Origin of the sequence: Pseudomonas sp. NFX15 (genome assembly GCF_049132105.1) — a bacterium.
Classification (GTDB): domain Bacteria; phylum Pseudomonadota; class Gammaproteobacteria; order Pseudomonadales; family Pseudomonadaceae; genus Aquipseudomonas.
In genome coordinates this window covers 1-56,713 of the sequence record NZ_JAFMPV010000024.1, presented here as the reverse complement: position 1 = coordinate 56,713, position 56,713 = coordinate 1, and the positions used below count along the sequence as shown (strand labels likewise).

The following is a 56,713-nucleotide window of genomic DNA, read 5'->3' as shown; positions in this document are numbered from 1 at the left end:
GCCAAGCTAGTGATTTGGGGCATCCTGTCCGCTCTGCTGTATCACATGGTCGCCGGTGTGCGCCATTTGATCATGGACATGGGCATCGGTGAGACGCTGGAAGGCGGCAAGCTGGGCTCGAAAATCGTTATCGCCGTTTCCGTGGTGGTAATCGTTCTGGCAGGAGTTTGGATATGGTAACTAACGTCACGAACCTGTCGCGTTCGGGCCTCTATGACTGGATGGCGCAGCGCGTTTCTGCGGTCGTTCTCGCGGCTTACTTCATTTTCCTGATCGGATACGTCGTGGCCCACCCTGGCCTCGAGTTCGCCCAGTGGCATGAACTGTTCGCCCACAACGGGATGCGTATCTTCAGCCTCCTGGCCCTTGTTGCCCTCGGCGCTCACGCCTGGGTCGGCATGTGGACCATCGCGACCGACTACCTGACGCCAATGGCGTTCGGCAAGTCCGCAACGGCTATACGTTTCCTTTTCCAGGCAGTATGCGGCGTTGCGATGTTCGCTTACTTCGTCTGGGGTGTGCAGATTCTCTGGGGTATCTGAGTCATGGCTAACATTCCAACGATTTCTTTCGACGCCATCATTATTGGTGGTGGCGGTGCCGGCATGCGCGCAGCGCTGCAGCTGGCACAAGGTGGTCACAAGACTGCCGTGATCACCAAGGTTTTCCCGACCCGTTCGCACACTGTATCCGCCCAGGGCGGCATCACCTGTGCCATCGCGTCCGCCGACCCGAACGATGACTGGCGCTGGCACATGTACGATACCGTCAAGGGTTCCGACTACATCGGTGACCAGGACGCTATCGAATACATGTGTCAGGAAGGCCCGGCTGCCGTTTACGAGCTGGACCACATGGGCATGCCATTCTCGCGTACCGAGCAAGGTCGTATCTACCAGCGCCCATTCGGCGGCCAGTCCAAGGACTACGGTAAGGGCGGCCAGGCTGCGCGTACTTGCGCGGCGTCCGACCGGACCGGTCACGCCCTGCTGCACACCCTTTATCAAGGCAACCTGAAAGCCGGTACCGTGTTCCTGAACGAGTACTACGCTGTCGACCTGGTGAAGAACGGCGAAGGTGACTTCGTCGGTGTGATCGCGATCTGCATCGAAACCGGTGAAACCACCTACATCCGCGCCAAGGCCACCGTATTGGCTACCGGCGGTGCAGGCCGTATCTACGCTTCGACCACCAATGCCCTGATCAACACCGGTGACGGCGTCGGCATGGCACTGCGTGCCGGCGTGCCGGTGCAAGACATCGAAATGTGGCAGTTCCACCCGACCGGTATCGCCGGCGCCGGTGTACTGGTGACCGAAGGTTGCCGTGGTGAAGGGGGTTACCTGATCAACAAGCACGGCGAGCGTTTCATGGAGCGTTATGCTCCGAACGCCAAAGACCTTGCCGGTCGTGACGTGGTTGCCCGTTCGATGGTTAAAGAAATCATCGCCGGCAACGGTTGCGGTCCGAATGGCGACCACGTAATGCTCAAACTCGACCACCTGGGCGAGGAAGTGCTGCACAGCCGTCTGCCAGGCATCTGCGAACTGTCGAAGACTTTCGCACACGTTGACCCGGTTGTTGCGCCGGTTCCGGTTGTTCCAACCTGCCACTACATGATGGGCGGCGTTGCCACCAACATTCACGGCCAGGCGATCACCCAGAACGCCGAAGGCGTGGACCAGATCATTCCTGGTCTGTTCGCTGTAGGTGAAGTGGCTTGCGTATCGGTTCACGGTGCCAACCGTCTGGGCGGCAACTCGCTGCTCGACCTGGTGGTATTCGGTCGCGCTGCCGGCCTGCACCTGGAAAAAGCGCTGACCGACGGCATCGAATACGACGACGCTACCGAAGCCGACATCGACGCTGCCTTGTCGCGCCTGAATGCACTGAACAGCCGTACTGATGGCGAAGACGTGGCAACCCTGCGTCGCGAACTGCAGAGCTGCATGCAGAACTACTTCGGTGTATTCCGTACCGGCGAATACATGCAGAAGGGTATTGCCCAGCTGGCCGATCTGCGCAAGCGTATCGCCAACGTCAAGATCAACGATAAGTCGCAGGCGTTCAACACTGCGCGTATCGAAGCTCTGGAACTGCAAAACCTGCTGGAAGTGGCCGAAGCAACCGCTATCGCTGCTGAAGTTCGTAAAGAGTCCCGCGGTGCTCACGCCCGTGAAGACTTCGAAGACCGCGACGACGAAAACTGGCTGTGCCACACCCTGTACTTCCCGGGTGACAAGCGCGTCACCAAGCGTGCCGTGAACTTCTCGCCGAAGACTGTTCCGACTTTCGAACCTAAAGTCCGGACTTATTAAGGGTGACCGCCATGTTGCAAGTCAGCGTTTATCGTTACAACCCTGATCAGGACGCCGCGCCGTTCATGCAGGAATTCCAGGTTGATACCGGTGGTAAAGACCTGATGGTGCTGGACGTACTGGCCCTTATCAAAGAGCAGGACGAAGGTTTCTCCTATCGTCGCTCTTGCCGTGAAGGTGTTTGCGGTTCCGACGGCATGAACATCAACGGCAAAAACGGCCTGGCGTGCATCACGCCGCTGTCCGCCGTCGTAAAAGGTAACAAGTTGATCGTTCGTCCTCTGCCAGGTTTGCCGGTTATCCGTGACCTGGTCGTCGATATGAGCATCTTCTACAAGCAATACGAGAAGGTTAAGCCATACCTGCAGAACGACACGCCGGCTCCGGCCATCGAGCGTCTGCAGTCCCCTGAAGAGCGTGAAAAGCTGGACGGTCTGTACGAGTGCATCCTGTGCGCCTGCTGCTCGACTTCCTGCCCGTCCTTCTGGTGGAACCCGGACAAGTTCCTGGGCCCGGCTGCCCTGCTGCAAGCGTACCGCTTCCTGGCAGACAGTCGCGACACCAAGACGTCCGAGCGTCTGGCTTCGCTGGATGACCCGTTCAGCGTATTCCGCTGCCGCGGGATCATGAACTGCGTCAACGTTTGTCCGAAAGGCCTGAACCCGACTAAGGCCATCGGTCACATCCGTAACATGTTGCTCTCCAGCGGCGTGTGATTCAGCTGTTGTAAACGCAGTACCGCTGTACCCGTGGATGCTACGGCGCAGGCTTCAACCGGCGCCGTAGTTTTAACCTGAGCAGCAGCTTAAAAGGCTGCGGCTCTTATTTTGAAGAAATGAGACAAGCAGGGGCATCCGGGCTGGTACCCGGACTATCAGTGTGATCCTAGTGGCTTGTTTTGGTCGCTGCATTCGGACTTCTGCAAGTTTGCTCGGTGTCGACACCGATGGTGTTCCCCTAACCGAGGGTGACCAAGCATGCAAGAAAGCGTGATGCAGCGCATGTGGAACAGTGCCTACCTATCCGGTAGTAACGCTGCCTATGTGGAAGAGCTCTACGAGCTCTACCTGCACGACCCTAACGCTGTGCCAGAAGAGTGGCGCACCTACTTCCAGAAGTTGCCTGCTGACGGCAACTCTGCCACCGATGTTTCGCACTCGACAATTCGCGATCATTTCGTCTTGCTGGCAAAGAACCAGCGCCGCGCCCAACCGGTTTCCGCCGGCAGCGTGAGCAGTGAGCACGAGAAGAAGCAAGTTGAAGTGCTGCGATTGATCCAGGCCTACCGTATGCGTGGCCACCAGGCAGCCCAGCTTGACCCGCTGGGACTGTGGCAGCGTCCTGCACCTGCAGACCTGTCGATCAATCATTACGGCTTGACCAATGCCGATCTTGATACGACCTTCCGTGCCGGCGACCTGTTCATCGGCAAAGAGGAAGCGAGCCTACGCGAAATTCACGAAGCGTTGCAGCAGACATATTGCCGCACCATCGGCGCTGAATTTACGCACATCACCGATTCCGAGCAGCGCCAGTGGTTCCAGCAGCGTCTGGAAAGCGTGCGTGGCCGTCCGACGTACTCCGCCGACATCAAGAGCCACCTGCTTGAGCGCGTGACCGCCGGTGAAGGCCTGGAAAAATACCTGGGCACCAAGTACCCGGGTACCAAGCGCTTCGGTCTGGAAGGCGGCGAAAGCCTGATTCCGATGCTCGACGAGCTGATCCAGCGTTCCGGTTCCTATGGCACCAAGGAAATCGTCATCGGCATGGCCCACCGTGGCCGTCTGAACGTGCTGGTCAACACCTTCGGCAAGAACCCGCGCGAGTTGTTCGACGAGTTCGAAGGCAAGAAGAAAGTCGAGCTGGGTTCCGGTGACGTTAAATACCACCAGGGCTTCTCGTCCAACGTGATGACCACGGGCGGTGAAGTTCACCTGGCCATGGCGTTCAACCCGTCCCACCTGGAAATCGTTTCCCCGGTGGTCGAGGGTTCGGTTCGCGCCCGTCAGGATCGTCGTAACGACCCGACCGGCGAGAAAGTTCTGCCGATCTCCATTCACGGTGACGCGGCATTCGCCGGTCAAGGCGTGGTCATGGAAACCTTCCAGATGTCGCAGACCCGCGGTTTCAAGACCGGCGGTACCGTGCACATCGTGATCAACAACCAGGTCGGTTTCACCATCAGCAACCCGCTGGACTCGCGCTCCACCGAGTACGCGACCGACGTCGCGAAAATGATCCAGGCGCCGATCCTCCATGTGAATGGTGATGATCCGGAAGCCGTATTGTTCGTGACCCAGTTGGCCATCGACTACCGCATGCAGTTCAAGCGTGACGTGGTCATCGACCTGGTCTGCTACCGTCGTCGCGGCCACAACGAGGCCGACGAGCCAAGCGGCACCCAGCCGATCATGTATCAGCAGATCACCAAGCAGCGCACTACCCGTGAGCTGTACGCCGATCGTCTGACCCAGGGCGGTGTGCTCGACGCTGAGCGTGTTCAGGCGAAAGTCGACGAATACCGCAACGCGCTGGACAACGGTCTGCACGTGGTAAAAAGCCTGGTCAAAGAGCCGAACAAAGAGCTGTTCGTGGACTGGCGTCCGTATCTGGGCCATGCCTGGACGGCGCGTCACGACACGCGTTTCGATCTGAAGACCCTGCAAGAACTGTCCGCCAAGCTGCTGGAAATTCCGGAAGGCTTCGTGGTTCAGCGCCAGGTTGCGAAGATCTACGAAGACCGTCAGAAGATGCAAGCCGGCGGCCTGCCGATCAACTGGGGTTACGCCGAAACCATGGCATACGCGACCCTGGCGTTCGAAGGTCACCCGATTCGCATGACCGGCCAGGACATCGGCCGCGGTACGTTCTCGCACCGTCATGCTGTGCTGCACAACCAGAAAGACGCGGGTACCTACATCCCGTTGCAGAACCTGTACGACGGTCAACCACGCTTTGACCTGTACGACTCGTTCCTGTCGGAAGAAGCGGTACTGGCATTCGAATACGGTTACTCGACCACCACGCCGGATGCGCTGGTGATCTGGGAAGCCCAGTTCGGCGACTTCGCCAACGGTGCGCAGGTTGTAATCGACCAGTTCATCACCAGCGGCGAGCACAAGTGGGGCCGTCTGTGCGGTCTGACCATGTTGCTGCCACACGGTTATGAAGGTCAGGGCCCTGAGCACAGCTCGGCGCGTCTGGAGCGTTACCTGCAACTGTGCGCCGAGCACAACATTCAGGTAGCCGTACCGACCACGCCGGCGCAGATCTACCACTTGCTGCGTCGTCAGGTGATTCGTCCTCTGCGCAAGCCGTTGATCGTGCTGACGCCGAAGTCGTTGTTGCGTCACAAGCTGGCCATCTCGACCCTGGAAGACCTGGCCGAAGGTTCGTTCCAGACCGTGATCCCGGAAATCGATGCCCTGGACCCGAAAAAGGTCGAGCGCGTTGTTCTGTGTAGCGGCAAGGTCTACTACGACCTGCTGGAAAAACGCCGTGCCGAAGGCCGTGAAGATATCGCCATCGTGCGTATCGAACAGCTGTATCCATTCCCTGAGGACGACTTGAAGGAAGTCCTGGCTCCTTACACCAACGCCAAAGCTGCCGTTTGGTGTCAGGAAGAGCCGATGAACCAGGGTGCCTGGTACTGCAGCCAACACCACTTGCGTCGCAGCATCAGTAACCTCAACAAGTCTCTCGTACTTGAGTACGCGGGCCGTGAGGCTTCTGCTGCACCGGCATGTGGTTACGCATCGATGCACGCTGAGCAGCAGGAAAAACTGCTGCAAGACGCCTTTACTGTTTAACGCCTTCGCGCACCTGAAACCGAATTTAAGGACCCACAGATAATGGCTATCGAAATCAAAGCCCCCACTTTCCCGGAATCGGTTGCCGATGGCACCGTTGCCACCTGGCACAAACAACCGGGCGATGCGGTCAAGCGCGACGAACTGATCGTCGACATCGAAACCGACAAAGTCGTACTGGAAGTTCTGGCGACTGCTGACGGCGTGCTGGGCGCAATCGTCAAGGGCGAGGGCGAAACCGTCCTGTCCGACGAAGTCCTGGGCTCCATCGTTGAAGGTGGCGCTGCCGCCGCCGCTCCTGCTGTTGCCGCTCCGGCCGCTGCACAGGCAGCCGCTCCTGCTGCTGACGGCGAAGACGACCCGATCGCCGCACCTGCCGCTCGCAAGCTGGCTGAAGAAAACGGCATCAACATCGCTTCCGTTGCCGGCACCGGCAAAGGCGGTCGTGTGACCAAGGAAGACGTGGTTGCAGCCGTTGCTGCCAAGAAAGCCGCTCCGGCTGCCGCGCCTGCCAAGGCGGCTGCGCCTGCCGCCGCCGCTCCTGTGTTCGCCGCTGGCGACCGCATCGAGAAGCGTGTACCGATGACTCGCGTACGTGCAACGGTTGCCAAGCGTCTGGTTGAAGCTCAGTCGAACATGGCGATGCTGACCACGTTCAACGAAGTCGACATGACCGAAGTCATGGCCCTGCGTTCGAAGTACAAGGACCTGTTCGAGAAGTCCCACAACGGCGTACGCCTGGGCTTCATGTCGTTCTTCGTGAAAGCGGCCACCGAAGCGCTGAAACGCTTCCCGGCTGTCAACGCGTCGATCGACGGCGGCGACATCGTTTACCACGGCTACGCTGACGTCGGCGTTGCAGTTTCCAGCGATCGCGGCCTGGTTGTACCGGTTCTGCGTAACGCCGAACTGATGAGCCTGGCTGAAATCGAAGGCGGCATCGCCACCTTCGGCAAGAAGGCTCGCGACGGCAAATTGTCGATGGACGAAATGACCGGCGGTACGTTCACCATCACCAACGGTGGTACTTTCGGTTCGATGATGTCGACCCCGATCGTCAACCCGCCGCAAGCCGCTATCCTGGGCATGCACAACATTCTGCAGCGTCCTATGGCGATCAACGGTCAGGTCGTTATTCGTCCGATGATGTACCTGGCGCTGTCCTACGATCACCGTTTGATCGATGGCAAAGAAGCTGTGACCTTCCTGGTGACCATCAAGAACCTGCTGGAAGATCCGGCTCGTCTGTTGCTGGATATCTGATAGAAGCAGCCGTGAGCTGCAAGCCCAGGCCTCGGAAAACCCGCGGCCTGGCTTGTAGCTTGCGGCTTGAAGCTTTTCGCTAAAGAGGAATTTTTGAATGTCGCAGAAATTTGACGTAGTAGTGATCGGCGCCGGCCCTGGCGGTTACGTGGCTGCCATCAAGGCCGCTCAACTTGGCCTCAGCACTGCCTGCATCGAGAAGTACACCGACAAGGAAGGCAAACTGGCTCTGGGCGGTACTTGCCTGAACGTCGGCTGCATTCCATCCAAGGCACTGCTGGACAGTTCCTGGAAGTACAAGGAAGCCAAAGAAGGCTTCGCGATCCACGGTATCAACCACGCTGGCGTGACCATGGACGTGCCAGCAATGGTCGGCCGCAAGGCCACCATCGTCAAAGGCCTGACCTCCGGCGTTGCGACCCTGTTCAAAGCCAACGGTGTGACGTCCATTGAAGGTCACGGCAAGCTGCTGGCCGGCAAGAAAGTCGAAGTCACCAAGCCTGATGGCTCGGTAGAAATCATCGAAGCCGAAAACGTCATCCTGGCACCAGGTTCGCGTCCGATCGACATTCCGCCGGCTCCGGTTGACCAGAATGTGATCGTCGATTCGACCGGCGCCCTGGAGTTCCAAACCGTACCTAAGCGTCTGGGCGTGATCGGCGCTGGCGTGATCGGTCTGGAACTGGGTTCGGTCTGGTCGCGTCTGGGTGCAGAAGTGACTGTCCTGGAAGCCCTGGACACCTTCCTGATGGCAGCTGACGCCGCTGTTTCCAAGGAAGCGCTGAAAACCCTGACCAAACAAGGTCTGGACATCAAGCTGGGCGCTCGTGTTACCGGTTCCAAAGTGAACAGCGACGAAGTCGTGGTGAACTACACCGATGCCAACGGCGAACAGACCATTACTTTCGACAAGCTGATCGTAGCCGTTGGTCGCCGTCCGGTGACCACTGATCTGCTGGCTGCCGACTGCGGCGTGACCCTGGACGAGCGCGGTTTCGTGCACGTTGACGATCACTGCGCCACCACCGTACCGGGCGTCTACGCCATCGGCGACGTGGTTCGCGGCATGATGCTGGCGCACAAGGCCTCGGAAGAGGGCATCATGGTTGTCGAGCGCATCAAGGGCCACAAGGCCCAGATGAACTATGACCTGATCCCTTCGGTTATTTATACTCACCCGGAAATCGCGTGGGTCGGTAAAACCGAGCAGGCCTTGAAAGCTGAAGGCGTTGAAGTTAACGTCGGCACCTTCCCGTTCGCAGCCTCTGGCCGTGCCATGGCTGCCAACGACACCGGCGGTTTCGTAAAAGTCATCGCCGATGCCAAGACCGACCGCGTACTGGGCGTCCACGTGATTGGCCCAAGCGCTGCAGAACTGGTTCAGCAGGGCGCGATCGGTATGGAATTCGGCACCAGCGCTGAAGACCTGGGCATGATGGTTTTCTCCCATCCGACCCTGTCTGAAGCCTTGCACGAAGCTGCTTTGGCAGTGAATGGCGGCGCCATCCACATCGCCAACCGCAAGAAGCGTTAAGACAATAAGAAACCACGGCGGAATGGCCCGTCGTGAGCCTTGCATGCAAGACTCACCGCGGAATATCCGCTGGACGCAGCCTTGCATAGCCGCACCGGGTACCCGGAAACGCTATGCAAGCAGCAGTCACAGGTGGCGCGGCACTCATCAAGAGCGCAGCGCCGAATGCGCAGTACCTAACGAAGACGGTAAAAAGCATGAATCTTCACGAGTATCAGGGTAAGCAGCTGTTCGCTGAATACGGCCTGCCAGTTTCCACTGGTTACGCAGTAGACACCCCGGAAGCAGCAGCAGAAGCTTGCGACAAAATCGGCGGCAGCGAGTGGGTTGTCAAAGCCCAGGTCCACGCCGGTGGTCGCGGTAAAGCGGGCGGCGTAAAGCTGGTTCGCAGCAAAGAAGACGCCAAAGCCTTCGCACAGCAGTGGCTGGGCAAGCGTCTGGTGACTTACCAGACTGATGCCAATGGTCAGCCAGTCACCAAGATCCTGGTTGAGTCGTGCACTGATATCGCTAAAGAGCTGTACCTGGGCGCTGTCGTTGACCGTTCGAGCCGTCGCATCGTGTTCATGGCTTCCACCGAAGGTGGCGTGGACATCGAGAAAATCGCTCACGACACGCCAGAAAAAATTCTGAAAGCCACTATCGATCCGCTGGTTGGCGCTCAGCCATTCCAGGGTCGCGAGCTGGCATTCCAGCTGGGTCTGGAAGGCAAGCAAGTTGCTCAGTTCGCCAAGATCTTCGTAGGCCTGGCCAAACTGTTCAAGGATCACGACCTGGCCCTGCTGGAAGTGAACCCGCTGGTGATCAAGGCTGACGGCGACCTGCACTGCCTGGACGCCAAGATCAACATCGACGCCAACGCCATGTACCGTCAGCCGAAGCTGAAGACTTTCCACGATCCGTCGCAAGACGATCCGCGCGAAGCGCATGCTGCCAAGTTCGAACTGAACTACGTAGCACTGGAAGGCAACATCGGTTGCATGGTCAACGGTGCTGGCCTGGCCATGGGTACCATGGACATCGTCAACCTGCATGGCGGCAAACCAGCCAACTTCCTCGACGTGGGCGGCGGTGCTACCAAGGAACGCGTTACCGAAGCGTTCAAGATCATCCTGTCCGACACTAACGTCGCTGCAGTTCTGGTCAACATCTTCGGCGGCATCGTTCGTTGCGACATGATTGCCGAAGGCATCATCGGCGCTGTGAAAGAAGTCGGCGTGAAAATCCCGGTTGTTGTTCGCCTTGAAGGCAACAACGCTGAGCTGGGCGCTAAAGTACTGGCAGAAAGCGGTTTGAACATCATCGCTGCTACCAGCCTGACCGACGCTGCTCAACAAGTCGTTAAAGCTGCGGAGGGCAAATAATGAGCGTCCTGATCAATAAAGACACCAAAGTTATCTGCCAGGGTATTACCGGTTCGCAAGGTAGTTTCCACACCCAGCAAGCCATCGAGTACGGCACCAAGATGGTCGGTGGTGTAACTCCAGGCAAAGGCGGCACCGAGCACCTGGGTCTGCCAGTGTTCAACACCGTTAAAGACGCAGTAGCTGCCACCGGCGCTACCGCCAGCGTGATCTACGTTCCGGCTCCTTTCTGCAAGGACTCGATCCTGGAAGCTGCTTTCGGCGGCATCAAGCTGATCGTCTGCATCACCGAAGGCATTCCTACCCTGGACATGCTGGACGCTAAAGTTAAGTGCGACGAACTGGGTATCACCCTGATCGGCCCTAACTGCCCAGGCGTGATCACCCCAGGCGAATGCAAGATCGGCATCATGCCAGGTCACATTCACTTGCCAGGCAAGGTCGGTATCGTTTCGCGTTCCGGCACCCTGACCTACGAAGCTGTGAAGCAGACCACTGACGCCGGTTTCGGTCAGTCGACTTGCGTCGGCATCGGCGGTGACCCGATCCCGGGTTCGAACTTCATCGACATCCTGAAGCTGTTCCAGGAAGACCCGAAGACCGAAGCGATCGTAATGATCGGTGAGATCGGCGGTTCGGCTGAAGAAGAAGCGGCTGCCTACATCAAGGCACACGTGACCAAGCCGGTTGTTTCCTACATCGCGGGTGTGACTGCTCCTCCGGGCAAGCGCATGGGCCATGCTGGCGCAATCATCTCTGGCGGCAAAGGCACTGCAGACGAGAAATTCGCTGCTCTGCAAGACGCAGGTGTTAAAACCGTGCGTTCGCTGGCAGACATCGGCAAGGCCTTGGCCGAGCTGACCGGTTGGGCTGTCAAGTAAGCCTCGCGCTTAGCTGACGCTTCACCCAACAAAGGCCACCTTCGGGTGGCCTTTGTCGTTTCCGGACTTGTAGGCGCCGGCTTGCCGGCGAATGAGGCGACGCGGTGTGTCAGGTATGGCGCTTTCGCTGGCAAGCCAGCTCCTACAAGGTGAAGTATCGTACGTAAACGCGACACAAAGATGTCGTATATCGGATAGTTCGCCCCGTAACAGTGCGTTTTCGGCCCAAGTTCGTTAGGCTACGCGCCATTTTTGCGTCCTGCTGCCCACAAGGCGGCAACGCGCTTAAAGGGTCGGTCTTTTACGGACTGACAGCATTTCCCTCACCCATAGGGAAATCCCTCTCTAAATTCCGATTCAGTAGTGTGGTATTTCCTTAATGAAAGTGTTGAAAGGCCAGGACATCCTGGCACTTGGTTTTATGACGTTTGCCCTGTTTGTCGGGGCTGGCAATATCATCTTCCCGCCCATCGTCGGTTTGCAGTCCGGACCTAATGTCTGGATGGCGGCGCTGGGTTTTTTGGTCACCGCCGTTGGTTTGCCGGTGATCACCGTTGTCGCCCTGGCCAAGGTCGGCGGCGCCATGGATGCGCTGAGCAGCCCGATTGGTAAAGTGGCCGGCGGTGTGCTGGCGGCGGCGTGCTATCTGGCCGTAGGCCCGCTGTTCGCAACGCCGCGTACCGCGACCGTATCATTCGAAGTGGGCTTGGCGCCGTTGACCGGCGAAAGCCCGCTGGCGCTGTTCCTGTACAGCTCGGTGTACTTCCTGCTGGTGTTCTTCATTTCGCTGTATCCGGGTCGTTTGCTGGATACGGTTGGCCGTTTCCTCGCGCCGCTGAAAATCATCGCCCTGGCGGTCTTGGGCATTGCCGCATTCGCCTTGCCGGCCGGTGACATTGGTCACGCCACTCCTGAATATGTTGCGGCGCCGTTTTCCCAAGGTTTCATCAATGGTTACCTGACCATGGATACCCTGGGCGCCCTGGTGTTCGGCATCGTCATCGTCAACGCCATTCGTTCCCGTGGCGTCGAGTCGCCCGCACTGATCACCCGCTATGCGATTATTGCCGGCCTGATTGCCGGTGTGGGACTGGCGCTGGTGTATGTCAGCCTGTTCCGCCTGGGTTCCGGCAGCCATGAAGTGGCCGCCGGTGCGACCAATGGCGCGGCGGTTTTGCATGCCTACGTGCAGCACACCTTCGGTTCGCTGGGCAGCGGCTTCCTCGCGGTCCTAATCTCCCTGGCGTGCCTGGTGACTGCGGTCGGCCTGACCTGTGCCTGCGCCGAGTACTTCAGCCGTGTGGTGCCGCTGTCCTATAAGACGCTGGTGATCATCCTCGCTGCGTTCTCGCTGCTGGTGTCCAACCTGGGCCTGACCAAGCTGATTGCGTTCTCGATCCCGGTACTGACCGCGATCTACCCACCGTGCATCGTTCTGGTGGCGTTGAGCTTCTGCAAGGACTTCTGGCATGAGCAGGGCCGTATCCTCGGCCCAGTCATGCTGGTGTCATTCCTCTTCGGTCTGATTGATGCCCTCAAGGGGGCTGGCCTGGCGGACTGGATGCCGTCGCAAATGGCCCACCTGCCGCTGAGCGAGCAAGGCCTGGCCTGGCTGGTGCCGTCGGTAATGACGCTGGTGGTTGCTGTCGTGTGCGATCGTTTGCTGGGCAAACGCGAAGAAGCGCTGGCCTAAAGCTGTCGACCTGCCATAAGCGGGTTGAACACGCAGAAACGGAAATGCCCCGTATCAATCGATACGGGGCATTTTTTTTGTCGCAGGATGCGGTGCCTTTTGCGTTGCGCTAACGTCGAAGCATTGCCAAATCAATTGCAGGAGCGAGCTTGCTCGCGAAGAACCTGAGAGCAACGCGTCTTTCGAGCAATCACGCTTCATCGTTCACGACCTTCGCGAGAAAGCTCGCTCCTACAGGGTTTATGTACACCGCAAATACATCAAAAGGACCTGCATGTCGTTTATCCAAGCCAACCTGATCCACCTTCTTGCTGCCGTCTGGTTTGTCATCTGCTGGGGCGGCTACACCCGTTACGCCACCTGGAAGGGCCGCGACACGGCGTGCCTGGCCAGCGTGCTGCATTTGTACCGCGAGGACTGGATGCGCCGCATGCTGCTGCGCGACAACCGTATCGCCGATGCCAGTGTGATCGGCAACCTGGAGCGCAACGCATCGTTCTTCGCCTCGAGTACGTTGATTATCCTGGCCGGTATTCTCACGGTACTCGGCGCTTCCGAGCGAGCGGTGTCGCTGCTGGCGGATATCCCGATGGTGCAACAAGCGTCGCAAGGCATGTCGGAAATCAAGCTATTGTGCCTGGCGCTGGTGTTCGTCTATGCGTTCTTCACGTTCAGCTGGTGCATGCGCCAATACAATTTCGCCGCGGTGCTGGTGGGTTCGGCGCCGATGGTCGGCGAACGCCACGTTTCCGAGCAGGAGCGCAAGGCATTTGCATCCCGCGCGGCGCGTGTCATCTCGATGGCGGCCAACCAGTTCAACTTCGGCCTGCGCTCGTATTACTTCGGCATGACCATGCTGGCGTGGTTTGTCAGCCCGTGGCTATTTATGTTGATGAGTGCGGGCGTGGTGTTTGTACTGTACCGCCGCGAGTTTCATTCCGATGTTCTCGACGTGATGGTCTATACCCCTACAGAGGCGCCATTGCCCGAGTTGACCAAAGAGGCTGCTTGATGAGTATTCCGTTCTGGTGTGTGTTTATCAGTGCGTTGTTGATTTACGTCGCGCGTATGCCGGTCGGCAAGGCGATGAAAGAGCAGGGCGGTTACAACAACCACTTGCCGCGCCAACAGCAAGCGCAACTCACGGGCCTGGGCGCACGTGCGCTGGCGGCGCATCAAAATAGTATCGAGGCATTCATGCTATTTGCGGTGGGCGTGTTGATGGCGCATACCACGCAGACGGCAGGATGGCTCATCGATTTGCTGGCGATCATCTTCGTGGTCGCACGGGTTATTTACCTGGTGTGTTACTTGAAAGATCTGCCTTCGGTGCGCAGCCTGGTCTGGGTGATCGGTTTGGCCTGTTCGTTATTGCTGATGATTAGTCCGACTTTTAGAACCGTGTTGCTCTAATTGCTTTATTTCAGGCAAAAGAAAACCCGCACCAGGCGGGTTTTCTTTTGTCACGCTAAAAACCGGATTAGTTCTTAGGTGCTTCTTTTGCAGCGGCTTCGTTCGATTCAGCCTGAGCTTTGGCAGCATCGGCGTTTTCTTTCGCAGCGTCGTTCACTTTATCCTGAGCTTTGCTCATGTCCTGCTGCGCTTGTTCAGCATGTTTGTTAGCTTCTTGAGCTTTGTCCTCGGATTTTTTATCGCAGGCAGCGAGACCGAGGGAAGCGGTCAACATCAAGGCAATAGCTAAAGTCTTACGCATGGGGTGTTTCTCCTTATGGAAAATATCTACTGGCCTTAAGAGCTCAGGCATTCGGGTTAAGTTCCTCAATTCTTTCAGATATATAAGTTTGTTCTAATGCGGAACTTTTACTGGTACTGCCACCGCACTGGTTGGGTATAAAAAACAGGAGTTTTTTACAAATGGCTGAAAACCCCGTTTTTGAGCGTGCGACGCGCTTTCTATCGGCGCTGCGACATTGCCAGGTGCTTGGACTTGAGGTACACAGCGCCAGCAACGAAGGCCTGACGATCATGTTGCCTTACAGTCCGCAGATCGTCGGTAACCCTGAAACCGGCGTGATTCATGGCGGCGCGCTGACCTCGCTTATGGACACGGCTTGTGGCATGGCGACCCTTTGCGTACTGCCGGAGTTTGAAGTCTGCCCGACACTCGACTTGCGCATCGACTACATGCACGCCGCCGAACCGCACAAGGCGGTCTACGGCTTTGCCCAGTGCTACCGGGTCACCACCGACGTGATTTTTGCTCGCGGCTTTGCCTATCAGGATGACCCGGAGCACCCCGTCGCCCATGTGGTGGGGACATTCATGCGCATGGGCAAGGGCATCAAGGGCACCAAAGGCTTTGGTGGCGCCATCGCCGGGGGGGCGAAATGACGGACACACTGCAAGACCAATTGCGCAAGGCCCACGAACAGGGTGACTACGCCGCGCTTCTGCAGCTGATTCCTTACGCCGCGTTGATCGGCGTCGAATGCTCACGAGTGGGTGATGAACTGCTGTTCAAGCTGCCCGCCAACAAGGACAACATTGGTAACCCTTTATTGCCGGCGATCCATGGCGGCGTGATTGCCGGTTTCATGGAGCTGGCCGCTGCGTTGCACCTGCTGGTCGCCACTGGCTCACCCGGTGTGCCAAAGATCATCGACTTCTCCCTGGACTACCTGCGCGCCGGGCAATTTCGCGATACCTGGGCCCGTTGCCAGGTGTGTCGCCAGGGCCGCCGGGTGGCCAACGTGGCGATTACGGCGTGGCAAAGTACTGAAGCCGAACCGATTGCCACGGCCCGTGCCCATTTCAAACTCGAAGAGCCCTTGAAATCCTGAACTCAGCCCCAAACTCAGATGACAACCCGCCGTCGACACTTAATGTCGCGGCTTATGCCATCTGATTGGAGTTTGATGACCATGAGTGTGGAAACTCAAAAGGAAACCCTGGGCTTCCAGACCGAGGTGAAGCAACTGCTGCACCTCATGATCCATTCGCTGTATTCCAACAAGGAAATTTTCCTGCGCGAATTGATCTCGAACGCCTCTGACGCTGTCGACAAATTACGTTTCGAAGCCCTGGCCAAACCAGAGCTGCTGGAAGGTGGCGCGGAACTGAAAATCCGCGTGAGCTTCGACAAGGACGCTAAAACCGTCACCCTCGAAGACAACGGTATCGGCATGAGCCGTGAAGATGCGATCACCCACCTGGGTACTATCGCCAAGTCCGGCACCGCCGATTTCATGAAGCACCTGACCGGCGACCAGAAGAAAGACTCGCACCTGATCGGCCAGTTCGGTGTTGGTTTCTACTCCGCCTTCATCGTCGCCGACAAAGTCGACGTGTACAGCCGTCGTGCCGGCAGCGCTGCCAGCGAAGGCGTGCACTGGTCGTCCAAGGGCGAAGGCGACTTCGAAGTCGCGACCATCGACAAGGCTGACCGCGGCACGCGCATTGTTCTGCACCTGAAATCCGGTGAAGACGAGTTCGCCGATGGCTGGCGCCTGCGCAACATCATCAAGAAGTACTCCGACCACATCGCTTTGCCGATCGAGTTGCCCAAAGAAGTGGCAGCCGCCGAAGGTGAGGAGAAGCCGGCCGTTGAATGGGAAACCGTCAACCGCGCCAGTGCCCTGTGGACCCGTCCGCGTACCGAGGTCAAGGACGAGGAATACCAGGAGTTCTACAAGCACATCGCTCACGACTTCGAAAACCCGCTGAGCTGGAGCCACAATAAGGTCGAAGGCAAGCTCGAATACAGCTCGCTGTTGTACGTGCCGGCCCGTGCGCCATTCGACCTGTACCAGCGCGAAGCGCCGAAAGGCCTGAAGCTGTACGTGCAGCGCGTATTCGTCATGGATCAGGCCGAGTCCTTCCTGCCGCTGTACCTGCGCTTCATCAAGGGCGTGGTCGACTCCAACGACCTGTCGCTGAACGTGTCGCGGGAAATCCTGCAGAAAGACCCGATCATCGACTCGATGAAGTCGGCGCTGACCAAGCGCGTGCTGGACATGCTGGAAAAATTGGCGAAGAACGAGCCTGAGCAATACAAGGGCTTCTGGAAAAACTTTGGTCAGGTCATGAAAGAAGGCCCGGCGGAAGATTTCGCCAACAAGGAAAAAATCGCCGGCCTGCTGCGTTTCGCATCGACCCACGGCGACGATGGCGAACAGGTTGTTGCCTTGGCTGAGTACCTGGCTCGCGCCAAGGAAGGTCAGGACAAGATCTACTACCTGACCGGCGAAACCTACGCGCAGGTCAAAAACAGCCCGCACCTGGAAGTCTTCCGCAAGAAAGGCATCGAGGTGTTGCTGCTGACCGACCGTATCGACGAGTGGCTGATGAGCTACCTCAGCGATTTCGACGGCAAGAGCTTCGTCGACGTGGCACGCGGTGACCTCGACCTGGGCAACCTGGACTCGGAAGAGGACAAGAAAGCCGCAGAGGAAGTGGCCAAGGCCAAAGAAGGTCTGGTCGAGCGTTTGAAGACCGCGCTGGGCGAATCCGTGGCAGAAGTGCGGGTCTCCCATCGCCTGACCGACTCCCCGGCGATCCTGGCCATCGGCGAGCAGGACCTGGGCCTGCAGATGCGCCAGATCCTGGAAGCCAGCGGGCAGAAGGTGCCGGATTCGAAGCCGATCTTCGAATTCAACCCGGCTCACCCTCTGATCGAGAAGCTCGACAACGAGCAGAGCGAAGAGCGCTTCGGCGACCTGTCGCACATCCTCTTCGATCAGGCGGCCCTGGCGGCCGGTGACAGTTTGAAAGATCCGGCCGCTTACGTGCGCCGTTTGAACAAGCTGTTGGTCGAACTATCGGCTTAACTGTGTTGCAGAAAAACCCGCTTCGGCGGGTTTTTTCTTTCTGGTGTTCACCAATCAGGAGTCTGAAATGAGCCAAATCACTGTACGTTCCGTTGCCTATCAAATCGACGGCCAGGATTACGAAAGCCGCCTGGCCTTCGATGCCGATCACAAAGGCCCGCGCCCAGGCTTGCTGATGGCGCCAAATTGGATGGGCGTCAGCGCCGGTGCCGAGGAAATCGCCAAGTCGGTGGCTGCCAAGGGCTATGTGGTGCTGATCGCAGACCTGTATGGGCAAGCGGTGCGTCCGTCGAACAATGACGAGGCCGGCGCGGCCATGATGCCGTTGAAGAATGACCGGGCATTGCTGCGCAAGCGCATGCAAGTGGCGTTCGAGCAGTTGCAGAGTCAGGGTGAGGCGGCTGTCGATACCTCGAAGCTGGCGACCTACGGTTTCTGCTTCGGCGGTTGCTGCGCCCTGGAGTTGGCTCGTACCGGCGCACCGGTGAAGGCCGCGATATCGTTCCACGGCACCCTGGACACGCCGAACCCTGCTGATGCAAAGAACATCAAGGGCAAGGTGTTGGTACTGCACGGCGCCTCCGACCCCTTGGTGCCGAAGGAGCAGTTGCCGGCGTTCGAAGCTGAAATGAACGCAGCGGATGTGGACTGGCAGTTGTTGAGCTACGGCGGCGCGTTCCATTCCTTCACTGACCCGCACGCTAACGTACCGGGCATGATGATGTACGACGCGAAGGTCGCTGCGCGGGCGTTCACCTCGATGCACAATCTGCTGGATGAAGTGTTCAAGGGCTGATGTGTTGGCCGGCACTGGCTAATTTGGTGCCTGGGTTGGCCTCTTCGCGGGCAAGCCCGCTCCCACAGGTACGTTTTTACCTCGAACCCTGTAGGAGCTGGCTTGCCAGCGAAGACGGACTGCCAAGCGACACAAATCTACGGTAACTCGATCCGCTCATTTTCCCCCGGCACCGTCGGCCAATCCCCGGCCGCCCAGCGCCTGCGCGCTTCATCAATCGCCGCCGGGTCGCTCGCGACAAAATTCCAGTTGATCCGCCTCTGCCCGTCCAGCGGCGCGCCGCCGAACAAAACGGCGTGACTGTCGCTTTCAGCAAACAGCGTCATCTCCTCCCCGGCAGGCAATACCACCAGTGAATGCAGCTCTATCGGCTCTCCATCGAGTTGCACCTCACCGTTCAACACATACAGCGCACGTTCTTCATGCTCGGTGGGGATCAGCAATGTCGTCGCTGTTTGCAAGTGCAGTTCCGCATACAACGTAGGCGAAAGCACCGGCACCGGCGATTCCAGGCAAAAGCCTGACCCGGCGATCATGCGGATCTTCACGCCCAGGTTGTCACTGACAGGAAGCGTCGCCGCCGGATGGTGGCTGTAGTGCCCCGGCCCCTGTTCTTTTTCCCGGGGTGACGCCAGCCAGATTTGCAGGCCATGCATTTTGAAGCTGCGTTCCCACAACGGCTGGGGTGTTCGCTCTACGTGGGCAATGGCGGTGCCGGCGGTCATCCAGCTGACATCCCCGGCATTGACCAGTTGATCCGAACCGAGGCTGTCCTTGTGCTGAATCTGCCCTTCAAACAGGTAGGTGAGGGTCGACAGGCCAATGTGCGGGTGCTGGCGGATGTTCATGCCTTTGCCCGCCGGGTATTCGGTTTCGAGCATGTGATCAAAAAACACGAAGGGCCCGACACTGCGGCACTTGGCGGACGGCAACGGGCGGAGAATCGGCTGGCCTTCGACATCTTCGGCGCGAGGGCGGATCACGAGCGGAGTGGTCATGGTGCGTTCCAGGCTGAGCGGGTAGTGCGTTCGAGCATAACCCGCTTACGTCGCCGTTGCCGCTATTGGCTGAATGCGCCTTCGGACAAATGGGTTTCGATACTGACTTCAGAGGTGGTCATCAGCTTGTGGATAGGGCAGCGGTCGGCGACGCGATGCAGCTCATCGCGCTGGGCATCGGTGAGTACGCCCTTGAGGGTCAGTTTGACGTGCAGCGTGTATTTGCCTTTTTGCTCTTCGCTGTTGTCGCGCTTGACTTCTACGCTGACTCCGGTCAATGGGATGTCTTTCTTCTTGGCATACAACTTCAGGGTCAGGGCTTTGCAGGCACCCAGCGCGGCGTCGAAATAATCGTGGGGTTCCGGCGCCGAGCCTTCACCGCCCGCCGCGACGGGCACGTCGGCGAAGAGTTCGTGGTCATCGATTTGTACGCTGTGGCGAAAACCTTCGGCAGAAACGGTGTTGACGGTAACGGTCATGGGAAACCTCGCAGGCAACGGGAGAATGATTCGATCCAAAAAGACCTTGAAGGTATAGAGCATGGCGCCGCAAGTGCGTTCCGGTTTTCTGCTTCAAAGGGTTTTTTCGCTGAATCGTTACCGTAACAGTAATGGTGTTTTGATATCACTTTTTCGTCTTACGCAAATTTACTACAGCCCGATATCGTCTAACAGCACCAGCTGCCACAGGCAGCGCTTTTGGAAGGAGCCAGCGTAGATGAGTATCAGAAGTCTCAATATTGCGCCCCGCGCGAGTCTCGGTTTTGGCCTGTTGGCGTTAATGGTTTTTGGTTTGGGGGCGTTTGCGTTGCTGCAAATGTCGAACATGCGGGCACAGTCCGATCAGGTCGATGACAACTGGCTGCCCAGCGTGATGGCGGTCGGTGACATGAGTCAGGACATGTTGCGGCTACGGGCCTTGACCATGCGCCTATTGATCAATCGCGATCCGCAGGCGCAGGCACAGAACGTCAGCAAAATCACCGATCTCAAAAACGTGCTCACTGAAGCCCAACAACGTTATGACCAGTTGATCGTGCTGCCCGAAGAGCGGGTGTTGTTCGATCGCTTTAAGGCGGCCCAGGGCAAATATTTGCAGTTTCAGAGCCAAGTGATGGCTGAAGCCACCCAGGGACGGGTGGAAGAGGCCGCGGCGATCCTTAATGGCGAGATGAATCCGCTGGCGGACGAGATCACGGTCACCCTCAAGTCGTTGGTTGACCTGAACCAGCACAATGCCAATCTGGCGACAGAGGCCGGGCGCCAGGTGTTCAATCAGTCGCGAATCTGGGTGGGGGTCATGGTCGGTCTGTCGGCGCTGATTACCATTGGCCTGGCGCTGTTATTGACCCGCAGCATCGTGTTGCCGCTATCGCAGTCGTTGAAGGTCGCCGAAGTGGTTGCCGGTGGTGACCTGACCGCTGCCATCAGCATCGACGGCAAGGATGAGCCGGCGCGTCTGCTGCACGCGCTGAAAAGCATGCAGCAAAGTTTGCGCGAGACCATTCAACGGATTTCCGATTCATCCAATCAATTGGCCTCGGCGTCGGAGGAGCTCAGTTGCGTCACGGAAGACGCTACCCGTGGCCTGCACCAGCAAAGTCTGGAAATCGAGCAAGCGGCCACGGCTGTGAATCAGATGACCGCTGCCGTGGAGGAAGTGGCGAGCAACGCGGCGGCGACTTCGCAAGCGTCGCGCGAGTCCGACCGGATTGCCCAGCATGGCCGCGAACAAGTGCAGCAGACCGTACGCTCGATTGAGTCGCTGGCTGAGGATGTCACCTGCAACGTATCGCAGGTCGAAGATTTGGCGCAGAAGGTCTATGGCATCACCAAAGTCCTCGACGTGATTCGCGCGATTGCCGAGCAGACCAACCTGTTGGCCTTGAACGCCGCCATCGAAGCGGCGCGGGCGGGGGAGGCCGGCCGCGGGTTTGCGGTGGTGGCCGATGAAGTCCGGGCGCTGGCGCACCGCACCCAGCAATCGACCCGGGAGATCGAGCAGATGGTTGCCGGTATCCAGCAAGGTACGGATTCGGCCGTCAGTTCGATGCAGCAAAGTAACGTTCAGGCTCGTTCGACCCTGGAGGCGGCAAAAGCGGCGGGCGTTGCCCTGGAAGATATTGCCTCGGCATTCACCTTGATCAACGAGCGCAACATCGTGATTGCCAGTGCCTCGGAGGAGCAGGCAGCAGTGGCGCGTGAAGTCGACCGCAACCTGATGAACATTCGTAACCTGTCGCAACAGAGTTCGGCGGGGGCCAACCAGACGAGTGCGGCCAGTCAGGAGTTGTCTCGTTTGGCGGTGGATTTGAACAGCCTGGTGGCGCGGTTCTCGGTCTAGATAGCGGGCGAAAAAAAGCCCCGCGAGGGCGGGGCTCTTTCGTGCCGGTGTGAATCAGCTGCCTTTGACTTCCTTGCCGTTGACCGTGCCGTTCAGGAGCATGATGTTGTACTCCTTGCCGTCGGTTTCGACTTGTTGCAGGCGGACCAGCAGGTAGTCCCAATCCTTGGCGAACCACATCACGGTGATGCGTTTGTTCTGCGTCGGGTCGCGTACGCGTTCAACCTTGATTGCATCGATCTTGCCAGCCTTGGTTTCGACTTTTTCCGACCCCAGCACGCGGAAGTCATAAGTGTCGACATCACTGCCATCGACCACCTGATAACTCATGCTTTTCTTGCCGGCGGCAACGTCTTCCTGCAAGGCCAACTGATAGGTGGATTTGTCGAGCATGCCACGGTTGAGTGGAACCTTGACTGCGTCACCGCGATCGGTGCCGGTCACCATCTTGGTGTTCCAGTCAAAATCCAGGTCCGACTTCTTGGCCTTGCCCAGGCCGCCGCGTTCAAAGTGATACGACTCCGGCAGGAGTGTGTCCTTGTCCAGGGTCAGGGTGCTTTCTTCGGACAGGCTGGCGATCATCATCGATGCCTTGAAACTCAGTTTCCATTTGCCGTCGCTGATTTTTGCGAGACTGCGCTCGGCAGTGCCACTCATGGGCAGCTGTTTCCAGTCGGCGGTGTAGCTGGCGGAGAAAGGTTGAAGGTCTGCCGCCTGGGCGAAGGGCAAGGCGAGCAGAGCGCAAGCGAAGAGCAGGGCGCGACGCATAAAATCTCCTAGGTTCGAATCAAGTGGCCGCTGGCCGCGAGTAACTGTCCATCCAGTAAAGCACCTTGCTCACCGAGGGCCAGACGACCTTCGGCAAACCAGCGTACGGCCATCGGGTAGATCAGGTGTTCCTGAGCGTGGACCCGCTGCGCCAGACTCTGCGGCGTGTCCTGTAACTCTACCGGTATTACAGCCTGTACGACCAGTGGTCCGCCATCGAGTTCCTCGGTGACGAAGTGCACGGAGCAGCCGTGCTCGGTGTCTGCGGCTTCCAGCGCGCGCTGATGAGTGTGTAACCCTTTGTATTTGGGCAGCAGCGAGGGATGGATATTGAGCAGGCGAGCTTGATAGTGGCGCACGAATCCAGCGCTGAGAATGCGCATGAAACCGGCCAGTACCACGAGCTTTGGATTGAAGGCGTCGATGAGTTCGATGAGGGCGGCGTCGAAGGCCTCGCGGCCTTCGAAAGCCTTGTGATCCAGCGAGCGGGTGTCGATACCCGCGTCCCTGGCGCGTTGCAGGCCGTAGGCGTCGGCGCGGTTGGAGATCACCGCAGCGATGCGGACCGGGCTGTCGCCGGTCCGCGTGCTGTCGATCAGGGCCTGCAAGTTACTGCCGGTGCCGGACAACAGCACCACGACATCACAGGTCTTAGGCATTAGTGAGCCTTGAGGTTCTTCAGTTCAACCTGAGCCGCGCCTTCGGCAGCGGTGGAGATCTGGCCAATGACCCATGGCTGTTCGCCGGCTTCGCGCAGAACGTTCAGGGCGGCTTCAACGTGCTCCTGAGCCACGCAGATGACCATGCCAACGCCGCAGTTCAGCACGCGGTGCATTTCGTTCTCGTCGACGTTGCCTTTCTCTTGCAGCCAGTCGAACACGGCCGGACGGTTCCAGCTCGCTACGTCAACCACTGCTTGCGCGCCTTTTGGCAGAACGCGCGGGATGTTGTCCAGCAGGCCGCCACCGGTGATGTGGGCCATGGCTTTGACCGCGCCGGTTTCCTTGATCAGCTTGAGCAACGGCTTGACGTAGATGCGGGTCGGAGCCATCAGCAGGTCGGTCAGCGGCTGGCCGTCGAGCTGGGTGTTTTCGATATCGGCACCGGATACTTCGATGATCTTGCGGATCAGCGAGTAGCCGTTGGAGTGCGGGCCGGAAGACGGCAGGGCGAGCAGGGCGTCGCCGGCAGCCACTTTGGAACCGTCGATGATTTCCGATTTTTCCACGACGCCGACGCAGAAGCCGGCCAGGTCGTAGTCTTCGCCTTCGTACATGCCTGGCATTTCAGCGGTTTCGCCGCCCACCAGCGAGCAACCCGACAGTTCGCAGCCAGTGCCGATGCCGGTCACGACTTGGGCAGCGGTGTCGACGTTGAGTTTGCCGGTGGCGTAGTAGTCGAGGAAGAACAGTGGCTCGGCGCCGCAGACCACCAGGTCGTTCACGCACATGGCCACCAGGTCGATGCCGATGCTGTCGTGCTTGTTCAGGTTCAGGGCCAGGCGCAGCTTGGTGCCGACGCCGTCAGTGCCGGAAACCAGCACAGGCTGCTTGTAGCCGGCCGGGATTTCGCAGAGGGCGCCGAAACCGCCCAGGCCGCCCATGACTTCCGGGCGCGCAGTGCGCTTGGCGACGCTCTTGATGCGTTCGACCAATGCTTCACCGGCGTCGATGTCTACACCGGCGTCCTTGTAGCTCAGGGAGGGTTGCTTGCTCATGATCCAGGCCTTTAGGGGGGGATTTCTGGGTAACGACCGAGTCCGTCGGGAGCGCCGAAACTGCGTAGGCGAGAGCCATCCGCGCTATTTGGACACTGCCCGGCTGTTGCCGGTCTGCGAAGGCGCGCGATTTTATCAGGCTTGAGCCGCAGCGGCCATCCTCAGGCCGACAGCAGGGTCATATCCGCCTAAAAAAAACGATATTGCCCGGGGATGATGGCATCCTTCGCGTCTGTATAAAGAATCGCGATTAACCGTCTATCGTTATGGCAGTGCGAAAACTTACCCGGGACGTGTGAATGTTTTACGTCGGGCGATGGTCACAGCCTTGCTCGATCGTCTTCATGCGGTCTGTTCCAGCCGCTCTTGTCGTCAGGAATCTTCCATGCGTTTTTGTCAATTCTTGCTTGTCAGTTGTTTGTCCGTGGTCAGCCTGGTCAGTCATGCCGAAACCGTCAAAGGCCTTTATCAGGTGCGCGAGCCGGTCAATGGCCAGTCGCCCGAGGAGCGCGATCAGGCGACGCAGCGGGCGCTGGATACCTTGGTGCTGCGCCTGACGGGCGACCCGAAGGCCGCTCAGAGCCCGGGGCTGGCAGCGATTCGCAAAGAGCCGCAACAGATTATCAGCCAGTACGGTTTCGAGGCCGGGCCGCCGGAAGTGCTCAAGGTCGATTTCGACCCGGGCACCACGGAGCAGGCTCTGCGCCGCGCCGGCCTGGCCATGTGGGGCGCCAACCGGCCGTCGATCCTGAGTTGGTGGTTGAACGATTCCACCGAAGGTTCCAGCCTGGTCGGCGACGGGCAGGCCAGTGCGGCACCGCTGCGTCGGGCTGCTCAACACCGTGGCTTGCCATTGCGTTTGCCATTGGCGGATTTGAACGAGCAGATCGTCGCGACCGCGCCGAATCTGGAGGCGCCCGATCCGGCACCTTTGCATGCAGCATCGGAGCGCTACAACGCCGACGCGTTGCTGGCGGTACACGCCAAGGAAGAGGGTGGGCAGTGGCAAGCCAAGTGGCAGTTGTGGCTGGGCGACAAGAAAGAAGCCGGTAGCGAACAAGCTGCCGACCAGGCAGCCGTGGCCGATGCGGTGATGCTGGCGGTCGCCGAACGCTTGGCACCGCGTTTTGTGGCCAAGCCGGGTGCCTCGGGCGAGCAATTGCTGGAAGTACAGGGCATGAATCTTGAGCACTACGCGACTTTGGGGCGTTTGTTGGAGCCTTTCGGCGGGCGCGTGCAACGAGTCGAGGGGGACCGGATCCTCTATCGGGTCAATGGCAGCGCCGATCAATTGCGAGCGCAACTGTCCCTGGCGAGGCTCCAGGAAGCGCCGGCAGAGTCAGCACCGGCACCGGTCGCGCCCGTTGCGCCAGCCGCTGGCGGTGCGGTACCTGCTGTCGCGCCCGCAGCGACACCGCAACTGCGTTTTCGCTGGTAGTTTTTCTTTCTTATATAGAAGCAATGGAGTGGTTCATGGGTGATACGCGGCGTTGGTTCTGGCTTGGTGGGGTGCTCCTGCTGTGTGCGTTTGTCTGGTTGTTGCATCCGATCCTGACGCCGTTCCTGGTGGCACTGCTGTTGGCCTATCTGTTCGACCCGCTGGTGGATCGACTGGAAAAAGCCGGCCTGTCTCGCACCTGGGGTGTGGTGACAGTGTTTGCGCTGTTTACCTTGATCTTCACCGCGCTGCTGCTGGTGCTGGTGCCGTTGCTCGCCAGGCAGTTGTTTCGCCTGTATGAACTGGCGCCGCAGATGCTTGATTGGTTGCAGCACACGGCGTTGCCCTGGGCGCAGTCGAAGTTCGGCTTGTCCGACGGTTTCTGGAAGTTCGACAAACTGAAGGCCGCCATCAGTGAGCATATGAGCCAGACCACCGATGTGGTCAGCGTGGTGCTCAGCCATGCCACGGCCTCGGGGTTGGCGCTGATCGGTTTTCTCGCGAACCTGGTGTTGATCCCGGTCGTGAGTTTCTACCTGTTGCGCGATTGGGACCTGATGATGGCCAAAATCCGCAGTTTGCTCCCTCGTGATCGTGAGGAACGTGCGGTAGCGCTGGCCGGTGAGTGCCATGAAGTGTTGGGGGCATTCGTTCGCGGGCAGTTGCTGGTGATGGTGGCCTTGGGAGTGATCTACGCGGCAGGCCTGATGCTGGTCGGATTGGAGTTAGGCCTGTTGATTGGCCTGATTGCCGGCCTGGCAGCGATCGTGCCGTACATGGGATTTATCATTGGCATTGGCGCGGCGCTGATTGCGGGGCTGTTTCAGTTTGGCGGTGACCTGTACCCGATGCTGGGCATTGTCGCCGTGTTCATGGTCGGCCAGGCACTGGAGGGCATGGTACTGACCCCGTTGCTGGTCGGCGACCGCATCGGCCTGCACCCGGTGGCGGTGATTTTTGCGATTCTGGCAGGGGGTGAGCTGTTCGGGTTTACCGGAGTGTTGCTGGCGCTGCCGGTGGCGGCGGTGATCATGGTGCTAGTGCGCCATGTGCATGATTTGTACAAGGATTCCGAGATTTACAGTGGGGCGGACGACCCCGAACTGTAGAGGGGGTCAAGAGGTGAAGGTGGGCTGTCCGGGTTAGTACCGGATCAGCCTGCGGGTGTCATGCGGCTGTCACACGCAACGCCAAAGAAACTGTCACAAAACCGGTGCGTTAACGCAAACCTTTGATTTTGCTTGTGGTCTGTCGCATTGTGCGGCCCGCTTCACGGGTATAAACTTCGCAAACTTTACACAGAGGCCACTAACGGTTCCTTTTGGAACTGTTCAGTCAGCATGAAACCGATTCAGCTGCCCCTAGGTGTGCGTCTGCGTGACGACGCCACCTTTATCAATTATTACCCAGGCGCCAATGCCGCTGCACTCGGCTATGTCGAGCGACTGTGCGAAGCCGACGCCGGCTGGACCGAAAGCCTGATTTACCTCTGGGGCAAGGACGGGGTAGGGCGTACGCACCTGTTGCAGGCTGCATGCTTGCGTTTCGAGCAGTTGGGGGAGCCGGCGGTGTATCTGCCGCTGGCCGAGTTACTCGATCGCGGCATCGAAATCCTCGACAACCTTGAACAGTACGAACTGGTTTGCCTGGATGACTTGCAGGCGGTTGCCGGCAAGGCTGACTGGGAGGAGGCGTTGTTCCACCTGTTCAATCGCTTGCGTGATAGCGGCCGACGCTTGTTGATTGCGGCGTCGACATCTCCGCGTGAGTTGCCAGTGAAACTGGCGGACCTCAAGTCCCGTTTGACCCTGGCCCTGATTTTCCAGATGCGCCCGTTGTCCGACGAGGACAAGTTGCGTGCCCTGCAATTGCGCGCATCCCGTCGCGGATTGCACCTGACCGACGAAGTCGGGCATTTTATCCTGACCCGTGGTACCCGCAGCATGAGCGCGCTGTTCGAGCTGCTCGAGCGTCTCGATCAGGCCTCCCTTCAAGCGCAGCGCAAGCTGACCATCCCGTTCTTGAAAGAAACCCTGGGCTGGTAGAGCCCGCTAAAACCGTGGGTTCTGATGGGGTTCGGCATATTTCAGGCGCCAGAAAAGCCGCTTTCCTGCCAGGGGGCAGGCCGCACGTATGTTTAAAATGGGCTTAAGCGCTTAGATGTTAACGAGAAACCAATAAGTCACAAAAAGTTCGATTGAATTTGCAAATGAGGTTGATAGCGGGCATAGTCTCGACTTCTTTACAACTTCAGCCACGGTCGTGCCCATGCTAAATCGCTTCGCACCCCTCGTGCCTCTCGCACTCGTCACCCTGTTGTTCGGTTGCGCTGCCCACACTCCCGTGGCCCAGCAAGCGCCTCAACAGCAGGTTCAAACCGCTGCAACCGCCCAATCTTCCGCTCTGTACCAGGAAGAACTGGCAACTGAAAAAGAACTGGCCGACTTCGCTGGCGGCAAGTCCTACCAGCTTCCGGCCCTGGCCGACAGCATCCTCGAACGCGGCATGTCCCTGATCGGTACCCGTTACCGTTTCGGCGGTACGACCGAAGCCGGTTTTGACTGCAGCGGCTTCATCGGTTACCTGTACCGCGAAGAAGCGGGCATGAACCTGCCGCGCTCCACGCGCGAAATGATCAACGTGGACGCTCCGCTGGTCTCGCGCAGCAAGCTTCAGCCGGGCGACCTGCTGTTCTTCGCCACCAACGGTCGTCGCGGTCGCGTCAGTCATGCCGGGATCTACCTGGGTGACAACCAGTTCATCCATTCGAGCAGCCGCCGAAGCGGTGGTGTGCGCATCGACAGCCTGGGTGACTCGTACTGGAACAAAACCTTCATCGAAGCCAAGCGCGCCCTCGCGATGGCACCTGCTGCGGGCCCGGAAATCGTCACCGCTCGCAAGTAAGCGGACAGTTTGTAAGGTCAACTTAAAGTCTTACTTGAAGTTTGCCATATAACCGCTAGAATCCTGATGTATGAATGATGGCAAACCGCCTGCGCCCCGCGCAGGCGGTTTTCTTTTCTGCACTCCCGGCAGAAAAAGCCGCAGCCAGATCAGGATGCTCTGCTTATGACGATGTCGGCCCGCCTCGCAATCATGTGCTTCGCAGCACTGCTCAGTGCCTGCGCCAGTCGCACACCGCCACCTGCGCCAGTGGTTCGCGCGCCCATCGTTTTCGGTTCCTCACAAGCCTTTTCGCCAGAAGCGGAAGACGTGCTGTTTCGCGCGTTGGGCCTGGTCGGCACGCCCTATCGCTGGGGCGGCAACACGCCTGACTCAGGGTTTGATTGCAGCGGCCTGATTGCCTACGTCTACCGCGATGTCGCCGGTATTTCCTTGCCGCGCACCACCCGCGAGATGATCTCGATGCAAGCGGCGAATGTGGGCAAGGAAGGCCTGCAAACGGGTGACCTGATTTTCTTCGCCACCCATGGTGGTTCACAGGTCAGTCATGCCGGTATCTACGTCGGAGAGGGGCGTTTCGTCCATGCGCCTGCCACCGGTGGCACCGTGAAACTCGACAGCCTGTCCAAGGCGTATTGGCAAAAGGCTTATTTGAGTGCCAAGCGCGTTCTGCAGCCCGAACATCTAGCACGCAACCCGTAGCGTCAGGAGTCGCTGACCATGACGGCTCGCACACTCAACCTTGATGACGCCCTGTATCAATACCTGCTGGATGTTTCCCTGCGCGAAACGCCGCTGCTCAAGCGTTTGCGCGATGAAACCCAGGCGCTGCCGATGGCGCGTTGGCAGGTGGCACCGGAGCAAGGGCAGTTTCTCGCCTTGCTGGTGAAGCTGACGGGTGCCAGGCGCTTGCTCGAAGTCGGCACCTTCACCGGTTACAGCGCGCTGTGCATGGCGGCAGCGCTGCCGGCTGATGGTTCGCTGATTTGCTGTGACATCCCCGGCGACTACAACGCCATCGCGCGGCGCTATTGGCAGGAAGCAGGGCTTGACCAGCAGGTTGACCTGCGCCTGGCGCCCGCCCTCGAAACCCTGGCTGATCTTGAGCAAAAAGGTCAGTGGGAGCAGTTCGACCTGGTATTCATCGATGCCGACAAGGCCAATTATCCGCGCTATCTGGAGCATGCCCTGCGTTTGCTGCGGGTGGGTGGGATGGCGGTGTTCGATAACACCTTGTGGAGTGGGCGAGTGCTTGAAAGCTGCCCCGAGAGTGCGGACACCCAAGCGATCCAGGCGCTCAACCGGGCCTTGAAAGACGATGCCCGGGTGGACCTGTCATTGTTGCCGCTGGGTGATGGATTGACCCTGTGCCGCAAACGCTAAGCCTCTGTAGGAGCGAGCCTGCTCGCGAAAGCGGCGTGTCAGTCAGCGATTTTGTCAACTGATCGTGCGCAATCGCGAGCAGGCTTGCTCCTACAAGTGCGGCGCATTACTTGATTGCCGACACCCGCCACACCTTGTTCCCCACATCATCCGCCACCAACAGGTCGCCCTGCTGATCGATCACCACGCCCACCGGCCGGCCCATGGCCTCTTCCTTGTCGTTGAGGAAACCGCTGAGGACGTCGACCGGTGTGCCGGCCGGTTTGCCTGCGCTGAACGGCACGAAAATCACTTTATAGCCACTGTGCGGTTTGCGGTTCCACGAGCCGTGCTGGCCAATGAATGCCCCTTGGGTGAAAGGCGCTGGCAGCTTGCTGTTGTCGGCAAAGGTCAGGCCCAGTGACGCGGTGTGCGGGCCGACGGCGTAGTCCGGAGCGATAGCCTTGGCCACCAGGTCGGGATTTTGTGGCTCGACACGAGTGTCGACATGTTGGCCGTAGTAGCTGAATGGCCAACCATAGAAGGCGCCGTCTTTCACCGAGGTGATGTAGTCCGGCACCAGGTCGCTGCCGATTTCATCCCGTTCATTGACCGCGGTCCACAATGCACCGCTCTTGGGTTCCCAAGCCATGCCGTTGGGGTTACGCAGGCCCGAGGCAAAGATCCGGTGCTGGCCGCTGGCGCGATCGACTTCCCAGATCGCGGCGCGGCCTTCTTCCTTGTCCAGGCCGTTTTCGGCGACGTTGCTGTTGGAGCCCACGGTGACGTACAGCTTGCTGCCGTCCTTGCTGGCGATGACGTTTTTCGTCCAGTGGTGATTTATCGGGCCGCCCGGCAGATCGATCACTTTGATCGGCGCAGATTTGATCGCCGTGTCACCGGTTTCGTAATGGAAGCGCAGCAGGCGATCGGTATCGGCGACGTACAGGTCATTGCCGACCAGTGTCATGCCAAACGGTGAGTTGAGGTTTTCCAGAAAAACGCTGCGGGTTTCCGCCACGCCATCGTGGTCCTTGTCGCGCAGCAGGGTGATGCGGTTTGCGCTGGGTACAGTCGCGCCGGCACGGCTCATGACTTTCTTCATGACCCAACCGCGAATCCCTTTGCCGTCTTCGGGTTTGGGTGGGGCGTTGGTTTCTGCCACCAGCACGTCGCCATTGGGCAGCACGTAAAGCCAGCGCGGGTGATCCAGGTCTTCGGCAAAAGCGGCCACTTGAGTGCCCGTGGCGGCGATCGGTTTCATCCCCTGCGGCCAGCCTATGGCCGGGGCGATGTTCACGGTCGGGATCAGGGTTTTATCCGGGGCCGGCAACTGCGGCGAGGGGCCGGTGCCGTCGGAGACTGGCAGGCTGGAGGTCTCGCCACAAGCGGCGAGCCCTCCGGACAGTGCGATGACAAGAATGAGCGGGGGTGTGCGCATGCTGTGGTTCCCTATGAGGGCCTTGTTCCTATCATAGAGAAGTGTTGTCGCCCGATGGTTCAACCCTCAGCCGCGAGCTTCCTTGAACAGCACCGCGATGCCGGGATGATAGTGACCGGCTTCGTTGCGCAACTTGCGGTAGGCGTACGGGAAATACCAGGCGACCGCGCAGGAGTTTTCCTTTTGCAGGTCGTCGACCATGTCCTGGAGCTCTTCCGGCGTGGCGCCTTGCTGGGCTTTTTGCGGGGCGACGAACAGGCAGCCGAGTTTCAGGTCGCTGGCATGGCTCAGGCGCTTGGCGTCGCTGGCGATGTCGAGCAGGGCCTGGGTCAGGTTGAGGCTGTTGACCCGGGGCCAGCGCTGGCTGGTCTGGATATAGGCACGGGTTTCGGTCGAGGCGAGGAATAAGTCGGCGCGGCTGTTGCGTTCGCCTTCTTCGGTCTGTTTGCGGGTGGGCGTCTGTTGCAGTGTCACCATCTCGGCCATCCAGGCCGCGGCGGAGAAAAGGCCGAGGTTGGCTTTTTCGTCATGCCAGTACGGAGCTTCGCCATCGCCGCGAACAGCGTTGTAGCGGTCGATGCATTCAAACCAGCGCTCGAGCACCGGGCGCAGGAATTCCAGCTTTGGATTGCTGATGATCATGCCTTGCATGGGGCTCACCCTTGTTATTTTGATGTGCGGTTGTGGCTCTTTGATATCATTGCGCAGATTGTGGCACAAGATTGACGTCAGTTAATTGATTTTCGACACTTATTTGCCGTACGGCCTCCCGGCTTTAATTGACGCTCCACCCCCAACCCTCTAACCTTCGCGGCTTGTTTCAGGTGCTCTGTGACTTGGGTCGACAGAGTGAAACAGGGAAGCCGGTGAGTGAGTTCTTCTATTGATGGAAGCACCGCGATTCCGGCGCTGCCCCCGCAACGGTAAATGAGTGAAAACTGTGCCTGATGCCACTGCGTCGATTCGATGCGGGAAGGCGCACAGTCTGGCTGCATGCCACTCATGAGCCCGGAGACCGGCCTGATTCATCCAGCGGCATCACGGTGGGCGATGCCAGGCTTGTTGCCTTCTATTCTTGTGCCAGCCCGCCGTTATTCCCGCCTCAACGGAGAGCTCCCCATGACTGATACCCCCGATCGTGACCAACGCCACCTGGCGCGCATGCAGCGCAAGAAAGCGGTGATCGACGAGCGCATCGCCAATTCCCCGAACGAATGCGGCCTGTTGCTGGTGCTGACCGGCAACGGCAAAGGCAAGAGCAGTTCGGCCTTCGGCATGCTTGCCCGCGCCATGGGCCACGGCATGCAATGCGGCGTGGTGCAGTTCATCAAGGGCCGCAATAGCACCGGCGAAGAGCTGTTCTTCCGGCGCTTTCCCGAGCAGGTGCGCTTTCACGTGATGGGCGAAGGGTTTACCTGGGAAACCCAGGACCGCCAGCGCGATATCGCTGCCGCCGAAGCCGCCTGGGCGGTCTCGCGGGAGCTGCTGCGCGATCCCTCCATCGGCATGGTGGTGCTCGATGAATTGAACATCGCCCTCAAGCATGGCTACCTCGATCTCGACCAGGTGCTCAGCGATCTGCACGCCCGGCCACCGATGCAGCACGTGGTGGTCACCGGTCGTGCCGCCAAACCGGAAATGATCGAGCTGGCCGACACCGTTACCGAAATGGGCATGATCAAGCACGCCTTCCAGGCCGGCATCAAAGCGCAAAAAGGCGTCGAACTGTGAGTCAACCCCGACACTGTCCGGCGGTCTTGATTGCCGCGCCGGCCTCCGGCCAGGGCAAGACCACCGTCACCGCGGCACTGGCTCGATTGCACCGCAATCAGGGGCGCAAGGTTCGCGTGTTCAAGTGCGGCCCGGATTTTCTCGACCCGATGATCCTTGAGCGTGCCAGCGGTGCGCCGGTGTATCAACTGGACATGTGGATGGTCGGCGAGCAGGAGAGTCGCCGACTGCTGTGGGAAGCCGCCGCTGAAGCTGACCTGATCCTGATCGAAGGCGTGATGGGGCTGTTCGACGGCACGCCGTCGAGCGCCGATCTGGCGCGGCATTTCGGCGTGCCGGTGCTGGCTGTGATCGACGGCACCGCCATGGCCCAAACCTTCGGTGCCTTGGCCCTGGGGCTGGCGCGTTACCAACCGGACTTGCCGTTCGCCGGCGTGCTGGCCAATCGCGTCGGCACCTTGCGCCATGCGCAACTGCTCGAAGGCAGCCTGACCGAAGGGTTGCGCTGGTACGGCGCGCTGTCGCGGGAAACCGGAATCGAATTGCCGAGCCGACACTTGGGGCTGGTGCAGGCTAGCGAGTTGAACGATCTCGACCTGCGCCTCGATGCGGCGGCCGATGCCCTGGCCAGCAGTTGCGAAGTCGCGCTGCCGCCAGCGGTCGAATTTGCCGCCCCCGATGTCATCGACCTCGAGCCGTTGCTCGCGGGTGTGCGCATTGCCGTGGCCCGTGACGAAGCCTTTGCGTTTACTTACGGCGCGAGCCTGGATGTGCTGCGGGCGATGGGCGCTGAGCTGTCGTTCTTCTCGCCGATCCGCGACTGTGAGTTACCGGAAGCGGACAGCCTGTACCTGCCGGGGGGTTACCCGGAGCTGCACCATGTCGCGCTGGCGCATAACACGGCGATGGTTGATTCGATCCGCGCCCACCACCGGGCGGGCAAACCGCTGCTCGCCGAATGTGGCGGCATGTTGTACCTGCTCGATTCCCTGACCGATGTCGAAGGCACTCGCGCTGAACTGGTGGGGCTGCTGGCCGGTGAGGCGGTGATGCAGAAACGCTTGGCAGCGCTGGCATTGCAAGCGGTGGAATTGCCCGAAGGTTCGCTGCGCGGGCATACCTATCACCATTCGCTGACCACCACCGAGCTGACGCCGATTGCCCGGGGCTTGAGCCCTAACGGCGGGCGCGGCGCGGAGGCGGTTTATCGAGAGGGGCGGATGACGGCCTCCTATGTGCATTTTTATTTTCCATCCAATCCCTCGGCGATTGCCGCGCTGTTTGCGCCGGACCTTGAGGCCGCCTTCGCTGGCAAGTCAGCGCCTACAAAGGATCACCTAAACCCTGTGGGAGCGGGCTTGCTCGCGAAGAGACCATGAGCGACAACGCATTCTCAGAAGCCGAACGCGCTGCGGTCTATCGCGCCATCGCCGAACGCCGCGACATGCGCCATTTCAGCGGCGGCACCGTCGAGCCGCCATTGCTCCAGCGCCTGCTCGAAGCCGCACACCAGGCACCCAGTGTCGGCCTGATGCAGCCCTGGCGCTTCATCCGCATCAGTGATCGCGTCTTGCGCGGGCAAATCCAGGCCTTGGTGGAGCAAGAGCGCGTGCGCACCGCCGAAGCCCTCGGCGAGCGCAGCGATGAGTTCATGACGCTCAAGGTCGAAGGCATCAGCGATTGCGCCGAGGTGCTGGTCGCTGCCCTGATGGACGACCGCGAACGGCATATTTTCGGCCGTCGTACCTTGCCGGAAATGGATATGGCTTCGTTGTCCTGCGCCATCCAGAACCTGTGGCTGGCGTCCCGCGCCGAAGGGTTGGGCATGGGCTGGGTATCGCTGTTCGAACCGCAAGCCCTGGCCGAATTGCTGAGGTTGCCGCCCGGCGCCAAACCGCTCGCGGTGCTTTGCCTGGGGCCGGTCAAGGAGTTTTATCCGGCGCCGATGCTGGTGCTCGAAGGCTGGGCGCAGGCGCGTCCGTTGCATGAGTTGCTGTATGAAAATTATTGGGGAGTGAGTCAATGAGTGTGGCGTTATTGAGTGTCGCCGCGGTGGCGCTGGATGCGCTGCTCGGTGAACCCAAACGCTGGCATCCGCTGGTGGCGTTCGGCCGTTTTGCCGAGCGCATCGAGCAACGTTTCAACGGCGGCGGTCGTGGTTGGCGCAGCCATGGCGTCACCGCATGGGTGATCGCCGTGGTGCCGCTGACGCTATTGGCCACGGCCTTCTCCTGGGCGCCTTATGTCGGCTGGATCGTCGAGATTCTCGCGCTCTATTGCGCCCTCGGCATGCGCAGTCTCGGTGAGCATGTCGAACCTGTGGCCAAGGCGTTGCGCAGCCATGACCTGGAAACGGCGCGCACCCGTGTTGGCTATCTGGTCAGCCGCCAGACCAGTGAACTGGATGAAACCGAAGTCGCCCGGGCTGCGACCGAGTCGGTGCTGGAAAACGGCAGCGATGCGGTGTTCGCCGCGTTGTTCTGGTTTGCCGTGGCGGGTGCGCCGGGCGTGGTGCTCTATCGCCTGAGCAATACGCTGGATGCGATGTGGGGTTATCGCAACGAGCGCTTCGAACGCTTTGGCTGGGCGGCGGCGAAGATCGATGACGTGCTCAATTACATTCCTGCGCGGCTGGTGGCACTGACCTATGCGCTGCTGGGCAAAACCCGGATGGCGTTGAAATGCTGGCGTACTCAAGGCCCGACCTGGGATAGCCCGAATGCTGGTCCGGTGATGGCGGCGGGTGCGGGAGCGCTTGGTGTCGAATTGGGCGGAGCGGCGATTTATCACGGCCAATTGCATCAGCGTCCGCCGCTCGGCGAAGGTGTGCCGGCGGATGCCGACTCCATCGACCGGGGCTGGCAATTGGTCCAGCGCGGGGTATGGTTGTGGTTGCTGATTTTGTGCCTGGGGGCCGAATTTTATGCTTGAGCACGGTGGCCGATTGCGCAAGGCGGCGCTTGAGTACGGAATAGACGAAGCTGACTGGCTGGACCTGTCCACGGGCCTCGCACCCTGGCCGTTCCCGGTGCCGGAGATCCCCCTGCGGGCCTGGGCTCGATTGCCCGAAGCCGACGACGGACTGGAGCAAGCGGCCTGTGATTATTACGGCACCTTGCAGGCGTTACCGGTGGCCGGCTCGCAAATGGCCATTCAACTGCTGCCGCGTTTGCGTCGAGCGGGCAAGGTCGGCGTGCTGTCGCCATGTTATGCCGAACACGCCGAGGCGTGGCGTCGCAACGGCTATATCGTGCGCGAGGTTGTGGAGCAGGAAGTCGACTTCTTCATCGACAGTTTCGATGTGCTGGTGGTGGTCAATCCGAATAACCCCACGGGCCTGAGCCTGACGCCCAGTCGCCTGCTCGACTGGCACGCACGACTGGCCCAGCGCGGTGGCTGGCTGGTGGTGGACGAAGCGTTCATGGACGTCACGCCGCAACTGAGCCTGGCGCCGTTTGCCCATCAGGTCGGACTCATCGTATTGCGTTCCTTCGGCAAGTTTTTCGGCTTGGCCGGTGTGCGCCTGGGCTTTGTGCTGGCCGAGCGCAAGTTGCTCAAGCTGCTGGCGGAACAAGTCGGGCCGTGGGCCGTGAGCGGGGCCAGCCGGGTAGTGGGCCAGGCCTGCCTGCGCGACAACGAAGGGCAGGCGCGGCAACGGCTGCGCGCCGAGGAGGCCAGCGAGCGTCTGGCGGCGCTGCTAGAGCAACACGGTTTCAAGCCACACGGCGGTTGCGCGCTGTTCCAGTGGCTGGTGACCGAGTGCGCCGAAATGCTGCATGAATTCATGGCCCGGCGCGGCATTCTCCTACGCTTGTTCACGCACAACAGCAGCCTGCGATTCGGCTTGCCCGGTGACGAAACTGACTGGGTGCGGCTGGCGCAGGCCTTCGAAGAATTTGCCAAGGAAACCCCATGACCACGCTGATGGTGCAGGGCACCACCTCGGATGCCGGCAAAAGCACACTGGTGACTGCGTTGTGCCGTTGGGCCGCGCGCCAGGGTGTCAGGGTGGTGCCGTTCAAGCCGCAGAACATGGCGCTCAACAGTGCCGTGACCGCCGACGGTGGTGAAATCGGCCGCGCGCAAGCCGTGCAGGCCCAGGCCGCGCAGCTCGAACCGCACACTGACATGAACCCGGTGTTGCTCAAGCCCAACAGTGACACCGGCGCCCAAGTGATCATTCATGGCCGCGCCGTCACTACCATGAACGCCGTTGCCTATCACGACTACAAAAGCATCGCCATGCAAGCGGTGTTGGCCTCGCACGAGCGCCTGAGCGCGGCGTATCCACTGGTGATGGTCGAAGGCGCCGGCTCGCCAGCGGAAATCAATTTGCGCGCTGGCGATATTGCCAACATGGGTTTTGCCGAAGCCGTGGATTGCCCGGTGGTGCTGATTGCCGACATCAATCGCGGCGGGGTCTTCGCGCATTTGGTGGGCACCCTTGAATTGCTGTCGTCCACTGAGCAGGCGCGGGTCAAAGGCTTCATCATCAATCGTTTCCGCGGCGACATCGCGTTGCTGCAACCGGGACTCGATTGGCTCGAAGAACGCACCGGAAAACCGGTGATCGGCGTGCTGCCCTATGTGATGGACCTGCACCTGGAAGCCGAGGACGGCATCGATCAACGCCAGACCGATAAAGCCGAACAAGTGCTGAAAGTCGTGGTGCCGGTGCTGCCGCGCATCAGCAATCACACCGACTTCGATCCGCTGCGCCTGCATCCGCAGGTGGACCTGCAATTCATCGGCCCCGGCCAGGCGATTCCGCCGGCCGACCTGATCATTCTTCCCGGCTCGAAAAGCGTGCGCAGCGACCTCGCGTTCCTTCGCGCCAACGGCTGGGAAACCGCCATCGCCCGGCACCTGCGTTATGGCGGCAAACTGCTGGGGATCTGCGGCGGCTTGCAGATGCTCGGCGAGCAAGTGCATGACCCGCTGGGCCTTGAAGGTGCACCGGGTTCCAGTGCCGGTTTGGGTTTGCTGGCGTTCCAGACCCAGCTCGAGCAAGAGAAGCAATTGCGCAATGTGCGCGGTCGTCTGGCGCTGGAAGATGCGCCGGTTTCAGGCTATGAAATTCATGCGGGTGTAACCTGCGGGCCAGCGCTGGAAAACGCCGCTGTGCATCTGGATGACGGCCGCTGCGACGGTGCGCAAAGTGCGGACGGCCAGATTTTCGGCACCTACCTGCACGGGCTGTTCGAGTCGCCGGCGGCGTGCACTGCGCTGCTGCGTTGGGCCGGGTTGCAAGAGGTGCAGGACGTGGATTACCACGGCTTGCGTGAGCGGGATATCGAGCGGCTGGCGGATCTGGTGGAGAAGCATCTGGATACCGCGATGTTGCGGCAGCTCTGCGGAATTTGAGGCGCCTTCCATGGCCTCTTCGCGGGCAAGCCCGCTTCCACAGAGATTTGGGTTGATCAGGAAATTTGCGTAAACCTCGTCACCCTGTAGGAGCGGGCTTGCCCGCGAAGAGGCCAGCCGCCTCACCGAAGATTTAAAGGAAACAACCATGCTCCAACTGATCCTCGGCGGCGCCCGCTCCGGCAAAAGTCGCCTGGCGGAAAAACTCGCCAGTGACAGCGCCCTTGCCGTCACCTACATCGCCACCAGCCAGCCACTCGATGGCGAAATGAGCGAACGGGTGGCCCATCACCGCGCCCGTCGTCCTGCGCAATGGGCATTGATCGAAGAACCGCTGGAACTGGCCCGGGTGTTGCGCGAAAACGCCCGTGCCCAGCGCTGCCTGCTGGTGGATTGCCTGACCCTGTGGCTGACCAATCTGCTGATGCTCGACGATGCGCAGCGCCTGCAAGCCGAACGCGATGCATTGCTGGACTGCCTGGCATCGCTGCCGGGTGAAATCATTTTTGTCAGCAACGAGACCGGAATGGGTGTCGTGCCGCTGGGCGAATTGACTCGCCGCTATGTCGATGAAGCCGGTTGGCTGCATCAAGCCCTGGCTGAGCGCTGTCAGCGTGTCGTCCTGACCGTCGCCGGCCTGCCCCTGACTTTGAAAGGAACTGCGTTATGACTCAATCCTGGTGGCTGAACCCCTGCAAGCCGGTCGATACCCAAGTGGTCGAACAGGCGCAGGCGCGGCAGCAGCAACTGACCAAACCGGCCGGCTCCCTCGGCCAGCTTGAATCGCTGGCCGTGCAACTGGCGGGTTTGCAGGGGCGGGTCAAGCCGAGCCTGGAGCAGGTGTGGATCGCGATATTTGCTGGTGACCATGGTGTCGTCGCCGAAGGTGTGTCGGCGTTTCCCCAGGAAGTCACCGGGCAGATGCTGCATAACTTCGTCAGCGGTGGCGCGGCCATCAGCGTGCTGGCGCGACAGCTCGGCGCGTCCCTTGAGGTGGTGGACCTCGGGACGGTTACGCCGTCGCTGAACTTGCCGGGTGTGCGGCACCTGAATGTCGGGCCCGGCACGGCAAACTTTGTCCAGGGGGCGGCCATGACCCCGGCGCAGGGCGAACTCGCTTTGCAGGCAGGGCGCGACAGTGTGCAGCGGGCCGTCGCCAGTGGTGCGCAGTTGTTTGTCGGTGGTGAAATGGGCATCGGCAACACCACTGCTGCCAGCGCCGTGGCGTGTGCCTTGCTCGATTGCCCGGTAAGCCATTTGACCGGGCCGGGTACCGGGCTCAATGCCGAAGGGGTCAGCCACAAGGCCCAGGTCATCGAGCGCGCCCTGGCCTTGCATGGCGCGCAGCGTGGCGATGCCTTGCAGACCTTGTTCAACCTCGGCGGCTTTGAGATTGCGGCGCTGGCCGGCGCCTATCTCGCCTGTGCCCAAGAAGGTGTCGCGGTGTTGGTGGATGGCTTCATTTGCAGTGTCGCGGCGCTGGTGGCGGTGCGCTTGAACCCGGCATGCCGTGAGTGGCTGTTGTTCGGCCATCGCGGTGCTGAGCCGGGGCATCGCCATGTGCTGGAAACCTTGAATGCGCAAGCGGTGCTCGACCTTGGCCTGCGCCTGGGTGAAGGCAGCGGTGCGGCATTGGCCATTCCGCTGTTGCGCCTGGCGTGCGACCTGCACGGGCAGATGGCGACCTTCGCTGAAGCCGCCGTGGCAGATCGCCCGGCATGACCTTGCATGTGGATATGTTGCGTCACGGTGAAACCGAATGCGGCGGCGGCCTGCGCGGCAGCATCGATGATGCGCTGACCGACACGGGCTGGGCGCAGATGCGCGCTGCCGTGGTCGGGCAGGGGCCGTGGGATCGCGTGGTCAGCTCGACGTTGCAGCGTTGCGCACGATTTGCCGAGGAGCTCGGTGCGCAATTGGCGGTGCCGGTGCACCTGGATAAAGACCTGCAGGAATTGCATTTTGGTGCCTGGGAAGGGCAGAGCGCGGCGGCGTTGATGGACATCGACGCGCAGGCGCTGGGGCTATTCTGGGCCGATCCATATTCCTTCACGCCGCCGCAGGGTGAACCGGTAAGCGATTTTTCGACGCGGGTGCTGGCCGCGCTGGAGCGTTTGCACACGACCTTTGCGGGTGAACGCATTCTGCTCGTCAGTCATGGCGGCGTGATGCGTTTGTTGTTGGCGCAAGCGCGGGGACTGCCACGCGAGCAGTTGCTCAACGTTGAGGTCGGGCATGGCGCACTGTTTTCGCTGACGGTGGAACCTGCCGGCTTATTGAAGGAACTGCGCTGACCATGCTGCCATTCTGGATCGCCCTGCAATTTCTCAGCAGCCTGCCGATTCACTTGCCGGGCATGCCTGAGTCTCGGGAGCAGGGGCGTACGCTGCTGTTCTACCCGTTGGTGGGGTTGCTGTTTGGCGCGATTCTGTGGACGGTCAACTGGCTGTTGCTCGGCACGCCGACGCTACTGCACGCGGCGCTGTTGCTGTGTGTTTGGGTGCTGCTCAGCGGTGGATTGCATCTGGATGGCCTGGCCGACAGTGCCGATGCCTGGCTCGGCGGATTTGGCGACCGCGAGCGTACGCTGACCATCATGAAAGACCCGCGCAGCGGACCGATTGCGGTGGTGACGCTGGTGTTGGTGTTGTTGCTCAAGTTCACCGCGTTGCTGGCGCTGATAGAACAGCCGCATTCGCAGGCGTTGGTCATCGTGCCGCTGATCGGTCGCAGTGCATTGCTCGGTTTGTTCCTGACCACGCCGTATGTGCGTGCCGGTGGTTTGGGGCAGGCGCTGGCTGATCATCTTCCGCGTTCGGCGGGCAAGCAGGTGTTGGCGGTGAGCGCGTTGGCGTGTGTGTTGATTGCCGGCGTTAGTGGGGTGCTGGCGCTGGTGCTGGCTGCACTTGGGTTTGTCTGGTTGCGGCAGGTGATGCTGCGGCGTCTGGGTGGTACGACGGGGGATACGGCGGGGGCGATGCTGGAGTTGTTGGAGGTGGGGGTGTTGGTTGGATTGGCGTTGACCTGAGGCCTGCACACAAAATATCTGACAGTCCCGAATGCGATCACTGAATGCAGCCCAGGTAACTTGATTTAACTGACTCGCGGGTATATACACGCACCATGCTCGATTCCCAATGTTTATGCATCAACCTGCGTCGCGCCGCCCGTGGCGTCAGCAGGCATTACGACGGCGCTCTCGACGGCTTCGGGATCAACGTTGCGCAATATTCTTTGTTGTGCAATCTGCAGCGTCTGGATCAGCCGAGCATCTCGACCCTGGCCGAGGCCATGGGCCTGGATCGCAGCACCCTGGGGCGCAATTTGCGGGTGTTGGAGGGCGAGGGCCTGGTGAGGCTGGTCGAGGGCGAGGACATGCGCAACCGCATCGTCGTGCTCACCGACGCGGGTGCAGAGCGCCTGAAGGCAGCGTTGCCGGCGTGGGAAGCCGCGCAGCAACGTCTGATCGATCGCCTGGGCGCCGAGAAACGCGAAATCTTGTTGAAGCTGCTGGACGAACTGGCCTGACGCCGGTTTTTTCGACCTCAAGCGGGTATATACCCGCTACCGGAGAATAATAATGACATCGATGTGGCGTACGTGTGGCTGGGTGCTGTTGGGGAGTGCGCTGATCCTGGCGCTGTCCCTGGGCGTGCGTCATGGCTTCGGGCTGTTCCTGGCGCCGATGAGCAGCCAGTTTGGCTGGGGTCGTGAAGTCTTCGCCTTCGCCATCGCCTTGCAGAACCTGATCTGGGGCCTTGCCCAGCCATTCACCGGTGCACTGGCCGACCGTTTCGGCGCGGCAAAAGTGGTGTTGATCGGTGGCGTCCTCTACGCGGTCGGGCTGATTTGCATGGGCCTTTCCGATTCGGCGATGACCCTGTCCCTGAGCGCCGGCCTGTTGATCGGCCTCGGGCTGTCCGGTACGTCGTTCTCGGTGATTCTCGGCGTGGTCGGTCGCGCCGTTGCGCCGGAAAAACGCAGCATGGGCATGGGGATCGCCAGTGCCGCCGGTTCGTTCGGTCAGTTCGCGATGCTGCCCGGCACCCTCGGTTTGATCGGCTGGCTCGGCTGGTCGACAGCGCTGCTGGCGCTGGGTTTGCTGGTGGCGTTGATCGTGCCGTTGGTGAGCATGCTCAAGGACAAACCGCTGCCGGTCCTGGGCCACGAGCAAACCCTCGGTGAAGCGCTGCGCGAAGCCTGCTCCCATTCGGGATTCTGGCTGCTGGCGTTCGGTTTTTTTGTCTGCGGCTTCCAGGTGGTGTTCATCGGCGTGCACTTGCCGGCCTACCTGGTGGACCAGCATCTGCCCGCAACCGTCGGCACCACGGTGCTGGCGCTGATCGGCCTGTTCAACATTTTCGGCACCTACACGGCGGGATGGCTCGGCGGGCGCATGTCCAAGCCGCGTTTGCTCACCGGTTTATACCTGCTGCGGGCGGTGGTCATCGTGTTGTTCCTGTGGGCGCCGGTGACCTCTGCGTCGGCGTACCTGTTCGGCATGGCCATGGGCTTTTTGTGGTTGTCGACCGTGCCATTGACCAACGGTACGGTGGCGACCTTGTTTGGCGTGCGTAATCTGTCCATGCTCGGCGGTATTGTTTTCCTGTTCCACCAGCTCGGTTCGTTCCTCGGCGGCTGGTTGGGCGGCGTGGTGTACGACCGTACCGGCAGCTATGACCTGATCTGGCACGTAGCGATTCTCTTGAGCCTGTTGGCGGCCGCCCTGAACTGGCCGGTGCGCGAACGGCCGGTGGCGCGCCTGCAAACACAGATGAGTGCGACATGAACAGCCTTTGGCCTCGGATCACGATTTTTGCCATCTGTGCGTTGTTGCTGGCCCTGACATGGTGGGGCTGGCATCAGGGCGGGCTGGCGCTTTTGCAGTTGGGCATGAGCATTTGCTAGAAAGCGGCTTGCGAGCCGGCGCTGATGGCGAGTAACGTCAGGTTTTGACCCCTGCTCAAGGATGCATCGAGATGCTCAAGCGCTGGTGTGCTGTTCCCGCGTTGCTGATGGCGTTGTCCGGTCTGACCTGGGCTGCGGATTGCCCGGAAGCACTGCAAGGCTCGCTGCCGAAGTTGCGGGCCAAAGAATCCATCAACCTGTGTCAGCGCTACGCCGACAAACCGTTGGTGGTGATCAATACGGCCAGCTTCTGCGGCTTCGCACCGCAATTCGAGGGCCTTGAGGCACTCAATCAGCGCTACAAGGCGCAAGGCCTGGAGATGTTGGGTGTGCCGTCCAACGACTTCAAGCAAGAGTCCAAGGACAGCGCCGAGACGGCGAAAGTCTGCTATGCCAACTACGGCGTGACCTTCACCATGACCGAGCCGCAGAAGGTGCGGGGTGACGATGCCACCCACCTGTTTCAGGTACTGGCCCGGCAGAGCAGTGCTCCGAAGTGGAATTTCTACAAATACGTGATCGACCGGCAGGGCAACGTGATCGCCAACTTTTCCAGCCTGACCAAACCGGACGATCCTGAGTTTCTGGCCGCGGTGGAAAAGGCCATTGCTTCGGCGCCGCTGAAACCCTGATCCAAAGGCGTAAAAAAGCCCCGTGTCGGTGACCCGAACGGGGCTTTTTTGTGGGCGAGGGGTTAACCCCGCCGTGCAGCATCAGAAGCGGTAGGTTGCGCCAACACCGAAACCGTTTGCCGAGTTTTCATACTTGGAGTCGTAGGTTTGGCCACGATCGTTTTCGTTTCTGATCTTGACCGACTCTTCTTGCAGGTACGAGTAGGCGACGTCGATGGTCAAGTCTTCGGTCGGGCTCCAGCCAGCACCGATGCTGAAGATGGTCCGGTCGCCGGTAGGGATACGTGGCGAGCGGTCGACGTTGTTGGTCGGCGACTGATCGAAGGACAGGCCGGTACGCAGGACCCACTCCTTGTTCAACTGGTACGAAGTACCAATGGCGTAAGCCCAGGTGTCGTGCCAGTTTTGTTCTTCGGTGATTTCACCGAACTGACCCGCCAACAACGGTTGTACACCATCGTTTTTGACGGTGATGTTTTTCAGTTGGCTCCAACGGGTCCAGGTGGTACCCGCGTAAGCGGTCCACTTGTCGTTCAGCACCTGGGTGACCGAGAAGTCCACGGATTCAGGCGTGGTGATCTTCAGCGAAGCATCGTACTTCTGGTTGGCACCGAGCCCGATTGCGCCCAGCACGCCGTAGTTGACCTTGGTATTGCCTTCGAGCTTGTAGTCGACTTTCGAATGGTAGGTCAGGCCCAGGCGGGTGGTGTCGGTCGCTTGAACCAGCACGCCGACGTTGTAGCCCAGCGCGGTGTCGTCACCCTCGATCTTGACCTTGCCGTCCGGTGCGGCCTGGGTGATCGACAGGTTCGATTCCAGGGTACCGTCGATGCGGTTGATGGTCGGGCCGAAACCGATCGACACCTTGTCGTTGAAGGCGTAGCTGACGGTCGGCTGGAAGGTGATGACTTGTACTTCGGATTTGCTGCCGAAGTAACGGCCGGCAAAGCCGTTTTCGTAATCGGTAATCAGGCCGAACGGCACGTACACACCCAAGCCGAATGCCCAGTGGTCATCAATTGGTTTGACGTAGAAGCCCATAGGTACGGAGGTGAAGGGCACCATGTCGCCTTTGTTGCTGCCGCCGTTAGGGCTGGAACTGGCGTCGCTGATATCGGTCTTGGCATCGAGGAACGCAACGCCACCGGTCACTTGTTCGCGCTTGATGCGCGACATGCCGGCAGGGTTGCCATAAACAGTGCTTGCGTCATCGGCAGAAGAAGATCGCCCGGCGTACCCAGTCCCCATCCCGCTGATGCTGTGCTCGTTGATGGCAAAGCCAGCGGCGAAGATCTGGGAGGATGCCATGGCAACGGCGAGGCTAATGGTGGATTTGAGCATTACTTTTTTCATTATTAGAACTCCTGGTGATCACCGGGGCGAAAATTACCAACATTTTCGTCCCAGCGCCATAGCCTGTATGGCCTGATTTAGAGCGGTTTTGTAGGACAATCCGACCATATTCGCGACGTGTTGCGCGATCTTGGATCCAACGGTATCAGCAGGCTACCTGATTCAGCGGCGAAACACAGGTCTGCCAGGCACAGGTGAAGTCACGCAGGCGCCCTTGGGGGTGAAATGTCTGGCGCCAGATTCTGGCCATGCCCAGCAGATCATCGGAGGCGGGGAGGGGGGTGTTCTGTTCTTCCACCAACAGCCAGGCGATGGCTGTGGCGTAACGCAGGTTGACGGTCAATTCGAGGTGCGGCCCACTCAAAAAAGCGTGCTGGCTGGCCAGGCCGCGGACCAGACTGGCGCGCTCCGGATCCAGCGCCAGGTAATGATCCCAAAGGGCTTGGTGTCGCGGCTCGGCGATGCGGTAAAGGCCGTGTCCGCGGCGGTCATGCAGGGCGGAACCAAGGGCTGACTGGCTGGCGGCAATGCCCAGCAGCAGGGATTCGGCAGTAGCGCTATGGCGTCCGAGATAGATCAGGGTCGGACGAATCACATAACGGCACAGTTCGCTGGCAGCGATACCCATAAAACCCTCGAAACCTCAATTGGACGGCGATACCTGAAGGGGGGCTTGGCAGCAGTGAATCGGCTCAGGCTCGCCGCAAGCGGGTCACGCCGCTTGAGTTGAAGTGTAGTGTCATATTCGCGACGTAAAGGCCTGTTTTTAAAATATTTCCAGCGACCCGTTATAACGCTTATATCGGTTGGTGCTTAGTCGTGGTGCGTACAGAGGGAAACATCGGGCAATGAAAAGCCCCGCTTTTTGGGCGAGGCTTTCGTTTTTTCAGCCTTTCTGGCGTCTCAGGCAACCAGTGCCTGACGGGTACGCTCGATCACAGCCTGCAGCGGCTCTGCGCTGGAGTATTGATCGGGGTACAGGCGTTCGCTGTGACGGGCGATGCCGTGTTCGTTGACCAGGGTGAAGCTGAAGCAGCCTTTGCGAGCGGCCATGATCAGGCAGTTCATTGGTGCAAAAGCGTTGGTGAGGGTGCGGATGGCATCCTGGGTATGGATTTGAGTAGACATTATTGGGTGTTCCTACAAATGACACGGATATGAACCGTGCAACGTTAAAACGTTCCAGTAACATCGATCACCATTGATCGAACGAAGAACCCGACTGGAACAAAGCAGCCAGTTTGAAGCGCTGATAAGTTGGCGCGCTTGGGCTGGCAGGTAGGTACTTAGGAGGGCAGGCAACACATCGAGGGCAAAGGTTCTGGGCCCGGGGTGAAGATCCTGATCAATTTGCAGGTTGGTTCGAGCAGAGTAAGCGGGCGGAGCAACAGCCTTTGTTTTCGATTCAAAGGTTGCGTCGGCGCAAGATTTACCTGGAAACCATCGAGGTGGTCGATCCCGCTTTTTCGGCAAAGGCTTCCGTTGGGAAGGCTGACCGGGGGGATTTGTTCGACCAGAATTGACTTTCAGCTTGGTACTAACGCCGCGGATACTAACGGATTGAACTGGCCAAGGGAAGTGTGTTAGCCAAAAAAATTGCCGGGCGGGTACGTTAGCGGGTGTTTTTCCTTGCGATGGCGTGCCGAGAGTTGCGTTTTACTTCCGGTGAAAGGCCTTGCCCCAGGGAGGAATCCGACCATCGGTCAGCGATATTTTCAGATATGCCAGCATCAAAAAAACCGGTTCACCCAGGTTTATTCCCAGATATGAGGAAAAAACGCGCCGAAAAAGTACATCGATATAACCGCCGCGAAGGCACTTGTACACATAAGTGACGCAGCTTGTCACCGCGCTGTCATCTCAGGTTCAGGGGTAACGACTGCCTGCATCAAAAATTTAAGTCAATGAAAAACATCGCTTTTTTTTACTGGTGAAAAAATCGTCAGTTTGACTGCAAGCCCCATTCTACAGGGCTTTGCGCGGGTTCAAGGGCGGTTGTCCACTGAGTTATCCACAGCTTCTGTGGATTGTCCCGAGCGCTTGCTCTAGGACGAGCGTGCCGGGACATTTTCAGCTTTACCTGTAAGAAAAAGAGAGTAAAGTTGCGCGCCTTCCGATCTGCCCCACAGTGCTTTATGAAGTTTCGTTCACCTCTCGTTTCCTCTTCCCCCACATCTCCCACCGTTGCCCCTCCCAAGCGCTTTTCCATGCGTGTGGCAGAGTGGTTACTGGACAGTCCGCACCTGGGCGAAAACCGTAACGTCAAACACATTGCCGGACGTCTGCTCAAACAACCGGCTCGTGAAGGCGTGGTGGCGGCGCAAAGTCGTCTTGGCCAGTTGATGTGTCGCGAATGCGAAAATGCCCGGGATCGCCGGATCGGCCAGGACCTGCTGCGTCAGGCCGCGCGGGCAGGCGATCGCCGCGCTCAACAGGAACTGGGCCTGGTCGAAGACTGAGCTGTCCAAGACGTAGCACCTTGGTTAACCTTCAGGCTTTATCCCAATGGCAGGAGTGGTTATGGCGATGGACTTGACCAGCGTATTGCTGGGGCTGGCTGGGGCCGCGCTGCCGTTGCTGGTACTGGCCTGGCAACTTCAACGCCGCGCCAACACGACGCAAGCGGAAGTGGCCCTGCTGCAAGAACGCCTGGCCATGGCACAACTGGCGCAGGACGGTTTGAATGCGCAGCTTGAAACCAGTCGCGATGAAGTCGTTGACCTGACCCATGCCAACGCCGCCAAACAGGCGGATCTGGCGGCGTTGCGGCGCGAAGTCGAGCTGCTGCAGATCGAGCGAGATGACGCCCGCGACGCCGCCCATGCGTGGAATATCGAGCGCGCCGGCAAAGAAGCCGAGTTGCGCCGCCTGGATGCCCAGGCCGCTTCGCTCAACGCCGAGTTGCGCGAACAACAGGACAGCCATCAACAACGCCTTAATGACTTGCAGGGCTCGCGAGACGAACTGCGCGCGCAGTTTGCCGAACTGGCGGGGAAGATTTTCGACGAGCGCGAGCAGCGTTTTGCCGAAACCAGTCAGCAGCGCCTCGGCCAGTTGCTCGATCCCTTGAAAGAACGCATCCAGTCTTTCGAAAAGCGCGTCGAGGAAAGCTATCAGAACGAGGCTCGCGAGCGCTTCTCCCTGGCCAAGGAGTTGGAGCGCCTGCAACAACTGAACCTGCGTTTGAGCGACGAAGCCACCAACCTGACCCGCGCCCTGAAAGGGCAAAAGACCCAGGGCAACTGGGGCGAGCTGATTCTCGAGCGAGTGCTGGAGCATGCCGGGCTGGAGAAGGGCCGCGAGTACCAGACACAGGTCAATCTCAAGGGGCCGGACGGCGAACGCTTCCAGCCGGACGTTATCATTTATCTGCCGGGCGACAAGCAGGTGGTGGTCGACTCCAAGGTCAGCCTCACGGCCTATCAGCAGTACGTGGCGGCGGACGACGAGGCCATTGGCCAGATCGCGATCAAGCAGCACGTTCTGTCGTTGCGTAATCACGTCAAAGGCCTGGCCGGCAAGGATTACAAACGCCTCGATGGCTTGCACAGCCTGGATTTCGTGTTGCTCTTCGTGCCGATCGAAGCGGCGTTTTCTGCGGCGTTGCAGGCTGAACCGACGCTGTTCCAGGAGGCGTTCGACCGCAACATCGTGATCGTCAGCCCGACCACGTTGTTGGCGACCTTGCGCGTCATCGACAGCCTGTGGAAGCAGGAGCGCCAGAGCCAGAACGCCAGGGAGATCGCCGAACGGGCCGGTTGGCTGTACGACAAGTTCGTGCTGTTCATCCAGGACCTGGACGAGGTTGGCAATCGCTTGCAGCAACTGGACAAGGCCTACAGCTCGGCACGCAACAAGCTGACAGAGGGCCGCGGCAACCTGGTCAGCCGCAGCGAACAACTCAAACTGCTGGGCGCACGGGCGAGCAAGAGCCTGCCGGCGGATTTGCTGGAGCGGGCGATGACCGATGTGGATGGGTTGGTCGAGCTGCCGGAGTAACCCCCTCGCCACAGGAGGCAATGTTGAACCGGGTTACAACGGCAAATACCGACTCAACAACGCCCGCAGCGCCGCCGGTTTCACCGGTTTGGGCAGGTAATCCAGCCCCGCGGCATGCACCTGGTCGACCGTCTCCGGCCGGCCATCGGCGCTGATCACCACGCCGGGAACCGGCTCACCCAGTTGCGTGCGCAGCCAGGCCATCAGATCGGTGCCGGTCTCGCCATGGTCGAGGTGGTAATCCACCAGCGCCAGTTGCGGGCGCACGCCGTCGGCCAGCAACGTTGCGCACTCCTCGCGATTGCGCGCGGTCCAGACCTGGCATCCCCAGCGACTGAGCAGGCTGTTCATGCCGATCAGGATGCTGTCTTCGTTATCGATACACAGCACCTGCGCTCCGTTGAGCAATTTGCCGTTGAATTCGGCGACTTTGATCGATGCTACGGCTGGCGCCCGGGCAATGGGCACGCTGACACTGAAGACGCTGCCGCGTCCCGGCCAGGAGCGTACCCGCAAGGTATGGCCGAGCACGCGGCACAACCCATCAGCAATCGCCAGGCCAAGGCCGAGGCCTTTCTCGGCTCGCGTCTGGTGGCTGTCGAGACGTTTGAACTCTTCGAAAATCACCTGTTGCTTGTCTTCCGGAATGCCCGGCCCGCGGTCCCAAACCTCCAGGCTCAAAGCGTCTTTGTGCCGGCGAACCCCCAGTAGCACCGGACCCTTACCGTAGCGGAATGCGTTGGTCAGGAAGTTCTGCAAAATCCGCCGCAGCAGTTTGATGTCGCTGTCGACCCGCAACGTGCTGCCGCGAACGCGGAATGCCAAGCCTTGTTCCTGGGCCAGCACCTTGAATTCGGTGCCAAGGGTGTCGAACAGGTCGTTGATCGCGAACGGCTGGCGATTGGGATTGATCTTGCCGTTCTCCAGGCGGGAAATGTCCAGCAGGTCACTGATCAAGTCCTCTGCCGAGCGCAGCGAACTGTCCAGGTGCTCGACCAGTTTCTGCGCTTCGCCAGAGAGCCCATCGTCCTGATGGGAGAGGGCGGCAGAGAACAGTCGCGCCGCATTCAGCGGTTGCATCAAGTCATGGCTGACGGCCGCGAGGAAACGGGTCTTGGACTGGTTGGCCGCCTCGGCAGTGCCCTTGGCTTCGGTCAGAGCGACGTTGAGTTGCGACAGTTCGTGGGTCCGTTCGGTGACCCGCTGCTCCAGGCCTTCGTTGGCTTCGGTCAGTGCCTGTTCGGCTTCGCGGAACGCGGTGATGTCGGTGAAACTCATGACGAAACCGCCGCCCGGCATGGGGTTGCCGATCAACTCGATCACCCGGCCGTTAGGAAACAACCGTTCGGAGGTGTGTGCACGGCCCTGGCGCATCCAGTGCAGGCGACGGGCGACGTGCACTTCAGCTTCACCGGGGCCGCACAGGCCACGCTCGGCGTTATGCCGAATGATGTCGGCGATCGGCCGGCCGACGCTGATCAAGCCGTCCGGGTAATTGAATAACTCCAGGTATCGACGGTTCCAGGCCACCAGTTTCAGCGACTGGTCGACCACGCTGATGCCCTGGGTGATGTTCTCGATGGCGCCTTGCAGCAAGGCGCGGTTGAACTGCAGTACCTCCGAGGCTTCGTCGGCGATGCGCACGACGTCTTCCAGTTGCATCTCCCGGCCTTCAATGGCGGCTTTCACCACCGCGCGAGTCGAAGAGGCACCGAGCACACCGGCCAGCAAGCGTTCGGTGTGGGCGATCCATTCATTGTCGGCATTCTGGTTCGGGTTGAAGCCTTTGCCCTGGCGGTAGGCAAAGCGGATGAAGCTTTGTCTGGCGCGCTCTTCGCCGACGAAACGTGCGGCCAGTTGCAGCAGGTCGTCGATCTGTACCGCCAGCATCGAGCGTGCGCTGGGCCGGGCGCTGATTTCCTGGCCGATGAAACGACCCGCTTGCCAATGCTCTGACACCCGCGTACGGGACAGCACCGAGACCCAGGCGAACAACGTGAAGTTGCCCGCCAGCGACAGCACCACGCCTTGGGTCAGCGGGGTAATCGGCAGGTTCAGCGGATTGCTGTGCAACCAGGCCAGCCCCGGGAACGTGCTCAGGGACAGGCCGAGGCTGCGGGCGGCAATCGGCAGGATCAAGGTGTAGAACCACAGGAATGTCCCGGCCGCGAGGCCGGCGAATACACCGCGGCGGTTGGCCTGTTTCCAGTACAGCGCGCCGAGCATGGCGGGGGCCAGTTGGGTCACGGCGGCGAAAGCGATCTGGCCGATGGTCGCCAGGCTGGCGGTCGAACCCAACAGGCGATAACTGACATAGGCCAGCAGCAGGATGACCACGATGCTGACGCGGCGCACCGACAGCATCCACTGGCGGAACACTTCGAACGGTCGCTCGGCGTTGTTGCGGCGCAATAGCCAGGGCAACAGCATGTCATTGGACACCATGGTCGACAATGCCACGCTGGCGACAATCACCATCCCGGTGGCCGCCGACGCACCGCCGATGAACGCCAGCAATGCCAGTGCCGGATGGGCCTGGGCCAAGGGCAGGCTGATGACGAACGAGTCCGGCAACACCGAACTGGGCAGCATCATCTGCCCGGCCAGCGCGATGGGCACGACAAACAGTGCTGCGAGTGCGAGATAGGCGGGGAAAACCCACTTGGCCAGGCGCAGATCCTGAGGCTCGATGTTTTCCACAACGGTCACGTGAAACTGCCGCGGCAAGCAGATGATCGCCATCATCGCTACGCCGGTCTGCACCACCATCGATGGCCAGTTGATGGTTTCCTTCCAGTATTCTTCGAGCCGCGGCGCGAGCATGGCCTGGTCGAAGAGGTCGTCGAAGCCGTCGTACAGGCCGTAGGTCACGAACGCACCGACGGCGAGAAACGCGAACAGCTTGACCAGGGATTCAAAGGCAATCGCCAACACCATGCCGCGGTGGTGTTCAGTGGCATCGAGGTTGCGGGTACCGAAGACGATAGTGAACAGCGCCAGCACCAGCGACACAATCAGTGCGGTGTCCTGGGCGCGGGTGCCCATGGCGTCGGCGCCGGCGCCGATCAGCAGGTTAACGCCCAACACGATGCCTTTGAGTTGCAACGCGATGTAGGGCAACACCCCGACCAGGCAAATCAGCGCCACCACCACTGCCAGCGACTGGGATTTGCCATAGCGTGCGGCGATGAAGTCGGCGATGGAAGTGATGTTCTCCTGCTTGCTGATCATCACCATTTTCTGCAGGACCCACGGCGCACCGACCAGCAACAGGATCGGTCCGAGATAGATCGGCAGGAACGACCAGAGCTGTTCCGCCGCTTGGCCGACAGCGCCGAAGAACGTCCAGCTGGTGCAGTAGACCGCCAGCGACAGGCTGTACACCCAAGCCCGCACCCGCGGCGGCAAGGGCGCGCTGCGTCGGTCGCCATAAAAGGCGATGGCGAACATGATGGCCATATAGGCCAGGGCGACGGCGGCGATCAGCCCGGTGGACAGCGACATGGGGACTCCAGACAAAAGACACCCGGGCTTCCCGCCCGGACAGACAGTCTCGCACGACAGCCTGCGTTAGTCAGTGTCGACCAAGGTCGTGGCGTGGCGGGGTGTCGCAGGGTAATGGCGGTGTCTGGACTGGCCCCATCGCGGGCAAGCCCGCTCCCACAAGTTCAGCTGTGTTCACGGACTTTGGATACGACTCGAACACTGTGTGTGGCTGGCTTGTCAGCGGAGAGGGCTGCACTGACTCAACGCAATCTCGACCCATTGATGCAGGACACACCCTCGCCCGCATGAAGCCCGACAACGAACGGGTGCGCTGACGATCTACACCTGGCCTTGCCCCATGAACGCGCTGGGCTGATGTCGGCGTATTACGCGCAAGCTCGTAGTTTGTTTTGAATGTGTATTTGTATAATCGATAAGATATAGAGATATTACCCGTTATATAGATATTCGATTCGGATCTAAGATGGGCTCTACCTCACGTGAGGACAGGAGTTCGCCATGACATGTGCCAATAGCATCAAGCCCGGAATCAAACCGTTCAGCCATCTTCAGCATCCCCGCGAAGTGATTCGCCAGTTCACCCCGAACTGGTTCGCGGCCACCATGGGTACCGGCGTGCTGGCATTGGCGCTGGCGCAATTGCCGGTCGCCACGCCTGCATTGCACGTTGTTGCCGAAGCGCTCTGGCTGTTCAATATCGCCTTGTTTGTGCTGTTCACAGCGCTGTACACCGCGCGTTGGGTGCTGTTCTTCGATGAAGCGCGGCGGATCTTCGGCCACTCCACGGTCTCGATGTTTTTCGGCACCATCCCCATGGGGCTCGCGACCATCATCAATGGTTTCCTGGTGTTTGGCCTGCCACGCTGGGGCGACGGTGTGATCCATGTCGCCGAAGTGTTGTGGTGGCTGGACGTGGCCATGTCGCTGGCCTGCGGCGTGCTGATCCCGTACATGATGTTCACTCGCCAGGAGCACAGCATCGACCAGATGACCGCTGTCTGGCTGCTGCCGGTGGTCGCGGCAGAAGTGGCGGCTGCCAGCGGTGGCCTGCTGGCGCCGCACTTGGCTGACGCCCATTCGCAACTGGTGGTGCTGGTGACCAGCTACGTGCTCTGGGCTTTTTCCCTGCCGGTGGCCTTCAGCATCCTGACTATTTTGCTGCTGCGCATGGCGCTGCATAAACTGCCCCACGAAAACATGGCCGCCTCGAGTTGGCTGGCCCTGGGTCCGATCGGCACCGGTGCGTTGGGCATGCTGGTACTCGGCGGCGACGCACCGCTGATCTTCGCCGCCAACGGCATGCCGGGCGTCGGCGAGATCGCTGCCGGGCTGGGGTTGGTCGCCGGCATTACACTGTGGGGCTTCGGTTTGTGGTGGATGCTGATGGCGCTGCTGATCACCGGGCGTTACCTGCGTGCCGGCATCCCGTTCAATCTCGGCTGGTGGGGCTTTACCTTCCCGTTGGGCGTCTACTCGCTGGCGACATTGAAATTGGCCAGCACCTTGAACCTGACGTTTTTCAGCGTCTTTGGCTGCGCGCTGGTGGCGTTGCTGGCGGTGATGTGGCTGATCGTCGGCAAGCGCACGGTGCTGGGTGCCTGGCGAGGCGAGCTGTTTGTCTCGCCGTGCATTGCCGGATTAAAGAAATAATCGGCAAAGATTGAGTAAGGTGTGGCCTGGATCGACGTTCGATACTCCAATAAGTATCCAGGCCACTCGCTACCTCAATCAGGGACACATGGAAGATGAGTCACCCCTCACAGTTCACCTTGTTGCGCACCCGGCGCTTCCTGCCGTTCTTCATCACCCAGTCCCTCGGGGCGTTCAACGACAACGTGTTCAAGCAGTCGTTAATTCTCGCGATTCTCTACAAGCTGACCCTCGACGGTGACCGCTCGATCTGGGTCAACCTGTGTGCGCTGCTGTTCATCCTGCCATTTTTCCTGTTCTCGGCGCTGGCCGGGCAATTCGGCGAAAAATTCGCCAAGGACGCGCTGATCCGGGTGATCAAACTGGGTGAAATCGCGATCATGGCGGTCGGCGCCGTCGGCTTCCTGTTCGATCACCTGTCGCTGATGCTGGTGGCGCTGTTCGCCATGGGCACACACTCGGCGCTGTTCGGGCCGGTAAAGTATTCGATCCTGCCGCAAGCCCTGCGTGAAGATGAACTGGTGGGCGGCAACGGCCTGGTGGAAATGGGCACTTTCCTGGCAATCCTTGCCGGCACCATTGGCGCCGGAGTCATGATGTCCTCGGCGCACTACGCGCCGGTGGTGTCGACGGCGATCATCGGTATTGCGGTGCTCGGTTACCTGGCCAGCCGCAGCATTCCTCGCGCAGCGGCGGCTACACCGCAATTGCGCTTGAACTGGAACATCTTCAGCCAATCCTGGGCCACGCTGAAACTCGGCCTGGGGCAAACGCCGGCGGTGTCACGCTCGATTGTCGGCAATTCGTGGTTCTGGTTTGTCGGGGCGATTTATCTGACACAGATCCCGGCCTACGCCAAGGAATGGATGCACGGCGACGAAACCGTGGTGACGCTGATTCTGACGGTGTTCTCGGTCGGCATCGCCCTGGGTTCGATGCTGTGCGAGAAATTGTCCGGGCGCAAAGTCGAGATTGGCCTGGTGCCGTTCGGCTCGTTTGGCCTGACGGTGTTCGGCCTGCTGCTGTGGTGGCATTCCGGCGGCATCCCGGACAGCGCCGCCGGCCATGGCTGGCTCGACATCCTCGGTTTCGGCTACACCTGGCTGGTGTTGTTCGACATCCTCGGCCTGGGCGTCTTCGGCGGCTTCTATATAGTGCCGCTGTACGCGCTGATCCAGTCGCGTACGGCCGAGAACGAGCGGGCGCGGGTGATTGCCGCCAACAACATCCTCAACGCGCTGTTCATGGTGGTCTCGGCGATTGTCTCGATTGTATTGTTGAGCATCGCCAAACTGTCGATTCCGCAGTTGTTCCTGGTGGTGTCGCTGCTGAACATCGGCGTCAACGCCTACATCTTCAAAATCGTCCCCGAGTTCACCATGCGTTTCATGATCTGGCTGCTCAGCCATTCCGTGTACCGCGTCGAACACCGCAACCTGGATTTGATCCCCGATGAAGGCGCGGCGCTGTTGGTGTGCAACCACGTTTCCTTCGTCGATGCCTTGCTGATTGGCGGCGCAGTGCGTCGGCCGATTCGCTTTGTGATGTATTACAAGATCTACAACCTGCCGGTGTTGAACTTCATTTTCCGCACGGCGGGGACGATTCCGATTGCGGGGCGTCATGAAGACATCCAGATCTACGAAAAGGCCTTCGCGCGTATTGCGCAATATCTGAAGGATGGCGAGCTGGTGTGCATCTTCCCCGAGGGCAAGTTGACCACCGACGGTGAGATCAACGAATTCAAGGGCGGGCTGACGCGGATTCTCGAAGAGACACCGGTGCCGGTGATTCCGCTGGCCTTGCAGGGGCTTTGGGGGAGTTTTTTCAGCCGCGATCCGGGCAAGGGGCTGTTTCGCCGGTTGTGGTCGCGAGTGACCCTGGTGGCGGGGACGGCGGTGACGGTTGAAGCGGCGGAGCCAGCGAAGTTGCAGGCGTTGGTGGAGGAGTTGCGTGGGGCGGTTAGATAGTCGGTGACTGTGCTGGCCTCTTCGCTGGCAAGCCAGCTCCTACAGTGGACGCGTATCCCTGTAATTGGATGGACTCGCCCAAGCCGAGGCGTCAATGCGCCACGGTGGCAGTCTAAACAGCCAACGACAGCGAGGGCGAGTCCATGAAAAATCATAGTTCGATTCATCAATCCGTGTCTTCTT

General features: G+C 60.0%; 52 protein-coding genes and 1 riboswitch (1 of these 53 cut by a window edge). Of the genes, 40 read left to right on the top strand and 12 right to left on the bottom strand.

Annotated features, from left to right (window positions below; translation table 11 throughout):
- The 12 genes from sdhC to J1D76_RS21790 all read left to right on the top strand — a co-directional run.
- On the top strand, positions 1-180 hold the final stretch of the coding sequence (sdhC, locus tag J1D76_RS21845) for a succinate dehydrogenase, cytochrome b556 subunit (RefSeq protein WP_421140420.1). Its footprint begins 195 nt before the window's first position; 180 of the gene's 375 nt are visible here — the last part of the coding sequence; its start codon lies off the left edge, out of view; it ends in the stop codon at positions 178-180.
- Positions 174-542 carry a succinate dehydrogenase, hydrophobic membrane anchor protein gene (gene sdhD, locus J1D76_RS21840; RefSeq protein WP_421140419.1) on the top strand — a complete coding sequence of 123 codons (369 nt, stop codon included), beginning with the start codon at positions 174-176 and terminating at the stop codon, positions 540-542. The genes sdhC and sdhD overlap by 7 nt, the downstream gene beginning before the upstream one ends.
- Before the next feature lie 3 nt (positions 543-545).
- A complete protein-coding gene (sdhA, locus tag J1D76_RS21835) occupies positions 546-2,318 on the top strand; it encodes a succinate dehydrogenase flavoprotein subunit (protein ID WP_421140418.1) in 1,773 nt (590 codons plus the stop codon).
- An 11-nt stretch (positions 2,319-2,329) separates the two neighbouring features.
- Entirely contained in the window at positions 2,330-3,034 is a 705-nt protein-coding gene (locus tag J1D76_RS21830; RefSeq protein ID WP_003223007.1) for a succinate dehydrogenase iron-sulfur subunit, read from the top strand.
- A gap of 261 nt (positions 3,035-3,295) precedes the next feature.
- Entirely contained in the window at positions 3,296-6,127 is a 2,832-nt protein-coding gene (locus J1D76_RS21825; protein WP_103394791.1) for a 2-oxoglutarate dehydrogenase E1 component, read from the top strand.
- 42 nt (positions 6,128-6,169) lie between these two features.
- Positions 6,170-7,390 (top strand): 2-oxoglutarate dehydrogenase complex dihydrolipoyllysine-residue succinyltransferase, encoded by a 1,221-nt coding sequence (odhB, locus tag J1D76_RS21820; protein WP_421140417.1) that lies wholly within the window; start codon positions 6,170-6,172, stop codon positions 7,388-7,390.
- A 97-nt stretch (positions 7,391-7,487) separates the two neighbouring features.
- A complete protein-coding gene (gene lpdA, locus J1D76_RS21815; RefSeq protein ID WP_421140416.1) occupies positions 7,488-8,924 on the top strand; it encodes a dihydrolipoyl dehydrogenase in 1,437 nt (478 codons plus the stop codon).
- Positions 8,925-9,121: 197 nt separating this feature from the next.
- Entirely contained in the window at positions 9,122-10,288 is a 1,167-nt protein-coding gene (gene sucC, locus J1D76_RS21810) for an ADP-forming succinate--CoA ligase subunit beta (RefSeq protein ID WP_007919879.1), read from the top strand.
- Positions 10,288-11,169: a succinate--CoA ligase subunit alpha gene (gene sucD, locus J1D76_RS21805; protein ID WP_008032672.1), complete on the top strand. Its 882-nt coding sequence runs from the start codon at positions 10,288-10,290 to the stop codon at positions 11,167-11,169. Before sucC ends, sucD begins: the two co-directional genes overlap by 1 nt.
- Before the next feature lie 379 nt (positions 11,170-11,548).
- Positions 11,549-12,862, top strand: coding sequence for a branched-chain amino acid transport system II carrier protein (gene brnQ / locus J1D76_RS21800; protein ID WP_421140415.1), 1,314 nt, complete (start codon positions 11,549-11,551; stop codon positions 12,860-12,862).
- Between the two features lie 274 nt (positions 12,863-13,136).
- Complete coding sequence (locus J1D76_RS21795; RefSeq protein WP_421140414.1) at positions 13,137-13,874, top strand: DUF599 domain-containing protein; 738 nt, start codon at positions 13,137-13,139, stop codon at positions 13,872-13,874.
- Entirely contained in the window at positions 13,874-14,275 is a 402-nt protein-coding gene (locus J1D76_RS21790) for an MAPEG family protein (protein WP_421140413.1), read from the top strand. The genes J1D76_RS21795 and J1D76_RS21790 overlap by 1 nt, the downstream gene beginning before the upstream one ends.
- 67 nt (positions 14,276-14,342) lie before the next feature.
- Here J1D76_RS21790 and J1D76_RS21785 read toward each other — a convergent pair whose 3' ends face one another.
- Positions 14,343-14,576 carry a hypothetical protein gene (locus J1D76_RS21785; protein ID WP_421140412.1) on the bottom strand — a complete coding sequence of 78 codons (234 nt, stop codon included), beginning with the start codon at positions 14,574-14,576 and terminating at the stop codon, positions 14,343-14,345.
- 161 nt (positions 14,577-14,737) lie between these two features.
- On the opposite strand from J1D76_RS21785, the gene J1D76_RS21780 reads away from it, so the two are divergent.
- The 4 genes from J1D76_RS21780 to J1D76_RS21765 all read left to right on the top strand — a co-directional run bounded on the left by J1D76_RS21780 (position 14,738) and on the right by J1D76_RS21765 (position 18,445).
- Positions 14,738-15,214 (top strand): PaaI family thioesterase, encoded by a 477-nt coding sequence (locus J1D76_RS21780; protein WP_421140411.1) that lies wholly within the window; start codon positions 14,738-14,740, stop codon positions 15,212-15,214.
- Complete coding sequence (locus J1D76_RS21775; RefSeq protein ID WP_421140410.1) at positions 15,211-15,663, top strand: PaaI family thioesterase; 453 nt, start codon at positions 15,211-15,213, stop codon at positions 15,661-15,663. Before J1D76_RS21780 ends, J1D76_RS21775 begins: the two co-directional genes overlap by 4 nt.
- An 81-nt stretch (positions 15,664-15,744) precedes the next feature.
- Positions 15,745-17,649 (top strand): molecular chaperone HtpG, encoded by a 1,905-nt coding sequence (gene htpG, locus J1D76_RS21770; protein WP_421140409.1) that lies wholly within the window; start codon positions 15,745-15,747, stop codon positions 17,647-17,649.
- Between the two features lie 67 nt (positions 17,650-17,716).
- Positions 17,717-18,445 (top strand): dienelactone hydrolase family protein, encoded by a 729-nt coding sequence (locus J1D76_RS21765; protein ID WP_421140408.1) that lies wholly within the window; start codon positions 17,717-17,719, stop codon positions 18,443-18,445.
- A 137-nt stretch (positions 18,446-18,582) separates the two neighbouring features.
- On the opposite strand, the gene J1D76_RS21760 is transcribed toward J1D76_RS21765, so the two are convergent.
- Complete coding sequence (locus J1D76_RS21760) at positions 18,583-19,443, bottom strand: pirin family protein (protein WP_421140407.1); 861 nt, start codon at positions 19,441-19,443, stop codon at positions 18,583-18,585.
- A 62-nt stretch (positions 19,444-19,505) separates the two neighbouring features.
- Positions 19,506-19,922, bottom strand: coding sequence for an OsmC family protein (locus J1D76_RS21755; protein ID WP_421140406.1), 417 nt, complete (start codon positions 19,920-19,922; stop codon positions 19,506-19,508).
- A gap of 238 nt (positions 19,923-20,160) precedes the next feature.
- On the opposite strand from J1D76_RS21755, the gene J1D76_RS21750 reads away from it, so the two are divergent.
- Entirely contained in the window at positions 20,161-21,786 is a 1,626-nt protein-coding gene (locus J1D76_RS21750) for a methyl-accepting chemotaxis protein (RefSeq protein WP_421140405.1), read from the top strand.
- 54 nt (positions 21,787-21,840) lie between these two features.
- Here the strand turns inward: J1D76_RS21750 and J1D76_RS21745 are convergent, their stop codons facing one another.
- From J1D76_RS21745 to purM, 3 genes are read right to left on the bottom strand one after another with little or no spacing between them, the layout of a single operon-like run.
- Complete coding sequence (locus J1D76_RS21745; protein WP_421140404.1) at positions 21,841-22,554, bottom strand: DUF3108 domain-containing protein; 714 nt, start codon at positions 22,552-22,554, stop codon at positions 21,841-21,843.
- 8 nt (positions 22,555-22,562) lie between these two features.
- The gene (purN, locus tag J1D76_RS21740) at positions 22,563-23,213 is read right to left on the bottom strand and encodes a phosphoribosylglycinamide formyltransferase (protein WP_421140403.1); all 651 of its coding nucleotides are present in this window, start codon (positions 23,211-23,213) and stop codon (positions 22,563-22,565) included.
- On the bottom strand, positions 23,213-24,271 hold the full coding sequence (purM, locus tag J1D76_RS21735; RefSeq protein ID WP_421140402.1) for a phosphoribosylformylglycinamidine cyclo-ligase: 1,059 nt from the start codon (positions 24,269-24,271) through the stop codon (positions 23,213-23,215). Before purM ends, purN begins: the two co-directional genes overlap by 1 nt.
- A 385-nt stretch (positions 24,272-24,656) precedes the next feature.
- Here purM and J1D76_RS21730 point away from each other — a divergent pair, with 385 nt between their 5' ends.
- From J1D76_RS21730 to J1D76_RS21705, 6 genes are all read left to right on the top strand, one after another.
- The gene (locus J1D76_RS21730; RefSeq protein ID WP_421140401.1) at positions 24,657-25,709 is read left to right on the top strand and encodes a DUF2066 domain-containing protein; all 1,053 of its coding nucleotides are present in this window, start codon (positions 24,657-24,659) and stop codon (positions 25,707-25,709) included.
- Positions 25,710-25,744: 35 nt separating this feature from the next.
- Positions 25,745-26,818, top strand: coding sequence for an AI-2E family transporter (locus J1D76_RS21725; RefSeq protein ID WP_421140400.1), 1,074 nt, complete (start codon positions 25,745-25,747; stop codon positions 26,816-26,818).
- A 231-nt stretch (positions 26,819-27,049) separates the two neighbouring features.
- Positions 27,050-27,754: a DnaA regulatory inactivator Hda gene (gene hda / locus J1D76_RS21720; RefSeq protein ID WP_007898944.1), complete on the top strand. Its 705-nt coding sequence runs from the start codon at positions 27,050-27,052 to the stop codon at positions 27,752-27,754.
- Between the two features lie 223 nt (positions 27,755-27,977).
- Positions 27,978-28,613, top strand: coding sequence for a C40 family peptidase (locus J1D76_RS21715; protein ID WP_421140399.1), 636 nt, complete (start codon positions 27,978-27,980; stop codon positions 28,611-28,613).
- 165 nt (positions 28,614-28,778) lie between these two features.
- Positions 28,779-29,315: a C40 family peptidase gene (locus J1D76_RS21710; RefSeq protein WP_421140398.1), complete on the top strand. Its 537-nt coding sequence runs from the start codon at positions 28,779-28,781 to the stop codon at positions 29,313-29,315.
- An 18-nt stretch (positions 29,316-29,333) separates the two neighbouring features.
- Complete coding sequence (locus J1D76_RS21705) at positions 29,334-29,996, top strand: O-methyltransferase (RefSeq protein ID WP_421140397.1); 663 nt, start codon at positions 29,334-29,336, stop codon at positions 29,994-29,996.
- 106 nt (positions 29,997-30,102) lie between these two features.
- Here J1D76_RS21705 and J1D76_RS21700 read toward each other — a convergent pair whose 3' ends face one another.
- Positions 30,103-31,416, bottom strand: a complete 1,314-nt coding sequence (locus J1D76_RS21700) for a PQQ-dependent sugar dehydrogenase (protein ID WP_421140396.1) — start codon at positions 31,414-31,416, stop codon at positions 30,103-30,105.
- Between the two features lie 66 nt (positions 31,417-31,482).
- Positions 31,483-32,067, bottom strand: coding sequence for a hypothetical protein (locus tag J1D76_RS21695; protein WP_421140395.1), 585 nt, complete (start codon positions 32,065-32,067; stop codon positions 31,483-31,485).
- 154 nt (positions 32,068-32,221) lie between these two features.
- Positions 32,222-32,455, top strand: a riboswitch (cobalamin riboswitch).
- 80 nt (positions 32,456-32,535) lie between these two features.
- Here J1D76_RS21695 and cobO point away from each other — a divergent pair.
- The 13 genes from cobO (at position 32,536) to J1D76_RS21630 (ending at position 44,051) form a co-directional block, all read left to right on the top strand.
- Positions 32,536-33,147 carry a cob(I)yrinic acid a,c-diamide adenosyltransferase gene (gene cobO / locus J1D76_RS21690; protein WP_421140394.1) on the top strand — a complete coding sequence of 204 codons (612 nt, stop codon included), beginning with the start codon at positions 32,536-32,538 and terminating at the stop codon, positions 33,145-33,147.
- Positions 33,144-34,526: a cobyrinate a,c-diamide synthase gene (locus J1D76_RS21685; protein ID WP_421140393.1), complete on the top strand. Its 1,383-nt coding sequence runs from the start codon at positions 33,144-33,146 to the stop codon at positions 34,524-34,526. Before cobO ends, J1D76_RS21685 begins: the two co-directional genes overlap by 4 nt.
- Positions 34,523-35,173, top strand: a complete 651-nt coding sequence (bluB, locus tag J1D76_RS21680) for a 5,6-dimethylbenzimidazole synthase (protein ID WP_421140392.1) — start codon at positions 34,523-34,525, stop codon at positions 35,171-35,173. Before J1D76_RS21685 ends, bluB begins: the two co-directional genes overlap by 4 nt.
- On the top strand, positions 35,170-36,078 hold the full coding sequence (gene cbiB / locus J1D76_RS21675) for an adenosylcobinamide-phosphate synthase CbiB (RefSeq protein ID WP_421140391.1): 909 nt from the start codon (positions 35,170-35,172) through the stop codon (positions 36,076-36,078). Before bluB ends, cbiB begins: the two co-directional genes overlap by 4 nt.
- Positions 36,071-37,063, top strand: coding sequence for a threonine-phosphate decarboxylase CobD (gene cobD / locus J1D76_RS21670; protein WP_421140390.1), 993 nt, complete (start codon positions 36,071-36,073; stop codon positions 37,061-37,063). The genes cbiB and cobD overlap by 8 nt, the downstream gene beginning before the upstream one ends.
- Positions 37,060-38,511, top strand: coding sequence for a cobyric acid synthase (locus J1D76_RS21665; protein ID WP_421140389.1), 1,452 nt, complete (start codon positions 37,060-37,062; stop codon positions 38,509-38,511). Before cobD ends, J1D76_RS21665 begins: the two co-directional genes overlap by 4 nt.
- A 148-nt stretch (positions 38,512-38,659) precedes the next feature.
- Positions 38,660-39,181, top strand: coding sequence for a bifunctional adenosylcobinamide kinase/adenosylcobinamide-phosphate guanylyltransferase (gene cobU / locus J1D76_RS21660; RefSeq protein WP_421140388.1), 522 nt, complete (start codon positions 38,660-38,662; stop codon positions 39,179-39,181).
- A complete protein-coding gene (gene cobT, locus J1D76_RS21655) occupies positions 39,178-40,233 on the top strand; it encodes a nicotinate-nucleotide--dimethylbenzimidazole phosphoribosyltransferase (protein WP_421140387.1) in 1,056 nt (351 codons plus the stop codon). Before cobU ends, cobT begins: the two co-directional genes overlap by 4 nt.
- Positions 40,230-40,805 (top strand): alpha-ribazole phosphatase family protein, encoded by a 576-nt coding sequence (gene cobC / locus J1D76_RS21650; RefSeq protein ID WP_421140386.1) that lies wholly within the window; start codon positions 40,230-40,232, stop codon positions 40,803-40,805. Before cobT ends, cobC begins: the two co-directional genes overlap by 4 nt.
- A 2-nt stretch (positions 40,806-40,807) precedes the next feature.
- Positions 40,808-41,539 (top strand): adenosylcobinamide-GDP ribazoletransferase, encoded by a 732-nt coding sequence (locus J1D76_RS21645; protein WP_421140385.1) that lies wholly within the window; start codon positions 40,808-40,810, stop codon positions 41,537-41,539.
- 95 nt (positions 41,540-41,634) lie between these two features.
- On the top strand, positions 41,635-42,039 hold the full coding sequence (locus tag J1D76_RS21640; protein ID WP_421140384.1) for a MarR family winged helix-turn-helix transcriptional regulator: 405 nt from the start codon (positions 41,635-41,637) through the stop codon (positions 42,037-42,039).
- A gap of 52 nt (positions 42,040-42,091) precedes the next feature.
- Complete coding sequence (locus J1D76_RS21635; RefSeq protein WP_421140383.1) at positions 42,092-43,300, top strand: MFS transporter; 1,209 nt, start codon at positions 42,092-42,094, stop codon at positions 43,298-43,300.
- A gap of 190 nt (positions 43,301-43,490) precedes the next feature.
- The gene (locus tag J1D76_RS21630) at positions 43,491-44,051 is read left to right on the top strand and encodes a glutathione peroxidase (protein ID WP_421140382.1); all 561 of its coding nucleotides are present in this window, start codon (positions 43,491-43,493) and stop codon (positions 44,049-44,051) included.
- Between the two features lie 81 nt (positions 44,052-44,132).
- Here J1D76_RS21630 and J1D76_RS21625 read toward each other — a convergent pair whose 3' ends face one another.
- The 3 genes from J1D76_RS21625 to J1D76_RS21615 form a co-directional block, all read right to left on the bottom strand.
- On the bottom strand, positions 44,133-45,404 hold the full coding sequence (locus tag J1D76_RS21625) for an OmpP1/FadL family transporter (protein ID WP_421140381.1): 1,272 nt from the start codon (positions 45,402-45,404) through the stop codon (positions 44,133-44,135).
- Between the two features lie 145 nt (positions 45,405-45,549).
- Complete coding sequence (locus tag J1D76_RS21620) at positions 45,550-46,032, bottom strand: hypothetical protein (RefSeq protein ID WP_421140380.1); 483 nt, start codon at positions 46,030-46,032, stop codon at positions 45,550-45,552.
- A 275-nt stretch (positions 46,033-46,307) separates the two neighbouring features.
- On the bottom strand, positions 46,308-46,532 hold the full coding sequence (locus tag J1D76_RS21615) for a hypothetical protein (protein WP_007898912.1): 225 nt from the start codon (positions 46,530-46,532) through the stop codon (positions 46,308-46,310).
- Between the two features lie 1,007 nt (positions 46,533-47,539).
- On the opposite strand from J1D76_RS21615, the gene J1D76_RS21610 reads away from it, so the two are divergent.
- Together J1D76_RS21610 and rmuC are read left to right on the top strand one after the other, a co-directional pair.
- Positions 47,540-47,863, top strand: a complete 324-nt coding sequence (locus tag J1D76_RS21610) for a sel1 repeat family protein (RefSeq protein ID WP_421140379.1) — start codon at positions 47,540-47,542, stop codon at positions 47,861-47,863.
- Positions 47,864-48,038: 175 nt separating this feature from the next.
- Positions 48,039-49,403: a DNA recombination protein RmuC gene (gene rmuC, locus J1D76_RS21605; protein WP_421140444.1), complete on the top strand. Its 1,365-nt coding sequence runs from the start codon at positions 48,039-48,041 to the stop codon at positions 49,401-49,403.
- A 33-nt stretch (positions 49,404-49,436) separates the two neighbouring features.
- On the opposite strand, the gene J1D76_RS21600 is transcribed toward rmuC, so the two are convergent.
- Positions 49,437-52,907, bottom strand: coding sequence for a NahK/ErcS family hybrid sensor histidine kinase/response regulator (locus J1D76_RS21600; RefSeq protein ID WP_421140378.1), 3,471 nt, complete (start codon positions 52,905-52,907; stop codon positions 49,437-49,439).
- Positions 52,908-53,408: 501 nt separating this feature from the next.
- Between J1D76_RS21600 and J1D76_RS21595 the strand changes: the two genes are divergently transcribed.
- Both J1D76_RS21595 and J1D76_RS21590 read left to right on the top strand, forming a co-directional pair.
- Positions 53,409-54,560 carry a TDT family transporter gene (locus J1D76_RS21595; protein WP_421140377.1) on the top strand — a complete coding sequence of 384 codons (1,152 nt, stop codon included), beginning with the start codon at positions 53,409-53,411 and terminating at the stop codon, positions 54,558-54,560.
- 95 nt (positions 54,561-54,655) lie between these two features.
- A complete protein-coding gene (locus J1D76_RS21590; protein WP_421140376.1) occupies positions 54,656-56,530 on the top strand; it encodes an MFS transporter in 1,875 nt (624 codons plus the stop codon).
- The last annotated feature ends 183 nt before the right edge of the window (positions 56,531-56,713 follow it).

Coding starts and splice junctions, on each gene's coding strand:
- sdhD (WP_421140419.1), top strand. CDS start 174: ATGGTAACTAACGTCACGAACCTGTCGCGTTCGGGCCTCTATGACTGG.
- sdhA (WP_421140418.1), top strand. CDS start 546: ATGGCTAACATTCCAACGATTTCTTTCGACGCCATCATTATTGGTGGT.
- J1D76_RS21830 (WP_003223007.1), top strand. CDS start 2,330: ATGTTGCAAGTCAGCGTTTATCGTTACAACCCTGATCAGGACGCCGCG.
- J1D76_RS21825 (WP_103394791.1), top strand. CDS start 3,296: ATGCAAGAAAGCGTGATGCAGCGCATGTGGAACAGTGCCTACCTATCC.
- odhB (WP_421140417.1), top strand. CDS start 6,170: ATGGCTATCGAAATCAAAGCCCCCACTTTCCCGGAATCGGTTGCCGAT.
- lpdA (WP_421140416.1), top strand. CDS start 7,488: ATGTCGCAGAAATTTGACGTAGTAGTGATCGGCGCCGGCCCTGGCGGT.
- sucC (WP_007919879.1), top strand. CDS start 9,122: ATGAATCTTCACGAGTATCAGGGTAAGCAGCTGTTCGCTGAATACGGC.
- sucD (WP_008032672.1), top strand. CDS start 10,288: ATGAGCGTCCTGATCAATAAAGACACCAAAGTTATCTGCCAGGGTATT.
- brnQ (WP_421140415.1), top strand. CDS start 11,549: ATGAAAGTGTTGAAAGGCCAGGACATCCTGGCACTTGGTTTTATGACG.
- J1D76_RS21795 (WP_421140414.1), top strand. CDS start 13,137: ATGTCGTTTATCCAAGCCAACCTGATCCACCTTCTTGCTGCCGTCTGG.
- J1D76_RS21790 (WP_421140413.1), top strand. CDS start 13,874: ATGAGTATTCCGTTCTGGTGTGTGTTTATCAGTGCGTTGTTGATTTAC.
- J1D76_RS21785 (WP_421140412.1), bottom strand. CDS start 14,576: ATGCGTAAGACTTTAGCTATTGCCTTGATGTTGACCGCTTCCCTCGGT.
- J1D76_RS21780 (WP_421140411.1), top strand. CDS start 14,738: ATGGCTGAAAACCCCGTTTTTGAGCGTGCGACGCGCTTTCTATCGGCG.
- J1D76_RS21775 (WP_421140410.1), top strand. CDS start 15,211: ATGACGGACACACTGCAAGACCAATTGCGCAAGGCCCACGAACAGGGT.
- htpG (WP_421140409.1), top strand. CDS start 15,745: ATGAGTGTGGAAACTCAAAAGGAAACCCTGGGCTTCCAGACCGAGGTG.
- J1D76_RS21765 (WP_421140408.1), top strand. CDS start 17,717: ATGAGCCAAATCACTGTACGTTCCGTTGCCTATCAAATCGACGGCCAG.
- J1D76_RS21760 (WP_421140407.1), bottom strand. CDS start 19,443: ATGACCACTCCGCTCGTGATCCGCCCTCGCGCCGAAGATGTCGAAGGC.
- J1D76_RS21755 (WP_421140406.1), bottom strand. CDS start 19,922: ATGACCGTTACCGTCAACACCGTTTCTGCCGAAGGTTTTCGCCACAGC.
- J1D76_RS21750 (WP_421140405.1), top strand. CDS start 20,161: ATGAGTATCAGAAGTCTCAATATTGCGCCCCGCGCGAGTCTCGGTTTT.
- J1D76_RS21745 (WP_421140404.1), bottom strand. CDS start 22,554: ATGCGTCGCGCCCTGCTCTTCGCTTGCGCTCTGCTCGCCTTGCCCTTC.
- purN (WP_421140403.1), bottom strand. CDS start 23,213: ATGCCTAAGACCTGTGATGTCGTGGTGCTGTTGTCCGGCACCGGCAGT.
- purM (WP_421140402.1), bottom strand. CDS start 24,271: ATGAGCAAGCAACCCTCCCTGAGCTACAAGGACGCCGGTGTAGACATC.
- J1D76_RS21730 (WP_421140401.1), top strand. CDS start 24,657: ATGCGTTTTTGTCAATTCTTGCTTGTCAGTTGTTTGTCCGTGGTCAGC.
- J1D76_RS21725 (WP_421140400.1), top strand. CDS start 25,745: ATGGGTGATACGCGGCGTTGGTTCTGGCTTGGTGGGGTGCTCCTGCTG.
- hda (WP_007898944.1), top strand. CDS start 27,050: ATGAAACCGATTCAGCTGCCCCTAGGTGTGCGTCTGCGTGACGACGCC.
- J1D76_RS21715 (WP_421140399.1), top strand. CDS start 27,978: ATGCTAAATCGCTTCGCACCCCTCGTGCCTCTCGCACTCGTCACCCTG.
- J1D76_RS21710 (WP_421140398.1), top strand. CDS start 28,779: ATGACGATGTCGGCCCGCCTCGCAATCATGTGCTTCGCAGCACTGCTC.
- J1D76_RS21705 (WP_421140397.1), top strand. CDS start 29,334: ATGACGGCTCGCACACTCAACCTTGATGACGCCCTGTATCAATACCTG.
- J1D76_RS21700 (WP_421140396.1), bottom strand. CDS start 31,416: ATGCGCACACCCCCGCTCATTCTTGTCATCGCACTGTCCGGAGGGCTC.
- J1D76_RS21695 (WP_421140395.1), bottom strand. CDS start 32,067: ATGCAAGGCATGATCATCAGCAATCCAAAGCTGGAATTCCTGCGCCCG.
- cobO (WP_421140394.1), top strand. CDS start 32,536: ATGACTGATACCCCCGATCGTGACCAACGCCACCTGGCGCGCATGCAG.
- bluB (WP_421140392.1), top strand. CDS start 34,523: ATGAGCGACAACGCATTCTCAGAAGCCGAACGCGCTGCGGTCTATCGC.
- cbiB (WP_421140391.1), top strand. CDS start 35,170: ATGAGTGTGGCGTTATTGAGTGTCGCCGCGGTGGCGCTGGATGCGCTG.
- cobD (WP_421140390.1), top strand. CDS start 36,071: ATGCTTGAGCACGGTGGCCGATTGCGCAAGGCGGCGCTTGAGTACGGA.
- J1D76_RS21665 (WP_421140389.1), top strand. CDS start 37,060: ATGACCACGCTGATGGTGCAGGGCACCACCTCGGATGCCGGCAAAAGC.
- cobU (WP_421140388.1), top strand. CDS start 38,660: ATGCTCCAACTGATCCTCGGCGGCGCCCGCTCCGGCAAAAGTCGCCTG.
- cobT (WP_421140387.1), top strand. CDS start 39,178: ATGACTCAATCCTGGTGGCTGAACCCCTGCAAGCCGGTCGATACCCAA.
- cobC (WP_421140386.1), top strand. CDS start 40,230: ATGACCTTGCATGTGGATATGTTGCGTCACGGTGAAACCGAATGCGGC.
- J1D76_RS21645 (WP_421140385.1), top strand. CDS start 40,808: ATGCTGCCATTCTGGATCGCCCTGCAATTTCTCAGCAGCCTGCCGATT.
- J1D76_RS21640 (WP_421140384.1), top strand. CDS start 41,635: ATGCTCGATTCCCAATGTTTATGCATCAACCTGCGTCGCGCCGCCCGT.
- J1D76_RS21635 (WP_421140383.1), top strand. CDS start 42,092: ATGACATCGATGTGGCGTACGTGTGGCTGGGTGCTGTTGGGGAGTGCG.
- J1D76_RS21630 (WP_421140382.1), top strand. CDS start 43,491: ATGCTCAAGCGCTGGTGTGCTGTTCCCGCGTTGCTGATGGCGTTGTCC.
- J1D76_RS21625 (WP_421140381.1), bottom strand. CDS start 45,404: ATGAAAAAAGTAATGCTCAAATCCACCATTAGCCTCGCCGTTGCCATG.
- J1D76_RS21620 (WP_421140380.1), bottom strand. CDS start 46,032: ATGGGTATCGCTGCCAGCGAACTGTGCCGTTATGTGATTCGTCCGACC.
- J1D76_RS21615 (WP_007898912.1), bottom strand. CDS start 46,532: ATGTCTACTCAAATCCATACCCAGGATGCCATCCGCACCCTCACCAAC.
- J1D76_RS21610 (WP_421140379.1), top strand. CDS start 47,540: ATGAAGTTTCGTTCACCTCTCGTTTCCTCTTCCCCCACATCTCCCACC.
- J1D76_RS21600 (WP_421140378.1), bottom strand. CDS start 52,907: ATGTCGCTGTCCACCGGGCTGATCGCCGCCGTCGCCCTGGCCTATATG.
- J1D76_RS21595 (WP_421140377.1), top strand. CDS start 53,409: ATGACATGTGCCAATAGCATCAAGCCCGGAATCAAACCGTTCAGCCAT.
- J1D76_RS21590 (WP_421140376.1), top strand. CDS start 54,656: ATGAGTCACCCCTCACAGTTCACCTTGTTGCGCACCCGGCGCTTCCTG.